The organism is Rhodococcus sp. 14-2496-1d (assembly GCF_002259365.1).
Taxonomy (GTDB): domain Bacteria; phylum Actinomycetota; class Actinomycetes; order Mycobacteriales; family Mycobacteriaceae; genus Rhodococcoides.
In genome coordinates, this window is sequence record NZ_NPFV01000029.1 from 807119 (window position 1) to 864789 (window position 57671).

51 protein-coding genes (1 of these 51 cut by a window edge) are annotated in these 57671 nt (G+C 65.9%); 17 read left to right on the top strand and 34 right to left on the bottom strand.

The features are described from left to right. Positions 1–2684 carry the 5' portion of an ATP-dependent helicase gene (locus tag CH296_RS25180; RefSeq protein WP_094685910.1) on the bottom strand. The gene continues 730 nt to the left of window position 1, outside the view, so the window shows 2684 of its 3414 coding nt (coding positions 1–2684); it begins with the start codon at positions 2682–2684; its stop codon lies beyond the left edge, outside the window. Beyond that, complete coding sequence (locus CH296_RS25185) at positions 2681–5998, bottom strand: ATP-dependent DNA helicase (protein WP_094685981.1); 3318 nt, start codon at positions 5996–5998, stop codon at positions 2681–2683. The genes CH296_RS25180 and CH296_RS25185 overlap by 4 nt, the downstream gene beginning before the upstream one ends. A gap of 100 nt (positions 5999–6098) precedes the next feature. On the opposite strand from CH296_RS25185, the gene CH296_RS25190 reads away from it, so the two are divergent. The 4 genes from CH296_RS25190 to CH296_RS25205 are packed head-to-tail and all read left to right on the top strand — an operon-like array spanning position 6099 to position 9458. Further along, the gene (locus tag CH296_RS25190; protein ID WP_094632535.1) at positions 6099–6875 is read left to right on the top strand and encodes an alpha/beta hydrolase; all 777 of its coding nucleotides are present in this window, start codon (positions 6099–6101) and stop codon (positions 6873–6875) included. Next, entirely contained in the window at positions 6876–7217 is a 342-nt protein-coding gene (locus CH296_RS25195) for an MGMT family protein (RefSeq protein WP_045195733.1), read from the top strand. Continuing rightward, a complete protein-coding gene (locus CH296_RS25200) occupies positions 7214–7660 on the top strand; it encodes a PaaI family thioesterase (RefSeq protein WP_045195734.1) in 447 nt (148 codons plus the stop codon). Before CH296_RS25195 ends, CH296_RS25200 begins: the two co-directional genes overlap by 4 nt. Positions 7661–7673: 13 nt before the next feature. After that, the gene (locus CH296_RS25205) at positions 7674–9458 is read left to right on the top strand and encodes an NTP transferase domain-containing protein (RefSeq protein ID WP_256980566.1); all 1785 of its coding nucleotides are present in this window, start codon (positions 7674–7676) and stop codon (positions 9456–9458) included. Here CH296_RS25205 and CH296_RS25210 read toward each other — a convergent pair. From CH296_RS25210 to CH296_RS25235, 6 genes are all read right to left on the bottom strand, one after another. Beyond that, a complete protein-coding gene (locus CH296_RS25210) occupies positions 9412–10140 on the bottom strand; it encodes a sirohydrochlorin chelatase (protein ID WP_094685912.1) in 729 nt (242 codons plus the stop codon). The two genes, CH296_RS25205 and CH296_RS25210, sit on opposite strands and share 47 nt — an antisense overlap. After that, entirely contained in the window at positions 10140–11345 is a 1206-nt protein-coding gene (locus tag CH296_RS25215; protein ID WP_094656965.1) for a uroporphyrinogen-III synthase, read from the bottom strand. Before CH296_RS25215 ends, CH296_RS25210 begins: the two co-directional genes overlap by 1 nt. Beyond that, positions 11342–11734, bottom strand: coding sequence for a nitrite reductase small subunit NirD (nirD, locus tag CH296_RS25220; protein ID WP_032398305.1), 393 nt, complete (start codon positions 11732–11734; stop codon positions 11342–11344). Before nirD ends, CH296_RS25215 begins: the two co-directional genes overlap by 4 nt. A 121-nt stretch (positions 11735–11855) precedes the next feature. Beyond that, positions 11856–14351: a nitrite reductase large subunit NirB gene (gene nirB / locus CH296_RS25225; RefSeq protein WP_094656964.1), complete on the bottom strand. Its 2496-nt coding sequence runs from the start codon at positions 14349–14351 to the stop codon at positions 11856–11858. Positions 14352–14412: 61 nt separating this feature from the next. Further along, positions 14413–15816, bottom strand: a complete 1404-nt coding sequence (locus tag CH296_RS25230) for a NarK/NasA family nitrate transporter (protein WP_052050432.1) — start codon at positions 15814–15816, stop codon at positions 14413–14415. 224 nt (positions 15817–16040) lie between these two features. Then, on the bottom strand, positions 16041–17282 hold the full coding sequence (locus CH296_RS25235) for a CynX/NimT family MFS transporter (protein WP_094685982.1): 1242 nt from the start codon (positions 17280–17282) through the stop codon (positions 16041–16043). Positions 17283–17363: 81 nt separating this feature from the next. Here CH296_RS25235 and CH296_RS25240 point away from each other — a divergent pair, with 81 nt between their 5' ends. After that, positions 17364–18074: a FadR/GntR family transcriptional regulator gene (locus CH296_RS25240; protein WP_032397682.1), complete on the top strand. Its 711-nt coding sequence runs from the start codon at positions 17364–17366 to the stop codon at positions 18072–18074. Here the strand turns inward: CH296_RS25240 and CH296_RS25245 are convergent. The 3 genes from CH296_RS25245 to CH296_RS25255 form a co-directional block, all read right to left on the bottom strand. Next, complete coding sequence (locus tag CH296_RS25245) at positions 18064–18918, bottom strand: TIGR02569 family protein (protein WP_032398302.1); 855 nt, start codon at positions 18916–18918, stop codon at positions 18064–18066. The genes CH296_RS25240 and CH296_RS25245 overlap by 11 nt on opposite strands. 58 nt (positions 18919–18976) lie before the next feature. After that, on the bottom strand, positions 18977–20143 hold the full coding sequence (gene moeZ / locus CH296_RS25250; protein WP_032398301.1) for an adenylyltransferase/sulfurtransferase MoeZ: 1167 nt from the start codon (positions 20141–20143) through the stop codon (positions 18977–18979). 93 nt (positions 20144–20236) lie between these two features. After that, positions 20237–21316 carry a DUF3152 domain-containing protein gene (locus CH296_RS25255; RefSeq protein WP_176459170.1) on the bottom strand — a complete coding sequence of 360 codons (1080 nt, stop codon included), beginning with the start codon at positions 21314–21316 and terminating at the stop codon, positions 20237–20239. 300 nt (positions 21317–21616) lie between these two features. On the opposite strand from CH296_RS25255, the gene CH296_RS25260 reads away from it, so the two are divergent. Beyond that, positions 21617–22270 (top strand): TetR/AcrR family transcriptional regulator, encoded by a 654-nt coding sequence (locus CH296_RS25260; protein WP_032397680.1) that lies wholly within the window; start codon positions 21617–21619, stop codon positions 22268–22270. 73 nt (positions 22271–22343) lie between these two features. On the opposite strand, the gene CH296_RS25265 is transcribed toward CH296_RS25260, so the two are convergent. Both CH296_RS25265 and CH296_RS25270 read right to left on the bottom strand, forming a co-directional pair. After that, on the bottom strand, positions 22344–22571 hold the full coding sequence (locus CH296_RS25265; protein ID WP_032397679.1) for a DUF3107 domain-containing protein: 228 nt from the start codon (positions 22569–22571) through the stop codon (positions 22344–22346). 106 nt (positions 22572–22677) lie between these two features. Further along, positions 22678–23409, bottom strand: a complete 732-nt coding sequence (locus CH296_RS25270) for a ferritin-like fold-containing protein (RefSeq protein WP_032397678.1) — start codon at positions 23407–23409, stop codon at positions 22678–22680. 284 nt (positions 23410–23693) lie between these two features. Here CH296_RS25270 and CH296_RS25275 point away from each other — a divergent pair, with 284 nt between their 5' ends. Beyond that, positions 23694–25373 carry a DEAD/DEAH box helicase gene (locus CH296_RS25275; RefSeq protein ID WP_032398300.1) on the top strand — a complete coding sequence of 560 codons (1680 nt, stop codon included), beginning with the start codon at positions 23694–23696 and terminating at the stop codon, positions 25371–25373. A gap of 9 nt (positions 25374–25382) precedes the next feature. Continuing rightward, positions 25383–26627 (top strand): hypothetical protein, encoded by a 1245-nt coding sequence (locus tag CH296_RS25280; protein ID WP_094648145.1) that lies wholly within the window; start codon positions 25383–25385, stop codon positions 26625–26627. Positions 26628–26648: 21 nt separating this feature from the next. On the opposite strand, the gene CH296_RS25285 is transcribed toward CH296_RS25280, so the two are convergent. Together CH296_RS25285 and CH296_RS25290 are read right to left on the bottom strand one after the other, a co-directional pair. Next, complete coding sequence (locus CH296_RS25285) at positions 26649–27443, bottom strand: ParA family protein (RefSeq protein ID WP_032397676.1); 795 nt, start codon at positions 27441–27443, stop codon at positions 26649–26651. A 59-nt stretch (positions 27444–27502) separates the two neighbouring features. Next, positions 27503–28969 carry a DHA2 family efflux MFS transporter permease subunit gene (locus CH296_RS25290; RefSeq protein ID WP_045195748.1) on the bottom strand — a complete coding sequence of 489 codons (1467 nt, stop codon included), beginning with the start codon at positions 28967–28969 and terminating at the stop codon, positions 27503–27505. A gap of 180 nt (positions 28970–29149) precedes the next feature. Between CH296_RS25290 and CH296_RS25295 the strand changes: the two genes are divergently transcribed. Beyond that, positions 29150–29791 carry an acid phosphatase gene (locus CH296_RS25295; protein ID WP_094632505.1) on the top strand — a complete coding sequence of 214 codons (642 nt, stop codon included), beginning with the start codon at positions 29150–29152 and terminating at the stop codon, positions 29789–29791. Further along, positions 29788–30264 carry a GNAT family N-acetyltransferase gene (locus CH296_RS25300; RefSeq protein WP_094685913.1) on the top strand — a complete coding sequence of 159 codons (477 nt, stop codon included), beginning with the start codon at positions 29788–29790 and terminating at the stop codon, positions 30262–30264. The genes CH296_RS25295 and CH296_RS25300 overlap by 4 nt, the downstream gene beginning before the upstream one ends. 18 nt (positions 30265–30282) lie before the next feature. Here CH296_RS25300 and CH296_RS25305 read toward each other — a convergent pair whose 3' ends face one another. After that, on the bottom strand, positions 30283–30702 hold the full coding sequence (locus tag CH296_RS25305) for a hypothetical protein (RefSeq protein WP_045195754.1): 420 nt from the start codon (positions 30700–30702) through the stop codon (positions 30283–30285). Positions 30703–30861: 159 nt separating this feature from the next. Between CH296_RS25305 and CH296_RS25310 the strand changes: the two genes are divergently transcribed. Continuing rightward, positions 30862–31815, top strand: coding sequence for a diacylglycerol kinase family protein (locus tag CH296_RS25310; RefSeq protein ID WP_032398298.1), 954 nt, complete (start codon positions 30862–30864; stop codon positions 31813–31815). Between the two features lie 265 nt (positions 31816–32080). Continuing rightward, positions 32081–32335 carry a WhiB family transcriptional regulator gene (locus CH296_RS25315; RefSeq protein ID WP_032366305.1) on the top strand — a complete coding sequence of 85 codons (255 nt, stop codon included), beginning with the start codon at positions 32081–32083 and terminating at the stop codon, positions 32333–32335. Positions 32336–32445: 110 nt separating this feature from the next. Here CH296_RS25315 and CH296_RS25320 read toward each other — a convergent pair whose 3' ends face one another. Both CH296_RS25320 and CH296_RS25325 read right to left on the bottom strand, forming a co-directional pair. Continuing rightward, complete coding sequence (locus CH296_RS25320) at positions 32446–33924, bottom strand: sensor histidine kinase (RefSeq protein WP_032397672.1); 1479 nt, start codon at positions 33922–33924, stop codon at positions 32446–32448. Between the two features lie 21 nt (positions 33925–33945). Beyond that, a complete protein-coding gene (locus CH296_RS25325; protein WP_008717734.1) occupies positions 33946–34161 on the bottom strand; it encodes a biotin/lipoyl-binding carrier protein in 216 nt (71 codons plus the stop codon). Between the two features lie 119 nt (positions 34162–34280). Here CH296_RS25325 and CH296_RS29915 point away from each other — a divergent pair, with 119 nt between their 5' ends. Beyond that, positions 34281–34355, top strand: a complete 75-nt coding sequence (locus tag CH296_RS29915) for a 50S ribosomal protein bL37 (protein WP_370878772.1) — start codon at positions 34281–34283, stop codon at positions 34353–34355. A 71-nt stretch (positions 34356–34426) separates the two neighbouring features. Here CH296_RS29915 and rsrA read toward each other — a convergent pair whose 3' ends face one another. Beyond that, positions 34427–34735: a mycothiol system anti-sigma-R factor gene (gene rsrA, locus CH296_RS25330; protein WP_179272768.1), complete on the bottom strand. Its 309-nt coding sequence runs from the start codon at positions 34733–34735 to the stop codon at positions 34427–34429. Then, entirely contained in the window at positions 34732–35514 is a 783-nt protein-coding gene (locus CH296_RS25335; RefSeq protein WP_230596997.1) for a sigma-70 family RNA polymerase sigma factor, read from the bottom strand. Before CH296_RS25335 ends, rsrA begins: the two co-directional genes overlap by 4 nt. Before the next feature lie 90 nt (positions 35515–35604). Between CH296_RS25335 and ybaK the strand changes: the two genes are divergently transcribed. Genes ybaK through rsgA form a run of 3 tightly spaced genes read left to right on the top strand, consistent with a single transcriptional unit; the run spans position 35605 to position 38405 of the window. Next, entirely contained in the window at positions 35605–36096 is a 492-nt protein-coding gene (ybaK, locus tag CH296_RS25340) for a Cys-tRNA(Pro) deacylase (protein ID WP_094685914.1), read from the top strand. Positions 36097–36102: 6 nt separating this feature from the next. Next, positions 36103–37419, top strand: coding sequence for a 3-phosphoshikimate 1-carboxyvinyltransferase (gene aroA, locus CH296_RS25345; RefSeq protein ID WP_094632509.1), 1317 nt, complete (start codon positions 36103–36105; stop codon positions 37417–37419). Next, positions 37371–38405: a ribosome small subunit-dependent GTPase A gene (rsgA, locus tag CH296_RS25350; protein ID WP_179277812.1), complete on the top strand. Its 1035-nt coding sequence runs from the start codon at positions 37371–37373 to the stop codon at positions 38403–38405. The genes aroA and rsgA overlap by 49 nt, the downstream gene beginning before the upstream one ends. 50 nt (positions 38406–38455) lie before the next feature. Here the strand turns inward: rsgA and CH296_RS25355 are convergent, their stop codons facing one another. The 5 genes from CH296_RS25355 to CH296_RS25375 all read right to left on the bottom strand — a co-directional run bounded on the left by CH296_RS25355 (position 38456) and on the right by CH296_RS25375 (position 44460). Then, complete coding sequence (locus tag CH296_RS25355; protein WP_032397669.1) at positions 38456–39706, bottom strand: fatty acid desaturase; 1251 nt, start codon at positions 39704–39706, stop codon at positions 38456–38458. Between the two features lie 122 nt (positions 39707–39828). Continuing rightward, positions 39829–41130 (bottom strand): fatty acid desaturase, encoded by a 1302-nt coding sequence (locus CH296_RS25360; protein ID WP_032398294.1) that lies wholly within the window; start codon positions 41128–41130, stop codon positions 39829–39831. 108 nt (positions 41131–41238) lie between these two features. Beyond that, positions 41239–42354 (bottom strand): ferredoxin reductase, encoded by a 1116-nt coding sequence (locus tag CH296_RS25365; protein ID WP_032398293.1) that lies wholly within the window; start codon positions 42352–42354, stop codon positions 41239–41241. Positions 42355–42478: 124 nt separating this feature from the next. Then, a complete protein-coding gene (locus CH296_RS25370) occupies positions 42479–43003 on the bottom strand; it encodes a hypothetical protein (protein WP_032397668.1) in 525 nt (174 codons plus the stop codon). A gap of 11 nt (positions 43004–43014) precedes the next feature. Then, positions 43015–44460, bottom strand: a complete 1446-nt coding sequence (locus CH296_RS25375) for a wax ester/triacylglycerol synthase family O-acyltransferase (protein ID WP_094632545.1) — start codon at positions 44458–44460, stop codon at positions 43015–43017. A gap of 185 nt (positions 44461–44645) precedes the next feature. Between CH296_RS25375 and CH296_RS25380 the strand changes: the two genes are divergently transcribed. Further along, positions 44646–45221: an Rv3235 family protein gene (locus tag CH296_RS25380; RefSeq protein ID WP_094632511.1), complete on the top strand. Its 576-nt coding sequence runs from the start codon at positions 44646–44648 to the stop codon at positions 45219–45221. Between the two features lie 37 nt (positions 45222–45258). Here CH296_RS25380 and secA read toward each other — a convergent pair whose 3' ends face one another. From secA to CH296_RS25425, 9 genes are all read right to left on the bottom strand, one after another. Next, complete coding sequence (gene secA / locus CH296_RS25385) at positions 45259–48165, bottom strand: preprotein translocase subunit SecA (RefSeq protein ID WP_094632513.1); 2907 nt, start codon at positions 48163–48165, stop codon at positions 45259–45261. Between the two features lie 307 nt (positions 48166–48472). After that, complete coding sequence (gene hpf, locus CH296_RS25390) at positions 48473–49141, bottom strand: ribosome hibernation-promoting factor, HPF/YfiA family (RefSeq protein ID WP_032397665.1); 669 nt, start codon at positions 49139–49141, stop codon at positions 48473–48475. Positions 49142–49342: 201 nt separating this feature from the next. Then, on the bottom strand, positions 49343–50026 hold the full coding sequence (locus tag CH296_RS25395; protein WP_094632515.1) for a ComF family protein: 684 nt from the start codon (positions 50024–50026) through the stop codon (positions 49343–49345). Between the two features lie 46 nt (positions 50027–50072). After that, positions 50073–51815 carry an MtrAB system accessory lipoprotein LpqB gene (lpqB, locus tag CH296_RS25400; RefSeq protein WP_052050429.1) on the bottom strand — a complete coding sequence of 581 codons (1743 nt, stop codon included), beginning with the start codon at positions 51813–51815 and terminating at the stop codon, positions 50073–50075. Positions 51816–51850: 35 nt separating this feature from the next. Next, on the bottom strand, positions 51851–53536 hold the full coding sequence (gene mtrB, locus CH296_RS25405) for an MtrAB system histidine kinase MtrB (RefSeq protein ID WP_032397663.1): 1686 nt from the start codon (positions 53534–53536) through the stop codon (positions 51851–51853). Next, the gene (mtrA, locus tag CH296_RS25410) at positions 53533–54210 is read right to left on the bottom strand and encodes an MtrAB system response regulator MtrA (protein ID WP_027496508.1); all 678 of its coding nucleotides are present in this window, start codon (positions 54208–54210) and stop codon (positions 53533–53535) included. The genes mtrB and mtrA overlap by 4 nt, the downstream gene beginning before the upstream one ends. Before the next feature lie 4 nt (positions 54211–54214). Continuing rightward, the gene (locus CH296_RS25415; protein WP_094685915.1) at positions 54215–54880 is read right to left on the bottom strand and encodes a dTMP kinase; all 666 of its coding nucleotides are present in this window, start codon (positions 54878–54880) and stop codon (positions 54215–54217) included. A gap of 21 nt (positions 54881–54901) precedes the next feature. Next, on the bottom strand, positions 54902–56386 hold the full coding sequence (ahcY, locus tag CH296_RS25420) for an adenosylhomocysteinase (protein WP_032397661.1): 1485 nt from the start codon (positions 56384–56386) through the stop codon (positions 54902–54904). A 121-nt stretch (positions 56387–56507) separates the two neighbouring features. Beyond that, complete coding sequence (locus tag CH296_RS25425; RefSeq protein ID WP_045199982.1) at positions 56508–57611, bottom strand: alkane 1-monooxygenase; 1104 nt, start codon at positions 57609–57611, stop codon at positions 56508–56510. Positions 57612–57671: the final 60 nt, after the last annotated feature.

A 57671-nucleotide genomic window follows, 5' to 3' on the forward strand; every position in this document is an offset into this window, starting at 1 on the left:
CAGTTCTCGGGGTCCTCCCGAATTCGACCATCGGTGCCGTCGTCTTCGCTCGGTGTGGCCGAGATGTCTGCCAACGCGCGCAGCACTTCGTGCACGCCGCTCTCGATCGCTCCTCGTCGTGGACCGAGTGGATCGCGCGGCCAGGACGCGGTGTGCGGCACGGCCCCGAGTGGGTTCGACGCCCCGTCCTCCGGGGCCGAGGCCCACTGCTCGATCACCGCGATGTCGGCGAACTCCTCGACGTGCGTGTGCAACTCGTCGAGAAATTCCGACGGCCCACGCGGCTTCGTGGCGCTCTCGTCCCAGTGATGCGCGGATACCAGCAGCACCCGTTCGGTTCGGGTGAGTGCCACGTAGAACAGTCGGCGATCCTCGGCGAGCCGACGCCTCGCCAACGCATCCTTGTGACTCTTGACTGCGTCCTCCAGGTCCTTGCGATTGTGGAGCCCGTCGAGTTCGAGGACCGGAACCCCTTCCGAGCCTTCGCCGTCGAGCGCGCGGTCACCGCGCAGAGACGGCGGCAGCTCGGCCATCGCCCCGAGCCAGGTCGAGGAGGCGTTCGAGGAGGGGAACACACCCTTGGCCACGTGCGGGACCGCCACCACCTCCCATTCGAGGCCTTTCGCGGAATGAACGGTGAGCACCTGCACGCGATGGGGAGCGACCTCGACCTCACCGGGGGCGAGGCCGTCCTCGACCGTCTCCGCGGCGGCGAGGAACGACAGGAATCCGGTGACCGTGGCGGTCGGATTGTCGGCGTAATCGGCCACCACATGGGCGAATTCGTCGAGATGTTCACGACCGACCGCGCCGTCGGTGCCGAACGGCGTGCGAGCCTGAGCCTCGACACCGATACCCATGATCCGCTCGATGTCGCCGACCAACTCCGTCAGAGGTTGACCGATTCGGTCGCGTAGCAGGTGGAGCTCGCCTGCCAGGGCGACGATCCGGCGGTGCCCCACCTCCGAGTACCGCTCGGCCGGACCGGGATCGGCTATCGCGTCGGCCAGACCGGCCTGCTCCGACTGCTCGCCGGGCAGAGCGCTACCGAGTGCCGCCTCGAGCGCCTGTGGGTCGTCGACGCGTCCGCTGGTGCCGTAGCCGCCGCGGATCTCGAGCTCTCGGGCGCGCTGGGAGAGTGCCCGCAGATCCGTCGGCCCGATCCGCCACCGAGAGCCGGTGAGGATGCGCATCGCCGAGCTACCGGCAGTGGGGTCGGCCACCAGTCGCAGCATCGCGATGATGTCGGCCACCTCGGGAACGTGCAGCAATCCACCGAGCCCGACGACCTCCACCGGTAGTCCGCGGCTGCGCAGCACCTCCGCGATCGGCTCGGCGTCGGCGTTGCGGCGCACCAGAACCGCGGCGGTGGGCGGCATGCGATCCTGCTCGAGAGCGGAGCGGTACTCCCCCGCGATCCGGTCCGCGATCCACTCTCGTTCGTCCAGCACGGTGTCGGTGACGGCCAGGCGAACATCACCGGGAACCGCACCGGGGCGAGCCCGCAAAGTCGGCACCGGCACGCCGACGCGACGCAGTGGGTCGGTGATCAGGTTGGCCAGCGTCAATGCCTCGGGCGGATTTCGCCAGCTGGTGAGCAGCTCGAGCCGAGGTGCGGGGCTTCCGTCGGCATTCGGAAAATCGGTGGCGAACCGCGGCAGATTCGCTGCCGATGCGCCGCGCCACCCGTAGATCGACTGCATCGGGTCGCCGACGGCGGTCAGGGCCAACTGCGGGTCGCTGCCGGAACCGAACAGGGACGACAGCAGCACACGCTGAGCGTGTCCGGTGTCCTGGTACTCGTCGAGCAACACGAGCCGGAACCGTTGCCTCTCGGCGATTCCCACCTCGGCATGCTCGGCGGCGACCCGCGCCGCCATCGACATCTGCGAGCCGAAATCCAGTGCGCCCTCGCGACGCAGAGTCTGCGCAAGCCGTTCCACCAACGGCAGCAACCCGATTCGTTGATGCTGCGCGCCGAGAATGTTCAGCAACTCCTTGGTGGGCCCGCCGCGTTGTCGTGGCCCCGGCCCGAGAGTGTGCACCAGTTTCTCCAGTTCCACGTGCGCGTGGCGCAGATCCTCGGGATCGACCAGATGCTCGGCCAATTGACCGGAAAGCGCGAGTACGGCCTCGGTCACCGACGTGGGGTTGCGGTCGGTGTCCAGGTCGCCGTCCCAGGTACTGACGACACGGTGGGCCAGCTGCCACAGTTCGGTTTCCGAGAGCAGTGTCGCGGACGGTTCGATCGGCAACAGCAAGCCGTGCTCGGTGAGCAGGCGGCCTGCATAGGAGTGGTAAGTGCTCACTTCCGGCTCGGCACCGAGGATTCGCTCGCGCAGCGCCAGACTCGGATCGAGTGCACGCACCAGATCGGATCCGGCCAGCCGAGCCAGCCGAGCTCTGATCCGAGAGGTCAACTGCTGTGCGGCTTTTCGAGTGAAGGTCAGACCCAGAACCTGGTCGGGGTCGACGAAACCGTTGGCCACCATCCACACCACACGGGCCGCCATGGTCTCGGTCTTGCCCGCACCTGCTCCCGCGACGACGAGCGTCGGGCCGGGCGGGGCGGCGATCACGGCGGCCTGTTCGTCGGTCGGTGGATGCTTCTGCCCGAGCGCCCGGGCGAGCTCGACCGGCGACACCAGTACCGAACCGGTCCGTGTCTTCGTCGATGTCGTCATTGCTCGGTCACCTGCCTACCCGTCTCGTGTGCCGGACAACTGGACTTGACCGGGCAGTGCCTGCACCCGTCGTTGACACGCGCCTCGAACGTCGGTCCCTGCGTCGCCGATGCGGCCTGGTGCACGGTGTCTCGCCACTCCTCGAGCTTCTCCGGTGTCGGCACGCCCTGGACGCGCTGCGTCGCCCCGTCCTTGTTGTGAGGCTTGGCCACGAACACCAGCCGCGCTCCGCCGGGCTCGCCCGCAGGCTCGCCCTCGATCGCACCGGCTGCTGCGGCGACCTGGTAGGTGGCCAGCTGATGGTGGCCCTGGGCATCCTCCTTGGACATCACGGTCTTGGCCGTCTTGACGTCGATGATCACCGGCCGGCCGTCCGGGTCGTGCTCGAGTCGGTCGATGCGGCCACGCAACGCCACCGCCGGTTCGTCCTCCGACCGAGCGTCGAGTATGCCGTCGACGCGCACTTCGACTCCGGCCTCGGTGAGCTCGCCTCGACTGCCCTGCAGCCAGGTCTCGAAGGTCTCGAGCATCGCCCCGGTTCGGTCGAGCTCGTGCCGCGAGTACCACTGCGATCCGAGATCGACTGCATCCCAAGCTGTTTCGAGGGCACGACGGAGTTGCTCCGGTGGTATCCGACCGGCCACTGCCTGGACGAGAGTGTGCACGAGCGTGCCGGTGACCGCATGGGTGTTGGTGCCGTCGTTGCCGCCGTGACGTTCGAGCATCCACCGCAGCGGACAGGTGGTGAGTTGTTCCACCGTGGACGGCGACAGCGGCACCGGACCGTCGCCGAGCTGCCACAACGGCGCGTCGGTACTGGGCCCTGCCACCCCGAACCACTCGTCGGGATGGGCACCTCGGACACCGGCGTGGGCGAGAGTGGCCAGATGCCGGGCCGCTCGAGCTCGCTTGTCCGGATCCTGCTCGGCGACAACCGGATCGCACACCACACTCCGCAGTTCGGCCACCAGCATCGGCAGCGCCAACACTCGGTGTGCGGTCTCGGGCCCGGGGAGCTCGGGTACGAGATCCGACTCACCTCCCGCGTCGACGCCGCGGAGTTCGTCCACGAATCGCGACCGGACCAGATCGGCATCTCCGGTACTGGAATCGACGGCGGTGACGAGCAAGGTCGATCGAGCGCGACTGCACGCCACCAGAAACAGGGTGCGCTCCTCGGCCAGCAACGGTGCCGACTTCGACAGTCGCCCGTCGAGCGCCGCGGCCGCGTCGACCTTGCCGGACGCGAGGTCGACCAGGGTGTCGGTGCCCAGGAGACTGCCGCGTGACCGCAGACCCGGCCACAGCCCTTCCTGCACCCCGGCAACCGCGACGAGCTCCCATTCCCGACCCGCGGCAGAATGCGCGCTCAGCAGCGTCACCGCGTCGGCCCGAACCGTGGCGCGGTGTGAGTTGAGAGTGGGGATCTCCTGCTGCGCAATGTAATCGAGAAATCCACCGATCTGCGCCCGGGGCAACCTGTCCACGTATGCCGCCGCCGCGTCGAACAACGCCACCACCGCATCCAGGTCGCGGTCGGCCTGAGCACCGGGCGAGCCACCCCAGGCGGACGCCGCGGCCCACCGCCGCTCGAGTCCCGAAGCCTGCCACGCCGCCCACAACACGTCCTCGACCCCGCGGCCCGTGCGGGCGAGAGCCCGCGCCTTCCGGATGACACCGAGGGCTCTGCGCAACGGGGCGGACTCGACGTCCGACAGTCCGTTCGTCCACCCGGCACTCCCCCGAGCGTCGTCGGTGAGTACGACTCTGAGCAGCTCCGCCGAGTCGCGCTCGCCGCCCGATGCGAGCTCGAGCCTGCGCACGCCCCGGCGAAGTCGCCGCAGACCCACCGGGTCGGCTCCGCCGATCGGCCCGGAGAGCAACGCGAGTGCATCTTCACCGTCGAAGCTCGGGTCGGAGATCGCCCGCAGTACCAGCAGGAGACCCACGGCCCCGTGCTGGCGGTGCAACGGTAGCTCCGAGGTCGGGGTGATCATCGGAACCCCTGCCCCGTGCAGCGCCCTACGCAACGGTGCGAGGGTGCGCGGTACCGACCGCACCACGATCGCCATCTCCGACCAGGGCATGCCGTCGATCAGGTGGGCCCGACGCATTGCGTCGGCGATGATCGCCGCCTCCTTCGCAGGCGAGGACACGACATGCACCCGCGCTGCCGGCGCTCCGAATCGGGCCCTGCCCACCGGTTCGGGGCAGCGGTGGCGACCGAGGCCCGGCAATCTTCTCGCCACGATGTCGGTCAGCTCGGCGACCTCGGGCACGGAGCGGTAGTTGCGTGTGAGCACAACGCGGCGCGGCGAGCCCGCCTCGACCAGATCGGCCACGAAAGCGGGATCGGCACCACGGAAAGTGAACACGGATTGATCGGGATCCCCGGCGACGACTGTCGATTCGGTGTCGGTGCCGATCAACCGAACCAGCTGCGCCGCTTGCGGATCGAGGTGCTGCGCGTCGTCGACGACGAGGTGCCGAATACGCGCGCGTTCGCTGCGCAACAGTTCGGGATCGGTGGCGAACGCCATGAGCGCGGCACCGATCAGCTCGGCGGCGTCCAGACCAGGAGCCGTGGCTCCCGCCGCCTCCACTCCCACAGCACCGCGCAGCAACATGGCCTGCTCGTATCGGGCCGCGAACCTCCCGACGGCGACCCACTCGGGCTTGCCGTGCTTGCGGCCGAGTTTGATCAGGTCTTCCGGTCCGATGCCGCGTTCGGCGGACCTGAGCATCATGTCTCGCACCGCAGTGACGAATCCCGCGGTGCCGAGGGCCGGACGCAGCCGCTCCGGCCAGTCGAGCGCCCCGTCCTCCAGATCGCCGCGCAGCATCTCGCGCACCACGGCGTCCTGCTCGGCACCGGTCAGCAATCGCGGTGGCGGATTGCCGTACAGCGAGGCCTGCAGCCGCAGCACCGCGAAGGCGTAGGAGTGCACCGTGCGCACCAACGGTTCACGCGTCGCCCGCAGTGCGTGATCGCCGCTGAACAGACCCGAGGTGATGACCTCGCGCACCGCGGTTGCCGCCCGTTTGGACTGGGTGAGCACCAGAACCGACTCCGGATCACCGGTGACGATGCGCGAGACCGCGTAATCGGCGACGAGCGAAGTCTTACCCGTGCCGGGACCACCCAGGATCTGCCATGGATTCCACCGCGGCGCACCCGACGCGGCCGCTGCTGCCGCGTCGGGAATCGACGACAGCAGCCGAGCTGCCGGGCCGGTCCACTCCCGTGCCGGGCGAGCCACCTTGGGTGCACGGACGAGAGTGACCGTCGCGCCGTGTCTGCCGTCCGAGCTCATGACACAGATGCAATCACGAGCCACCGACAGACCGGGCCACGGCAGTCGTCGACACCCGTCGAACCGGAGACGCGACCGCGCATACGGCATAGTGGTCGACGTGCCCGAGTTGAATCTGCATACGTTCGGACCCGCAGACGGTCCCGAAATCCTTGCCGTCCACGGTGTGACCGGCCACGGTGCCCGCTGGTGGGATCTCGCCGAGAATCACCTGCCCGAGGCCCGAATTCTGGCTCCTGATCTGATCGGCCACGGCTATTCTCCGGCCACGCCGCCCTGGGACATCGACGCGCAGGTCACGGCTCTGAAGGCCGTGTTGGACGCCCACGCGCGCGGTCCGGTGGTGGTGCTCGGGCATTCGTACGGCGGCGCGTTGGCCGTGCACCTCGCACAGAGGTTCCCGGACGCGGTGCGGGCGCTGGTTCTGCTCGATCCCGCGATCGCTCTGCCGCCGGACGAGCTGCTCGAGGTGGCCGAGGCCACCGCGAAGTCCCCTGACTACACCGACGCCGACGAAGCGCGATCGGAGAAGATCCACGGGGCGTGGGCAGACGTGCCCACCGAATTGCTCGACCGCGAGGTCGCCGACCACCTGGTCCCCGCAGAAGGCGGAAAGGTTACGTGGCGAATGTCGATTCCGGCGATCGTCGCGACGTGGGGCGAGCTCGCTCGTCCGATCGTGGTACCCGCCGAGAGCGTCCCGACCATCGTGGTTCGGGCCATGCGCGTCGAACCCCCTTATGTCACCGACGAATTCCTTGCTGCACTGCGAGAGAAACTCGGTGAGAACCTGCGTACCGTCGAGCTGGACTGCGATCACATGGTCGGCCAGGCCAAGCCGGTCGAGGTCGCCGAACTGGTGCGATCTGTGCTGTAGATGGCCCCGATCACCGAAGCCCAGGTCGAAAGGGTTCGCGCGCTGGTCGCGTCGATCCCCCCGGGATTCGTTGCCACCTACGGAGACATCGCGGCTGCCGCGGACCTGTCCAGCCCCCGCATCGTCGGCTGGATCATGCGCACCGATTCAGCGGACCTGCCCTGGCATCGAGTCCTCGGCGCGAGCGGAAAGCCGGCCCCGCACCTTGCCGCGAGACAGCTCGCCGCCCTGGCCGACGAAGGCGTGCCGAGTCACGACGGGCGCGTGCCGTTGACCTCGATTCGGTTCGACTTCGGGGCGCTCCCACCCCCGACTGCGCCGACCACTAATCTCGGAGAATGAACATCAGGGACGCGTTCGAGCAGTTCGATCCACGCCCCACGGCGAAGTTCGCTCTGTCGAAGGCCAGCAGCTTCGTCGCGTCCGCCGGTCTCGTCGTCGACGAGGTCTCGGGCACCAGGGTTGCGGGGCACATCGATTTGACGGACGAGCACTTCACGCCGTGGGGCGTCGTCCACGGCGGCGTCTACACCACTGCCGTCGAGAGCGCCGCCAGCATCGGTGCCAGCGAGGCGGTCAAGGATCGCGGCGAATTCGCAGTCGGCGTACACAACGGCACCGACTTTCTGCGCGCCAGCAAGGGCGGTCGCGTCGACGTTGTCGCAGAACCGTTGCAGCAGGGCCGCGTTCAGCAACTGTGGCTGGTCACGATCACGGCCTCGGACAGCGGCAAGACCATTGCGCGAGGGCAGGTTCGCCTGCAGAACGTGCCGCTGCCGACATGACCGAGCTCGCACCGTGACACGGCCGGTCTGCGACGCGATCGTTCTCGCCGGCGGCCGAGGGTCGAGGATGGCAGATCCCGAGCACCCCGCTACGTCGGAGGGGGTCGACAAGCCTGCCCTGACCGTCGGCGGACGTCGCATGGTCGACATCGCCGTGGACGCGGTATCGAGCTGTCGCAGAACGGTTCTCGTGGGTCCGCGCCGAACCGGAGTGCCCGAGCACGTGGTGCAGACTCGCGAGTCGCCCGCAGGCGGTGGGCCCGTCGCCGCCCTCGCCGCCGGACTGAAGTCACTCGACTCCGCAGAGTCGGAGGGCACCGCAGATCTGGTCGTGGTTCTCGCGTCGGATCTGCCCTTTCTCGACGCCGCGGCGGTCGAATCGCTGATCGGTTCCATATCCCACTCGCGCACCGAGGCCGTCTTCGCCCGCGACGATCACGGCCGCACCCAGTTCCTGCTCGGCATCTGGCAACTGTCTGCCTTGCGCTCTGCTGTGGCACAGCTCGATTCGGTGGACGGCGCACCGATGCGCAGAATCGTTCCCGCGGAACACACGGTCATCCCGATGTCCGGCATCGAGGACTGCGATACCCGTTCCGATCTGCTCGCGGCCCGCCGCGCCGCGCAGCTGCCCGAGACGTTGGAGGTCGGCGACGCGCTAGAGCGAATTCGGCGTCGACTCGCTCCCCTGCCGGTCCATCGAGTCATGGTGCGGGACAGTGTCGGAACCGTTCTCGCGGAACCACTCGTGTCCCGGACCGCATTGCCAGCAGTCGACATCTCCGCGATGGACGGCTACGCCGTCTGCGGCACCGAACCCTGGACGCTGCGGTCCGACATCGCGTACGCCGGAAGCTCGAACATCGCCGAACTCACCGACGGTACGGCGGTGCGCATAGCGACCGGAGCCGCGCTTCCGCCCGGAGCGACGTCGGTGGTTCGCGACGAACACGTGATCCGCGAGCCCGACGGGTCCGCTCGGCGAATGCCGACGGCCCCGCAGTCCGACGACACGCGTCGACGCGGCGAGGACTGGCTGCCCGGCACAGAACTCGTCGCAGCAGGCACCCCGATCGATGCCGCGGTACGGTCGCTCGCCGCCAGCGCCGAGGTGTTCGAGATGGCGGTTCGAGGCCCGGTCCGCGGGCGAGTTGTCATCAGCGGCAACGAGATTCGATCCACCGGACCACTCGCCCCCGGCGAGACGAGGGACGTTCTCGGATCGGTGCTGCCGGAGTACCTGGCACACTGCGGTATCACCGTCGTCGATGTGACGCTGCTCGACGATACCGCGACGGGGTTTCGAGACGTGCTGACCCGCACCGAGGACGTGGACGTGATCATCGTCGTCGGGGCAACCGGAGGCGGGGCCGCCGATCAGCTCCGCACGACCCTCGTCGGCCTCGATGCGGAGACCGTCGTCGGGCGAATGCGGATGCGTCCCGGGGGTTCTCAGATCACCGCGGCGCTGCCCGACGGCACGGTGGTGCTCGGCCTACCCGGCAACCCGCTGGCCGCCGTTGGCACCGCGATGCTCACCGCACCCGCCATCGTCGACGCCCTGACCGGGAGGACGGTGCGCCCATCGCGGATCGGCCTGTTGTCCAATGCCGCCGAGGTTCGGTCCTCGACTCCTCGCATCGTCCCGGTCACCGCGGACGGCACGCGGTGGCGAGCAGATACCCAGGTCCGCACGGCACATCTGGCTCACCTCGTCGGCCGCAACGCACTGGCGGTGATCCCGGCCGAGGTCAGCGCCGACGAGCCGGTGACAATTCTTCCGCTACCGCACCACTAGATTCACCGAGAGAGCGAACACCCTCGCGGTAGCGCGCGACCACGAGATCGACGATCGCGGCATGCACTCCGAGCGGTTCACCGACGCCGTCGGCACCGGCGTCGGCCAAACGGGTGTGAAAGAGCCCGCGCGCCAACAGATACGACGCCACGAACACCCGCACATGCCCGTCGTCACGCAGAGTCGACACCGCGTCGGACACGGTGGGGGTACTGGTGGCGACGTAGCCGATACGGACCGGGACCCGGGCGACGTCGGTCAGCATTGCTGCCGCGCGCCGATGTTCCTCCAACGCACGAGCGTCCGACGATCCTGCGGCGGCGAGCACGATACAGTCACCCGCCTGCCAACCTGCATCACGCAGTCGGTCGACCATGACCTCGGCCAGCACGCGGTCGGGTCCGAGAGCGCGGGTGACCGCGACCGAGGTGTGAGCGCTGTCGGCGATCTCTCGCGGCACATCGGTGTGCACGTGGTAGCCGGACGCAAGGAAAGCCGGAACCACCACCGCCGACTCGGCGGTGTCGCGCAGCACCTCGGCCGGAGACGGCCCGAGAACGTCGACGAACGCCACGCGCGTGGTACCGATCTGCGTCGACACGGCATCGGCGAGGGCGGCGATCATCTCGACACCACGGGGGTTTCGGGTGCCGTGTGCAACCAACACCAGCGTGGGTGTCATCAGTACTTCCCTCCTTCGACGACGGCCGAACGCGAGGCCGATTCGTCGGAGTCGCAGTCCGTTTCGGTCTCGATGTGATCGAGTGCGATGCGGTAGCCACGCTTGACCACGGTCTGAATTGCCTTCGGCGCGCCCAGCGAGGATCTGAGTCTGGTCATCGCGGTTTCCACCGCATGGGTGTCGCCGCCTCCGCCGGGCAGTGACGCCAACAGGTCCTCGCGGGAGACGACGCGTCCGGGATTGCGGGCCAACGTCTTCATCAGCGCCATGCCTGCCGGCGATACCGGTCGAACTTCCCCGTCGACCACCACGCACTTACCGCGGACGCTGACCACGTGTCCGCCCGCGTGCAGCCGGCCGGTTCGCCTCGGCAGCTCCTCGGCGATGTGCCGCGCGAGTGCCCCCAGACGCGCCCGCGCGGGCTGGGTGGTGGCCACGTTCAGTTGTTCCAGGGGCGCGGCCGTGACCGGCCCGACACACGCAGGCAGCACCCTCGATCTCATCGATTGCAGCAGGGGTTCGAGCACGCCGTTCTCGTCGGCGCGCATCAGCATCGACGCCACCGCCGGTGCCGAGGTGAAGCTGAGGGCGTCGAGATCGCCGACGACGACGGCTTCGATCATTCGGTCCATCGGGCTCTGGTCGTCGGGCGCCGTCCAGCGGTACACCGGCACCGGAACCACTTCGGCCCCTGCGCAGCGCAACACCTCGCAGAAGTCGGGAACAGGCTCCCATTCGGTGGTCGCGCCGTGCAGCTGCACCGCGACGCGTTTACCCTCCACCCCTTCGGCGAGCAGATGTTCGAGTACCTCCGCCGAGGACTCCGAGGCGGGCGACCATTCCTCGCGCAGATCGGCCGCTCGAATGGCGCCCTTCGCCTTCGGCCCGCGAGCCAGCAGGCGTGACGCGCCGAGTGCGCGCCCCAGTTCTTCGGCCTGCCCCCACCCGTCCGCTGCCTCGATCCAGCCACGAAAGCCGATTCCTGTTGTGGCAACGGTGATCTCGGGCGGATCCGCGATGACCGCGGCGGTGACGCGTTCGAGTTCGGCGTCGTCGGCCAAAGGGATGATGCGGATTGCAGGTGCATGCATCACGGTGGCACCGCGCCGCTCGAGCAGAGTCGCGAACTCCTCGGCCCGACGCGACGCCGTGATTCCGACCGTGAACCCGGCCAGAGGCAGTGCTGCCCCGGCGATTTCGCTCACGTAGATCCGCCGCGGACGAGCACTACGCCTTCGACGCAGGAGACCTCGAAGGATCCGAGGGTGACCTGCGGGTCGTCGAGGCAGCGCCCGTCGGCCAGGGAGAAGACCTGCTTGAGCAACGGCGACGCGACGGTGGGTTCGCCTCCGCGGTCTCCCACCAGTCCGCGTGACATCACTGCTGCGTGTCCGTACGGATCGATGTTGCCCACCGCGAACAGTCGTCCGTCGTCGAGCAGGAACAGCGCCGCCTGGGTGCCACCTCGCAGGAGCACCGCCACTCCGCGCCCTGGAATCAGTGCGTCGAGTGTGCAGGCCGGGGTCCAATCACGAGCGATGCCGTTCGGTACCGCTGTTGGTGACTTCACTGTTGATGAATCGATGACAGTCATGGCGCACCTCCTGATCAGCTATTCCACGTTGCTTGTGTTTCTGGGCCGTTAAGTCGCGATTACTCGTCTGTGCACATGCACTCAGTCTCGTGACCTGCCGGTTGTCAGCTCCTTCGGCGGTTCACGCGCCGATGCTCGGCATTCCCATCAGCACGGGTACCTTGCGTGCCCCGGACTCGTCGAACGCGATGGTGGGGTCGGCCTCGTCCGGGGCGTTGACGAAGGAGACGAATCGACCGAGTTTCTCGTCGTCTTCGAGCACACCCGCCCACTCGTCCTTGTACCCGGCGACGTGGCGTTCCATGTCGGCCTCCAGCTCCGCACCGATGCCGAGGCTGTCCTCGCACACGACCGCTCTGAGGTGGTCGAGGCCTCCGTCGAGCGACTCGAGCCACGGCGCAGTGCGCTGCAACCGATCGGCCGTACGCACGTAGAACATGAGGTAGCGGTCGATGTAGCTGACCAGGGTGGCATCGTCGAGGTTCGAGGCCAGCAGCTGAGCGTGCTTGGGTGACTGACCGCCGTTCCCGGCCACGTACAGATTCCAGCCGCCCTCCGTCGCGATGATCCCGACGTCCTTGCCCCGAGCTTCGGCGCATTCGCGCGCGCAGCCCGAGACACCGAACTTGATCTTGTGCGGCGATCGCAGACCCCGGTAGCGGTTCTCGAGATCGACGGCCATTCCCACCGAGTCCTGGACGCCGTAGCGGCACCAACTGGAGCCGACGCAGCTCTTGACCGTCCGCAGCGACTTTCCGTACGCCTGGCCCGATTCCATACCGGCGTCGACGAGGCGCTTCCAGATCGCCGGTAGCTGCTCGACGCGGGCTCCGAACATGTCGATGCGCTGGCCTCCGGTCACCTTGGTGTACAGCCCGAAATCGCGGGCCACCTCACCGATGACGATGAGCTGCTCGGGCGTGCACTCGCCTCCTGGCATCCGGGGCACCACCGAGTACGTGCCGTTCTTCTGGATGTTGGCCAGGAAGTGGTCGTTGGTGTCCTGCAGTGACGCCTGCTCGCCGTCGAGAATGTGATCCGAGGACGTCGACGCCAGAATCGATGCCACGACGGGCTTGCAGATGTCGCAGCCGGTTCCGGTGCCGTACTTGGTAATCAGCGACGAGAAGGTGCGGGTGTTCGTGGCCCGAACGATCTCGAACAGCTCGGCCCTGGACTGAGCGAAGTGCTCGCACAACGACTTCGAGAGCACCACCCCGGATGCTGCCAGCAACGACTTGATGGACGGCAGGCATCCACCGCAGGTGGTGCCCGCAGTGGTGCAGCTCTTCACGGCCGCCAGATCGCAGGCCCCGTCGGCGATCGCCGAGCAGATCGCCCCCTTGCTCACACCGTTGCACGAGCAGATCTCGGCGTCGTCGGGCAGCGCACCGATACCGACCTGTTCGGCTGCCGGTGAGATCAGGGCACCCGGGTCGCCGGGCAGTTCCCGTCCGACGAGCGGACGGAGCAGCGAGTAGGCGGAGGCATCGCCGACGAGGATGCCCCCGAGGAGAGTCTTCGCGTCGTCGGTCACGACGAGTTTGGCGTACGTGCCCTTGGGTGCATCGCTGAACACCACCTCGAGCGCACCGGGAGTGGCCGCCATGGCGTCGCCGAAACTCGCGACGTCGACGCCCATCAGCTTGAGCTTGGTGGACATGTCGGCACCCGGGAATTGCGCTGCGCCACCGAGCAATCGGTCGGCCACCACCTCCGCCGTCGAATATCCGGGAGCGACCAGGCCGTAGCACCGGCCCTCGACGGCGGCACATTCACCGATCGCGTAGACGGCCGGATCGGATGTACTGCAACCGATGTCGACCATGATGCCGCCGCGCTCACCGACCTCGAGGCCGCTCTCGCGTGCCAGTCGGTCCTGCGGACGAACACCGGCGGAGAAGACCAGCAGCGCGGCGTCGATGCTGCTGCCGTCGCTAAGTTCGACCGTCAGACCGGCGCTGTCGTTCTCGGAGATCGACGACGTGCCCACTCCCACATGTACGTTCAACCCGAGTTCGGTGACGAGGCGAGCCAACAGCGCGCCGCCGCCCTCGTCCACCTGCAACGGCATCAGCCGTGGAGCGAACTCGATGACGTGCGGGGTCATCCCCATCTTCTTCAACGCATTCGCCGCTTCGAGACCGAGGAGGCCACCGCCGACCACCACACCGACGGCTCCGGGGCCCGCAGCGTCGGCGCGAGCACGAATCCTGTCCAGATCGTCGAGGGTGCGGTAGACGAAGCACGCGGGCAGGTCGTGACCGGCGATCGGCGGGACGAACGGGTAGGACCCGGTGGCGAGGACGAGAGCGTCGTAGTCGACGGTGTCCCCGGCCGAGGTCACGACAGTGCGATGGTCACGGTCGATGCGCTCTGCACGTACTCCGGTGCGCATCTCGACGAGTGCGTCACCGGGATAGTCGTTGCCCGCCAGCGCGAGTTCCTTGTGGTCCCACGCACCGACGTAGGACGACAGTCCCACCCTGTCGTACGCCGCCAGTGCCTCCTCGCACAGGACCGTCACCTTCCACTCGGCCGCCTCGTCGCGCGCACGCAGCGCTTCGACGAATCGGTGTCCGACCATCCCGTGACCTACCACTACCGCGTTCTTCATTGCGGGTCCTTCCGATCTTCGTTGCCGTGCAGTGCGTTTCGTTCTTGCCGGTGCCGGAACCTCAGACGGCTACCGGAGCGTTCGCATCGGCGGAGTCGGTCTTGCGGAGGTAGATCGCCCAGGTGACGATCGCGCACACGACGTAGAAGCCGAGGAACACCCAGAACGCCGTCGTGGCGGACTTCGCGGTACCCGAGTACGACGCCCGCAGCACCAGGTTGATTCCGACGCCGCCGAGAGCGCCGATAGCACCGGCGATGCCGATGAGTGCGCCGGACATCTTGCGCGACCAGTGCTGCTGTTCGTCGGCCGTCATACCCTGCAGTGCAACCGATTTGGCTGCGAAAATCGCCGGGATCATCTTGTAGACCGATCCGTTTCCGATACCGGAGAGCAGGAAGAGTGCGATGAATCCGACGACGAAGAGCACCATCACCGTGCCGCTGGCCGCCCCTGGCGTCGAATCGTCCCAGGTACTGGCCGCGACCAGAATTCCGGTGGCGAACGTCATGGCCACGAACGTGTACAGGGTGATCTTGCCGCCACCGATCTTGTCGGCGAGCTTGCCGCCGAACGGACGCGACAGCGATCCCAGCAACGGTCCGATGAAGGCGATCTGAGCGGCCTGCAGCGATGCCTGCGCCTGCAGAGCAGGAGTCGAGGGGCCGCCGTCGGTGAGTCCGGCGAGGAAGTTGATCTGCAGCACCTGGCCGAACGCGAAGCTGAAGCCGATGAACGATCCGAACGTGCCGATGTACAGGAAGGCGATCCACCACGAGTCCGAGAACTTCAACACGTCGATCATGGAACGGCCGTTGGTCTTCTGGTTGTCGAGGTTGTCCATGAACAACGCGGCACCGACGGCGGCCACCGCGATGAAGACGAGATAGACGGCGCACACGATCTCGGGAGCGGTGTTGCCGATGGTAGCGATGACCAGCAAGCCGATGAGCTGGATGACAGGCACACCGATGTTGCCACCGCCCGCGTTCAGGCCGAGCGCCCATCCCTTCTCGCGTTGAGGATAGAACGCGTTGATGTTCGTCATCGAGGATGCGAAGTTTCCGCCGCCGAGTCCGGCGAACGCCGCGACGATGATGTACGTGGTGTACGACGCCGGGTTGAGCATGAAGTACATCGTCAGCACGGTGGGGATCAGGAGCACCAGAGCACTGAAGATGGTCCAGTTACGCCCGCCGAACTTGGCCGTGGCGAAGGTGTAGGGAATCCGCAGGATCGCGCCCACGAGTGTGGGGACGGCCACCAGGAAGAACTTGCCCGCCGCGTCGATGCCGTAGACCGACATCGGCATGAACAGCACCATCACCGACCAGATCGACCAGATCGAGAATCCGACGTGCTCGGCGATGACCGACCAGATCAGATTGCGCTTGGCGATCTGCTTGCCACCGGCCTCCCAGGCCTCGACGTCCTCGGAATTCCAGTGCGCGATGTGATGGTTCACGGAGACGGGAACTGTTCCGGGTGGAACTGTCGCCGTGGTGGCTGAGCCGGCATCTGCCGAAGCGCTGCGAGAAAGGCTGGTCACGTGTGGCCTCCTGATCGGTGTGTGAACCGAACATAGGAAAGCCATGTTGCAGCGGCGCTGCGTGCGGTGACTCGCTGATTAACTCGGTCTCACGCGCCCACCGGCACCGTGGTGAGATGACGCGTCGACGTCGACGTGCGTCACCAGGTGTCTTCGAGCATCCTCGGTCGGCAGCACAGGAACCCTCCGACCAGCAGAACTGCCACGCATCCGGTGAGCAGTATCAACGGAAGTCCCCATCCACCGGACCGCGTGTGCAACAGCCCGAACAGAATCGGACCGGTCGACGACACCACGTAGCCCAACCCCTGGGTGAATCCCGACAGCGAGGACGAGCCCACCGCAGTGCGCGTCCTGAGGTTGATCAGCGTCAGCGACATCGGGAAGGTCATCGTGCCCAGCCCGACCAGACACACCCACAGGACCGTACCGGCCGTCGGCGACCAGTGCAGACCCGCGAAGCCGCCGAGATAACACGCCGCTGCGACCACCACGATGCCGTACGGGTTGCGCACCCGCGCGCAGAGAGTGGGGGCGGCCAGCGACGTGATCAGGCCCATCGCCCCGAACGCGGCCACCGACGCACCCGCAAGGGCTTCGCCGATACCCGCATCGATCAACAGCGTCGGCAGCCACGTCAGCATCGCATAGGTGATCGTGGACGTCATCGCGAACATCAGGACCATCCCCCACGCCAGCGAGGACCGGTGGATTCGGCCGCTCGGCTCCACGTGCACCGCGTCCGATCCGGCCTCGACCGTCACATCCTTCTCGTCGTGGCCGCGTCGGGCCACCACGACACCGAGCCACGGCAGTGCTGCGGCCAGGCCGACGACCGCCCAGATTCCGATGGACAGCCGCCACCCGTGGGCGTCGGCGACGGGGACCGCCAGCAGAGGCGGCACCATGGTGCTGACCTGCAGGGCGCAGATGTAGATGGTGCTCACCACGGCGAGCCGGTCGGAGAAGTAGCGTTTGACCAGCGGTGGGATGACGACATTGCCGATGCCCATGCCTGCGAGGGCGATCGCGGACAGCGCCAACAACGACGCGGTGTTCGGCGCGAACGCGCGGGTGGCCATACCGATGGTGGTCAGTGCCATGGCCAGCAGAGCGGCCCGCTCGAGCCCCGTGCGCTTGGCGAGAAACGGCGTTGCCAAACCGAACACTGCGAACATCGCGGGAGGCAACATGCCCACGATGCCGATCACCGTGGCACCGAACTCGAGGTCGGTGCCGATTCTGCCGAACAGCGGGCTGATCGAGGTCACGGCGGCGCGCAGAGTCAATGCGGACAGAATGATCGCGGAGAAGACCAGAATTCGCCCGCGCAAGAGGGAGGTACCGACGATTCGGCCGGCGGGGACGGTGGGCGCACTCACCGCGCAATCATAGGATGACCGGATCATTGGGTGCAAAGTACTACTATCGACGCTGCAATGTCCCCGGCATGAGGAGCCCACGTGCGGCAGGTCCAGCGATCGAGCCTGATATCCCAGGTGACAGCTGCACTGCGCGAGGAGATCACGTCGCAGCGATGGCCGGTGGGTACCCGGATTCCCACCGAACCCGAACTGTGCGAGATGACCGGTACCGGGCGCAACACCGTGCGCGAAGCAGTGCAGGCACTCGTCCATGCAGGCATGGTCGAACGCAGACAAGGTTCGGGCACCTTCGTCATGACGTGCTCCGACCTCGGTGGGACACTGGGTAAGTACTTCTCGGACGCCCGGCACCGCGACGTCACCGAGCTGCGCGAAACCCTGGAGGTCACTGCGGCGGCACTCGCAGCCGACCGACGCGACGACGCCGACATCCGCGCCATGCTGGGTGCGCTGGCCGATCGCAATGCCGCGTGGTCCGACGACACCCCGCTGGCCGATGCCGTTCGGATCGACGCACGGCTGCACCGCGCCATCGTCGCGGCCAGCCACAACGCCATCTATCTGGAGTTCTACGATTCGCTGCTGCCGGTGATCCACGACGCCATGCGCCATCACGCGATCGAGCACGACGACGATTACATCGACGAACACACCGCACTCGTGGCGGCGGTCATCGACGGCGACGCAGCCCGTGCGATGCAGGCCGCCAGGTCACTGTTCCACGAACTCTCCGAATCGCCGGCTCGTGCGGTGGAACTATCAGCTCGCGCAGCGGATCTCACAGAATGAGGCGCACCAGATCCGCTGTTCGCGCCAAGCCCGGGAAGGCCTCCGACGTCGATCGCGGGTGAAGCGCGTGGACTGCGAGACGAAACATCAACGCACGCAACAGCATCTGCGGCCATTCCGGAAGATCGTCCCAGCGGCCGACCAGACCGTCGTCGGCGTCACCCCAGGAAAGTGCGTCCACCACGGCCACCCCGGCAGCCCAGGGCGCGGGACGCCAGTACGGGGTGATGTCGCTGATCCCGGGGGCCTCGCTTCCGGAGAACAGAACCGTTCCGAACAGATCGCCGTGCACCAACTGGTCGGGTGATTCGACGGGCTTGCGAAGTGTCGCAAGCTGTTTGACCAATTCCAGACTGCTCTTGCCGTCACTGGACGACGGCTCGGGCGCGCCTGCACCGCGGGCGGAGCGTAGCGGGACCGCCTCCCAGGCAGCCCTGTCGGCAGCCACGAACACGTCCACGTCGGCCCACGGGGCCACGGGAGGCTGAACCAGAAATCGGGGTCGCTCGAGTTGAGCGGTCGCCGCGTGCAACCGCATCGACAACGAGATCACCTCGTCGTGGCGGGGCTCCGGCTCGCCGGCGACGAACGTGTCTGCGCGCCAGCCCGACACGACGTATCGGCCGTCGGTCGAACGCACTGGACGGGCGAGACGAACCCCGTCGACGGTCAACGTCTCGCGTACCTTGGCCGACCACGCGGCTCGGGCATGGTCTGCCACCGGAGACAGGACGACATCACCCAGACGCCATCCACCGTCCCAGTCCGCACCGAGAGGTGCAGGCTCGACATCGCGCAGCCCGAACGTAGAGATCACGTGCTGAGGAGGTTCGACAGAGCTCACGAACGTCACGCTACCGTCGATCGCGGCACCACTGCGGACGACGCGCACACGGACCGCATCAGTACATGGGCAAACCGGGATCGATCTGCTTGGCCCACTCCACTATTCCGCCGTGCAGATGGGCGGCATCGGAGAAACCGGCACCGACGAGGGCCGAGAGCACCTCCGCGGACCTGATGCCGGTTTTGCAGTAGAGCACGATGGGAATGTGCTGCGGAAGCTCCGCCATCACCGCGCCCGACAGGATTCGATCCTTGGGAATCGAACGCGCACCGTCGATGCGGACGATGTCCCACTCCACCGGCTCGCGCACGTCGATGAGGGCGATCTCGCGTCCGGACTGCATCAGTGCGTGCAGCTCCGCCGGGGTGATCGATTCTCCGGTGGATTCGGTGGCCGGGACCACTCCGCAGAATGCCTCGTAATCGATCAGCTCGGTGATCGGCGTTCGATGCGGATCCCGAGTCAGGCCGACGGTTCGATAGTTCATCGCCAGCGCGTCGTAGATCATCAATCGACCCAGCAACGTCTCGCCGATTCCGGTGATCAGCTTGATGGCCTCGGTCACCATGACCGACCCGATCGACGCACACAGCACCCCCAGCACCCCACCTTCGGCGCACGAGGGCACCATGCCCGGCGGCGGAGCCTCGGGGTACAGGTCGCGATAGTTGATGCCTGCGTCACCGGGCGCGGCGTCCCAGAACACCGACACCTGCCCCTCGAACCGGTAGATCGAACCCCACACGTACGGGATTCCGACCAGGGCGGCCGCGTCGTTGACCAGATATCGGGTGGCGAAATTGTCGGTCCCGTCGAGGACGAGGTCGTACTGCCGAAAGAGTTCGAGCGCGTTCGAGGAGTCGAGTCGAACACGGTGCAGCGCCACCTCGACGCCGTCGTTGAGTTCGAGAATCGAGTCCCTGGCGCTGTCGGCCTTCGGACGACCCACGTCGGATCGGCCGTGGATGATCTGCCGTTGCAGATTCGACAGTTCGACATCGTCGAATTCCACGATGCCCAGGGTGCCGACACCGGCGGCTGCGAGGTAGAGCAGCGCGGGTGAACCGAGCCCCCCGGCACCGACGACGAGCACGCGTGCGTTGCGCAGTCGCTTCTGACCGTCCGTTCCCACATTGGGGATGATCAGGTGCCTGCTGTACCGGGCGACGTCCTCGGGAGTCAGTTCGCCCGCGGGTTCGACCAGAGGGGGGAGATGGACCACGACGCAGCGACGCTCCTCGACTCGACACGACGACCGAGTACCCGGCACGCCACGTTCGAATCTAATCCCCCGGCCCGTCCCGAACCCAGCCGATCAGCCTCGAGGGTAGGGCCACGGATTGAATCGGCACGTCTTGCCGTCCATCGGAACGACTCCCGCGGGGTCCAGTCGCGCGATGTCGTCGTTGGACGTCCCGAACGTCTGCTGCATCATCACCGGAGCCAGCCCGCCGTCGGTCTCGCACGGTTGGTGCTGTTGGTAGCCGATCGCGTGGCCGACCTCGTGATTGATCTGGTACTGGCGGTACGAGCCGATGTCGCCCTGGAACGAGATCGCTCCACGCACCCACCTCGGCTCGTTCAGCACCACTCGCTCGATGCCGGGGTTGTAACAGGAGACCTCGAGCTGGATGTCGTAGCCACAGGCCTGGCGGATCGACAATTGCGACGTCAGCGAGATCCTGAAGTCGGGATCGCCCTGATCGATTCGACGGAATCCGAACCGTGGATCGTTCGTCCAACTCTTGGGGTTGGCGAGGGTCTGATCCACCAATCGGCCGAACGACTCGTCGCCGCCGAACCCGACCGTGTCCACGCCGTCCTCCACCTCGACCGTGTAGGTGAACACCCGCTCGGTCCCCTGACCCACCTGCTCGGTGGTGCCCGGCACGGTGTGCCACGTTCCGGCCCCCTGCACCGCGAACGGACCACCGTCGGGTAGTTCACCCGAGGAGATCGATTCCGCGAAGTTGCCGTCGGCCTGCGGCGGCACGCCGATGACTCCGGTGCCCGAGGTCGTGTCCGCACTCAGGGTGCCGAATCCGGGATCGACATTGGTGGACTGCGCGGCGGTGCCGGTGACGGGGTCACCGGTACGCACGGCATCGAACACGACGAGCGCGGTCACCACGATCAGAATCGGAACCGCGTACGCCCGCCAGCCGTATGTGGACGCGAACTTTCCGAGCTTGCTCTGTTTCCTGATGTCGCGATCCGGTCTGGGACTGCGTTGCTTGACCTCGCGTTGCGTCGGGTCCCACTGCGCGCGGAGCGGTTGATGCGACCCACGACTTCCCACGGTGCGTGGGAAATCGTCCGACCGATCGTCGTAGCTCTCGTCGACGCCGCCCGACTGCACACCACCGCGGATACGCGGCCCGCCTCGGTCAGTCACTCGATCACGATCTCACAATCCTCACCGCCCGCTGCTCGGCACGCCGATACCGGGAACGGAACTATCGGGTTTTCGGTACGAAAACATCGTACGAACAAACCGCTCGACATGATCCGGTATTGCTCACTTTTCGCAACGGTCCCCCAGGATCCCGTGAGTGCGGGCAGCCACGAGTATCGTTGCCCGTGATCTGCGCTACGAACGGTCCGAACCGACGGCCACCCGCCGGAAGTTCATGCCGGACCGTTCGTTGTCGAACCAAGACGAGCGCAGCTGTCGACGCGGATGGGAACATAATTGATGACAGATCTCGACGACCGGCGGTCTTCCGACCGGCCGGCCACCACCGGCAATCGCCGCGGCGCACGGTTGCCGCGCGATGCCCGTCGGGCGCAACTGCTCGCTGCTGCGAGCGAAATATTCGTGACCCGCGGATATCACGCATCCGGAATGGACGAGATCGCCGAATGCGCCGGTGTCAGCAAGCCGGTCCTGTACCAGCACTTCCCGGGAAAACTCGAGCTGTATCTGGCGGTGCTGCAGAGCTACGTGGACACCCTGATCGCGGGAGTCCGTCAGGCCCTGCGCTCGACCACGGACAACAGGCAGCGCGTTCGCGCCGCAGTGCTGGCGTTCTACGACTTCGTCGACACCGACACACAGGGCTTCCGCTTGGTCTTCGAGTCCGATCTGATGGGCGACCCGCAGGTCAATGCGCGCGTCGAGCAGGCGACGGAAGCCTGCGTAGACGCCGTCTTCGACCTGGTTGCTCACGACTCCGGACTCGATCCGTACCGGGCCCGCGTACTGGCCGTCGGCCTGGTCGGTGCCAGTCAGTTCACCGCTCGGTACTGGCTCGAAGCCGACCGGCCGATCTCCAAGGAAGACGCCGTCGACACCACGGTGTCGCTGGCCTGGGGCGGTCTGTCACACGTTCCCCTGCAGGCACCGTAGGGAACGGACCCACGAACGCAACACGCCCCTCACTCGATCCGAGTGAGGGGCGTGTTTTTCGTTCCGCGCGGTCTCAGGCGGTCGCGAATCCGACCTTGCGAGCATCGGACGGACCGATCTCGACGTACGACACCTTGGAAGCCTGAATCAAGAACTTGCGTCCCTTCTCGTCCTCCAACGACAGCACTCCGTCCTTACCGGCGAAGGCGGTCGATACGAGCGCTTCGACCTCGGCCGGGGACTGCGTGCTGTTCACGACGAGCTCACGGGAACTCTCCGAAACACCGATCTTGACCTCCACGGTCAACCTCCGAACTCTCGACAACTCTGCTCACGCCAGGCTAGTGCAGAGGTGTCGCCCCGGATGCCCGACGCCCTGTGCTGTCAGCGAACAGCGCCCAGTGCGGTCAGTCCAGGCCGAGTGAGGACATCCGCTCCGCATGCTGTTCCTGCATGCGATCGAACAGTGCGACGACACCGTTGAGGTCTCCCGACGCGGTGATGACGAGATCGGTCAGCGACTCGCGGCGAGCGAGCACGAACTGCGCCTGGGTGATGGCCTCACCGAGGAGACGACGACCCCACAGCATCAGTCGTGCTTTGTCCTGCGAGCTGGCGCGAACCCGGTCGGAGACCTCGTGCACCACGAACTCCGAGTGTCCGGTCTCGGCGAGCACGTCTCGAACGATCTCGGCCACGGCCGGGTCGAGACTGTGCGCGATCTGCCGGTAGAAATCGGCCGCGATGCCGTCACCCACGTAGGCCTTGACCAACGACTCCAACCACGTCGACGGCGTCGTCGACTCGTGGTACTCGTCCAGAGCGCGAACGAACGGATCCATCGAGGCGTAGACATCGAGACCGCGATCCGACAGGGCTTTCTGCAACGTCTCGAAGTGGCTCATCTCCGCAGCCGCCATGCTCGCCAGCGCGACGCGACCCTCCATGGTCGGAGCCATTCGAGCGTCCTCCGCCAGGCGATAGAACGCCGAGATCTCGCCGTAGGCGAGCACCGCGAACAGATCCGGAATGCCGGGGTGATCGTGCGCGATCGCCGGGTCGACCCGGTCCGTTTCCGGCGACTCGACGACGGTGGTGGGTGAAACTGCGGACGACGGCTCCGACGAGTGGGCTCCCATGCGGCAATCGTAGTCCGGTGTCGGACCCGTCGTCTCGGCGCGCGCCGGACCTGCCGCGACCTGCCGACAATGGAGAAATCCGTTCGGCAAGCTACCATGGTGCTCGATCGTCGCTCGCGGACCGATGAAACGGACCGAAGAAGCACGCGACGGTCATCGATAATGTGTGCGCACCTGATCCGGGTCGCCTCGACAGCTTCGCCGCAGCGGACATCGCAGTCCGCGGCCGCGCTGAGGCTGACGGCGACATCACATCGGATCGAGGGCATCGACTTCGGCCGGCAATAGGCCTATGCCCTTCCTCGTGCGCACGTTCGAACACGAGGAAGGCCAGTCCCCTGAGCAAGACAGTCATCGACCAAGAGTCCGACACCGGCGACACCACGGTGTCGGCGCACGTGGACGACACGCACGTACCTCCCACCTTCGCCGAGCTGAACGTGGACCCCACCATCGTTCGCGCGCTGTCCGAGATGGGAATCGAGCGCACCTTCGCCATTCAGGAGTTGACGCTGCCGCTCGCCATCGCGGGCGACGACCTCATCGGTCAGGCACGCACCGGAATGGGCAAGACGTTCGGCTTCGGTGTGCCCCTGCTGCACCGACTCGCCACCGACAACTCCGGCACCTCCCCGCTGGACGGCACCCCCCGCGCCCTGGTGATCGTGCCGACGCGTGAACTGTGCGTGCAGGTCAGCTCCGACCTCGAGAACGCGTCGAAGTACCTCAGCGGCGCGAACGGCCCCGTCAAGGTGCTCTCCATCTACGGTGGCCGTCCGTACGAGGCGCAGATCAGCGCATTGCAGAACGGCGTCGACGTCGTCGTCGGCACCCCGGGCCGACTGCTCGACCTCGCCAAGCAGAACCACCTGATCCTCGGCAAGGTCGGGGTCCTGGTTCTCGACGAGGCCGACGAGATGCTCGACCTCGGGTTCCTCCCCGACATCGAACGCATCCTCGGCATGGTCCCCGACAAGCGTCAGACGATGCTGTTCTCCGCCACGATGCCCGGCCCCATCATCACTCTGGCCCGCACCTTCCTGACGCAGCCGACGCACATCCGCGCCGAAGAGGCGGAGTCCTCGGCCGTGCACGATCGCACCGCCCAACACGTCTACCGGGCCCACGCCCTCGACAAGGTCGAGATGGTCGCCAAGGTCCTCAAGGCCGAAGGTCGCGGCGCGACGATGGTGTTCACCCGCACCAAGCGCACCGCGCAGAAGGTCTCCGACGAGCTGGCCGAGCGCGGCTACTCGGTCGGCGCGGTCCACGGAGACCTCGGCCAGGTCCAGCGCGAGAAGGCTCTCAAGGCTTTCCGCACCGGCAAGATCGACGTGCTGATCGCCACCGACGTCGCGGCCCGAGGTATCGACATCGACGACGTCACCCACGTCATCAACTACCAGTGCCCCGAGGACGAGAAGACCTACGTCCACCGCATCGGCCGCACCGGCCGTGCAGGGCGCACCGGTATCGCCGTCACCCTCGTCGACTGGGACGACATCCCGCGCTGGCAGTTGATCGACAAGGCTCTGGGTCTGGGTATGCCGGATCCGGTCGAGACGTATTCGAGCTCGCCGCATCTGTTCTCCGACCTCGACATCCCCACCGATGCCACCGGCACCGTGCGCAAGGCACCGTCGCGTGCCCCGGAGAAGACGGAAGACGACGGCGAGACGAATGCCGCAGCGCCTGCGGCCGACGCGTCGTCGACGACGAAGCCGCGCCGCTCGCGCAGTCGCAGGCGCACCCGCGCAGGGCAGGACGGCGACAACGCCGCAGGCTCTGCCACCACCACGAACGAATCCACTTCCGCCTCGGATTCGGTTGCCGGACAGTCGGATACGACCGACACAGCGACCACCGACACGGCCACCAAGACTGCCCCGCGCCGCCGTAGGCGTCGTCGCCCCAGTGGATCGTCCGCCGATGCCGGACCGTCGACTGCGAGCGCATCGGAGTAACCTCCCGCCGTGCTGGCTCCAGAACGTCGGACGAGAACCGACCTCGTCGTCGCCGCCGTCATCGCAGTGGTGGTGGTCGTTGCCGCGAGCATCGCCTGGTTCACCGGTGATGCTCGCGGAACCACATCGATCCCGGCCGAGGAGCCACTGCCTCGAGCCGAACCCGCCGCCGCGGTGCCCACGACGCTCACCGAACTGTGGCGCGCACCGAGCGCAGCGACGGACTCGACGCGAACCCCGTTTCCTGTCGTCACCGGATCCACGGTGGTCACCGCCGACGGGGGTGCCGTCCTCGGCCGCGATCCACGGTCGGGCGAGCAATCCTGGTCGTACACACGCGATCTCCCGCTCTGCTCGGTGGTCGCGTCGTGGAACACCGCGGTCGCGGTCTACCGCGACGGCCGCGGCTGCTCTCAGGTCACCGAGCTCGACGGGGCCACCGGAGACCGCAAGGCGCAGCGCACGTCCGACGCCGACGATGCGGTCCGCCTGTCCTCCGACGGCACCTACGTGACATCGAGGGGCGACACCCGCATGGAGCTGTGGCGGTCGGACCTGGTGCGCACCCTCGAATACGGCCGAGTGGACGCCCCGGTCAATCCGGGAAGTCAGCCGAGAACCGGCTGCACATTGCTGTCCTCGGCGTCGACGAACTCACGAACGGCCGTGCTCGAACAGTGCCCGGGAGAGCCCGCCGCGCGATTGTCGCTCATCAATCCTGCCCCCAAGGACGCCAGTGAACCCGAGGAGTACGGGTCAGCGGTGGTACCGGAACTCGTTCCCGAATCCGACACACCGACTGCCGGGCGGATCATCGCGATCACGGGCAGCGTTGTCGCGCTGTGGATCCCAGCGAACAACGGCGCGCCCGATCGGGTGGGACTGTACGACGACGCGGCCGCGAGAACCTCCGAATTCGCTCTCCCCGGAGGCTCCTCCCCTACCCCGAACTTCCCTGCAACGAAAGCAGGTTCGGTGCTCACCTGGTTCACCGGCGCGGGAGTCCAGGCGTTCGATCCCGACAACCTCGGCCCTCTGTGGACCGTCCCCGGAGCTCTCGGGAACGGCGCGGTCATGGCCGGACGACTCCTCGTACCCGTACCCGACGGCATATCGGTGGTCGATCTCGCCACCGGTGTTTCGACGGCCGACATTCCGGTCGACCGAGGCGATTACGACGGCCCGATACAGATCTCGGTGATCGGCGACGTGGTCGTCGAGCAACGCGGTTCCGACGTGGTCGCTCTGGGCTGACTCGATCTCAGGGGCTTCGTACTACTCCGCCGGATCGTAGGTCTTCAGATCGGCTTTGCCGTCCCAGTGCGCCAGCAGATTCTCGGCAAGTTCTCGATAGGCCTGCGCGCCCTTGTTCTTTCGGCCCGAGAGTACCGTCGCGCCGGATGCACTGGCCTCCGCGAAGCGCACGGTCCGCGGAATCGGCGGCGCGAGCACCGGTAACGAATAGCGATCCGAGACATCGCCGAGCACGTCCCTGCTGTGCGTGGTGCGAGCATCGAACAGTGTGGGAAGGGCACCCAGAAGCGTCAGATCGGGGTTGGTGATCTGCTGCACCTCGGACACCGTTCGCAACAACTGACCGACCCCTCGATGCGCGAGGGTCTCGCACTGCAGGGGCACCAACACCGACTGCGCGGCGGTGAGGCCGTTGAGGGTCAGTACCCCGAGCGACGGCGGACAATCGATGACGACGACATCGAAATCCTCGAGGATCGGTGCGAGGGCCCGCTTGAGGGCGAATTCGCGACCCGCACGCATCAGCAGCAACGCTTCCGCGCCGGCGAGATCGATCGTCGCAGGCAGCAGCACGATTCCTTCCGCGGTCTCGATCAGGACGTCCTCGACCTTCGCATCCCCGGTCAGCACTTCGTGGACCGAGGAATCGAGCTTGTCCGGGTTGTGCCCGAGCGAGAACGTCAGGCAGCCCTGCGGGTCGAGGTCGACCACCAGGACGCGTCGATCGAGAGCATGCAGCGCAGCCGCGAGCGAAGCCACCGTGGTGGTCTTGGCGACGCCGCCCTTCTGATTCGCTACCGCGAGAATTGTCGTCACGGCCCTGATCCTTGCTTACATCGAGCCGATGAGCGAGGGTTCGGCATCTCTCGGGCGCGTCAGTGCATCGCGATCGGTGCCGCGGACCGCTCGGTGACGTGCTTCGTTCGGGGCAGGAAGAAGGCGGGGACGAACGTGGCGACGATCAGAATCAGCGCGACCATGAAGGTGGTTCCGAACGCCCTGGCCGAGATGTCGAAGGCCTCGACCTGGCTGGTCGCCGTCGATGCGGGCTTCTGCTGAGCGGTCAACACCACCGACATCAGCGCAGTGCCTATGGAACCGGCCGCTTGCTGAACGATGTTCATCAACGTCGAGCCGCGGGCAACCGTGTCGTCGGTCAGTGTCTGCAGCGCGGCCGTCATGATGGGCATCATCGTCGAACCGAGGCCGAGACCCATGACGAACAGTGCGCCGATGAGCAGGGTGTAGGACGTGTCGGTGCCGACCTGGGTGAACACCGCCATCCCTGCGGTGATGAGCACCATTCCCGCCAGCACGATCCTGCCGGGACCGAACTTGTCGGCGATCACTCCGGCGATCGGCATCGCGATCATCGCGCCGATGCCCTGCGGTGCGAGCAGCAGCCCGGCAGTCAACGTCGTTTCGCCGCGAAGCAGGAAATAGCTCGGGAACAGCAGTCCCGCGCCCATGAAGGCGACCATGAACAGCGTGGTGGTGATCACGGCCACGGTGAGCGATCGGTTCGCGAACAGCCGTAGATCGATCAGCGGATGCTGCACACGCAGGGCATGAAAAACGAACAGGACGATCAGCACGAGCCCGACGATGACCGGGACCAGTACCTTCACCGCGAGAACGGTTTCGGTTTCGACGACCGAGGACGCGCCGTAGAGGAACAGGGCGAGGCCGGGCGAGAGCATCAGCATGCCGCGGAAGTCGAAGGATTCGGACGGAGTCGGGTTGTCCCTGGGAAAGATCACCACGGCCGCGATCAGAGCGAGTATGCCGATCGGCAGGTTGATGAGGAAGATCCAGTGCCAGCTCGCTGCCTCGATCAGCCAGCCGCCGAGGATGGGCCCTGCGATGGGACCGATGAGCATCGGAACACCCAACACGGCCATCACCCGCCCGATTCGCTCGGGACCGGCGGCGCGCGTCATGATCGTCATGCCCAGCGGCATCAGCATGCCGCCGCCGAGACCCTGCAACACCCGGAAGGCGATGAGCGAGGTGATGTCCCAGGCGAAGCTGCACAGCACCGAACCGAGGACGAACAGCACCAGCGCGGTGATGTAGAGGCGCTTGGTCCCGAACCGATCGGCAGCCCAACCGGTCAGAGGTATGACGGTCGCCAGAGCGAGCGTGTAGCCCGTCATCGTCCACGCGGCGTTGGCGTAGGTGGTGTCGAACACGTCGGTGAACGTCCGGAGTGCGACGCTGACGACGGTGACATCGAGAATCGACATGATCGCCCCGAGCACGACGACACCGGCGATCTTCAGCAACGCGCCGTCGAGCTTCTCCGGAGCATCGGACGACGCGGGCTTCTGCAGGTCGGTCATGGTTCTCCAGGAGATGAGAAGGAAGTGTGAGGCACGACGGGAAGAGCTGTGTTGCCCGAGGCAGCGAAGATTCGCCCCGAGAGTAACCGGCCGGTAGGTCCGTACTCAATCGACAAATCGGACACATCCGCAGGCCACCTATGACAAGGGCCACATCCCGAGAGCGGGCATGATCGTTCCATGACAACACACGGCGGCGTCGAGGCCGGCAGAGTCGTTCTACTTCGGCACGGTGAGACCGAATGGGCGCTTGCCGGCAAGCACACCGGGAACACCGACGTCCCTCTCACGAGTACCGGCGAGCGACAGGCCGTCGAGGCCGGATCGCTCCTCCGACTCCTGAAGCTGCGCGATCCCCTGGTGATCACGAGTCCGCGAGAGCGCGCCCGTCGAACTGCCGAGCTCGCAGGCCTGGAGGTCGACCGGACGTGGGATGCGTTGTCGGAGTGGGACTACGGCGACTACGAGGGCATCACCTCGACGCAAATCCACGAGACGGTGCCGCACTGGACCGTCTGGACGCATCCGTGCCCGGGTGGTGAGTCCATCGGAGACATCGCTGTGCGCGTCGAACTGGTGCTCTCGGTGGTGCTTCCACTGTTGAGCGGCCGCGACGTCGTGTTGGTCGGCCACGGCCACTTCTCGCGCGCGCTGATCGCCGGCTGGACAGAGGCCGCCATCACCGAGGGCAAACGCTTCGCACTCTCACCCGCCGCGTATTCGTTGCTCGGTTTCGAGCATTCGTTTCGCCAGCTCGTTGCGCACAACGTGCACCCGTCGATTCTCACCGCTGCCACGGCACCGAAAGGAAACCCAGGATGATTCGCCGCGCCATCGAGGCCGATGTTCCCGCCGTCACCGCTCTCGTGCACGAACTGGCCGCGTACGAGAAATCGTCCTCGCTGTGCACCGTTCGAGACGAGCAGCTCCGTTCTGCGCTGTTCGGGGCGCAGCCGTCGGTGTTCGCACACGTCGCCGAGCACGAGGGGACGGTGGTGGGGTGCGCGCTGTGGTTCTTGAACTTCTCCACGTGGGACGGCGTCAACGGAATCTATCTGGAGGATCTCTACGTGCAGCCCGCCGCGCGCGGAGAAGGCCTCGGAACGGCACTGCTCGCGGCGCTGGCTGCCGAATGCGTCGATCGGCGGTACACGCGTTTGGTCTGGTCGGTTCTGGATTGGAACACCCCATCGATCGGGTTCTACCGATCACTCGGAGCAGAGCCGCAGGACGAGTGGACCACGTTCCGCCTGACCGAGACGGCATTGGAAGAGCTGGCCACCCGGGCGCGTTGAACGACCACCTCGGCGGAATCAGTCGTCGACGTCGCTGTATTCGGCGGCCATCCACCGAGAGGACGGCGGGCTGAACAGCAACACGAGCACGCCGACGACAACTACTCCGAGGGCGATGCCGTAGGCGGTTTGATGCGATCCGGTCAACAGTGACCACACGACGGGCAGCAGCAGCAGCTGTACGACGGTGGCGATGGACCTTCCCCAGCGTTTTCCGAGTACCAGGGCGATGCCCGCCGCCCCGACTCCGATACCGAGGACACCGAACCATCCCGCGGTGCCGTAGCCGTTGGCCACGGCGTTGTCCCCTTCTCCGGAGAACGCTCGGACGAGAAGAACGACGGCGGCCACCAGCGACGCCACGCCTTGCGCTGCGACGAGCGCCCCGGCGGATCGGAACGTAGCCGGCGGGGTGAGGTTCTCGGGTGAGGTGGACACGCGACCAGCCTAGGCAACCGGGAGTGGAGCCTGCGGAACGACCCGAGGTGACGGGAGTGGAGCCCGCGGAACGACCCGAGGTGACGGGAGTGGAGCTTGCGGAACGACGCAGGTGACCGGAGTGGAGCCTGCGGAACGACCCCGTTAGTGTCAGTGCTCGTGCGTGCGCTGCTGATCGTCAATCCCAATGCGACTTCTACGACGGCTGCGGCTCGGGATCTGTTGGCTCATGCGTTGTCGAGTCGGGTGCGGGTGACGGTTGCGCAGACGACTCATCGTGATCATGCGTCGGAGCTTGCTCGGGGTGCCCGTGAGGACGGGATGGGTCTGGTGATCGTTCATGGTGGTGACGGGACGGTCAACGAGGTGATCAACGGGTTGCTCGGGGTGCCGTTGCCGACGTCGATGCAGGCGGTGACGATCGGTGCGATTCCGCCGATTGCGGTCGTTCCCGGTGGTAGTGCGAATGTGTTCGCTCGTTCGCTGGGTATCGAGGCGGATCCGGTGGCGGCGACGAATCAGTTGATCGGCCTGCTCGATGCACGGGCGCGGCGGACGATCGGGTTGGGGCACTGCGACAACCGTTGGTTCACGTTCAACGCGGGTATGGGTCTGGATGCGGACGTGTGTCGGGCTATCGATGCCGGGCGCAAGGACGGCAAGCCGGTGTCTGCGACGCGTTATGTGCGGTCGGCGGTGCAGGAGTTCTTCAAGCACAAGCGGCAGCCGGCTCGGTTGACGGTGGAGGTTCCGGGTCAGGATCCGTTCGAGGGTGTGCACTATGCGTTCGTGTCGAATTCGAGTCCGTGGACGTATTTGAACGAGAGGCCGGTGCACACCAATCCGGGTACCGGTTTCGATTCGGGTCTGGGAGTGTTCGGCATGCGTTCGACTGCATTGCTCCCTACCTTGCGGGTGTCTCGCCAGTTGCTGGCCAAGGGCGCAGAACCGAAGTCGCGCAAGCTGATTCGGATCGATGATGTGCCGAGTGTCCGAATTTCGTCGGCGGAACCGGTCGGTTTGCAGATGGATGGCGACTATCTGGGCGAGCGCACGGAAGCGGAGTTCTTCTCCACTCCCGACGCGCTCGAAGTGGTCGCGCCGGGCAGGTGAGGGCCGCCCGTCCTGGGCATATGCGGCAACACACAGCGCTGTTCTGGGGAAACCACGAGCGAAATCCGTTCACTCGGGGTACAAAGGAGCGCAGAAGGCTAAAGCGAGCCTAACAGAGTGAGCTTGACCACGGTCACGCGCGTACCCCTTGACTTCACCTGAGTTCGTGAAAGCATTCACAAGCAACAGTGCGGAAACATTGGTTACCCACTCGTGAACAGAAGACAAACGAAACGGCGCTTCGGCGCCCGGTAAGGAGCAGAGGATGGACTGGCGCCACAAGGCAATTTGTCGCGATGAAGATCCGGAACTATTTTTCCCGGTGGGAAACAGTGGTCCGGCGCTCGCGCAGATCGCCGATGCCAAAGTCGTCTGTACTCGGTGCCCCGTCACCGCTGAATGCCTGTCCTGGGCACTCGAATCCGGCCAGGACGCAGGAGTATGGGGCGCAATGAGTGAAGACGAGCGCCGTGCTCTCAAGCGACGCAACGCACGTACGCGCGCACGCAGCTCCGTCTAGGACGCACACGCAGCAATCGGCAAGGCCCGGTACCCGCTCAGCGGATACCGGGCCTTCTGCGTTCCACGGATCGTCGGCGGGCTCGTTACACACTGTTCACCGAACGTGCATCAGGCCCTCGGCACACGCCGTCCCAGAGGAACTCTCAACATCGCGTCGGTTCCCCCTCCCGCCGCCGGATGCAGACCGAGCGATCCGTTCAGCTCCACCGATACCAGCGTGCGCACGATCTGCAGTCCGAGACCGTCCGAGCGTTCCAGGGAGAACCCCGTGGGCAACCCGCGCCCGTCGTCGTGGATGACAACATCGAGCCACTTCGCGGACCGGTCCGCTCCGATTCGGACGACACCCGCAGAACCGGCGTCGAATCCATGCTCCATCGCGTTCTGCACCAGCTCCGTGAGCACCATCACCAAGGGCGTCGCCCGTTCGGCCGAGAAGACTCCGAGTTTGCCCTCGCGCACCACTCGAACTCTCGGGTTGACCGTCGCTATGTCCAACATGATGGGCACCAGACGATCGACGATCTCGTCGAGATCCACTTCCTCGTCCACCGACATCGACAGCATCTCGTGCACGAGTGCAATGGACGTCACCCGACGAACCGACTCGGACAACGCCGTCCGCGCTTCCTCGTTCTCGAGTCGACGAGACTGCAGCCGGAGCAGCGCCGCCACCGTCTGAAGGTTGTTCTTCACCCGATGATGGATCTCTCGGATGGTCGCGTCCTTGCTGAGGAGGGCTCGATCGCGTCGTTTCACCTCGGTGACATCGCGGATCAGCACAGCCGCACCGGCCGACCTCCCCCGGGGCTGCAGAGCCAACGTACGCACGAGAACGGTGGCACCGCGTGCATCGACCTCCATCCGGTGTCCCACGTTGCCGCTGAGCGACGATCTGATGTGGTCGGCCACTTCCTGTGAGTCGAACGGGTCGGTGACCAGAGATCGCGTGACCGACGCCAGATCTCGACCGGACAACTCCGTCGTCAATCCCATCCGGTGGTACGCCGAGAGGGCGTTGGGACTGGCGTAGTCCACCCGCCCCTCGGTGTCGACGCGAATGAATCCGTCGCCCGCTCGCGGGGACGAGTTCACATCGGTCCGCTCCTCCGGGGTGGGAAACGTCCCTTCGCTGATCATCAGACACAGGTCGTCGGCACATTCCCGATACGCGACCTCGAGGGCACTCGGCGGACGGAGCTGCGCGGGATTGGTGTCTCGGGTCAGCACCGCGATGACGTGCTCCCCGCAGCGCACCGGAATGCTCTCGGTCCGGGTCACCACTCCTCCGTGCACTATTTGCCGCTGCTGCAGCGCGACCATCACGTCGGGGTGCTCGGACTCGGAGATCGTCGTTCCCACGATGTCGTGCGTGAAGACCGTGGGCGCAGTGGTCGGCCGGCACTGAGCCACACACAGCACGTCGGCAGTCCCACTGGCCACGTCATCGGTGCCGACCCACAGCAGCACGTCGGCGAACGACAGGTCGGCCAGCAGCTGCCACTCCCCCACGACTCGTTGCAAGTGGTCGACCGCGACACCGGGGAGGTCGGTGTGCTCGGCCAGAAGGTCACTGAGGGTCGACACGACAGCTCACGTGATCACTGCTCAGGACACGACGGCGATGAGGTCGCCCTGCTGAATGACGTCGCCCACCGCGACGTCAACCGATGTGACCGTCCCTGCCGTCTCGGCCAACACGGGAATCTCCATCTTCATCGATTCCAGGATGACGAGGGTGTCACCGACCTCGACTGCGTCGCCTCGGGCCACGACCACCTGAAACACCGTGGACACCATCTCCGCACGAACGTCCTCGGACACCGGCGAACCCCTCTCTCACGTCACCACGAACTGCGCGGACCACCCACCGGAGGCCAGGCCCGTCACAGTAAGCCAATCACACGTGGGAGACTGTTGTGAACAAACGAGAGGAGCCCATCATGGGAAAGCGTGGACGTAAGAAGCGTGCTCGTAAGGGCAACAAGGCCAACCACGGCAAACGTCCGAACAGCTGACGGTTTGCCACAAGCGACGAGGGGCCGAGAAGCTACTGCTTCTCGGCCCCTCGTCGTCGTACGAACTGCGGTTATTCGGAGTCGGTCTGACGAATCAACACCGTCCGTCGGATCTCGACGCTCAGTCGCTCGCGCAACCCGGCCGGTGCCTGGTCTCCCCCGCATTTGCGCGAGATGAGCCGCTTGACCTTCTCTTCGATTCCATATGCCTCGAAGCAGGATCCGCATTCGTCGATGTGCTTCTGCAGACGGGTCCGGCTCGCTTCGTCGCATTCGTTGTCGAGCATCACCCACACGTCCGCGATCACCGCCGAGCAGTCGAGCCGCTCGAACTGTGCGTCGCCTTCGTCCCCGCCGTCGATCTTTCCGGTGCCCGTCACTGGACTACCTCCTGCTCGTGCCGGTCGACTGCGCCGTCCCGGTTGAATCCGCGCTCCCGTGCAACCCCGGCCAGCAGGCCTCGCAGTTGCTTGCGTCCGCGGTGCAGACGCGACATCACCGTGCCGATGGGCGTGCCCATGATCTCGGCGATCTCCTTGTACGGGAATCCCTCGACGTCGGCGTAGTACACAGCCATCCGGAATTCCTCGGGCAGAGACTGCAGCGCGGCTTTGATGTCGTCGTCCGGCAGCGCGTCCAGAGCTTCCACCTCGGCGGATCGCAACCCTGTCGACGTGTGTTCGGCGGTGGCGGCGAGCTGCCAGTCACTGATCTCGTCGGTGGGGTACTGAGCGGGCTGACGCTGCTTCTTGCGATAGGAATTGATGTAGGTGTTGGTGAGAATTCGGTACAGCCATGCCTTGAGGTTCGTGCCCTCACGGAACGATCGGAACGCCGAGTAGGCCTTGACGAACGTCTCCTGAACCAGATCCTCGGCGTCGGCAGGGTTACGCGTCATTCGCAGAGCTGCGCCGTAGAGCTGATCGAGCATCGGCAACGCGTCGCGCTCGAAGCGCTCGGTCAACTGTGCCTCGGTCTCGGCAGCCCTGCGCTCCGCGATCGCCTTCTCGTCGTCCACGTCAGCGACGGGATTGCTGGCTTCTGTCACGCTGATCCCTTCGATAGCTTCCACCGCCCAGGCTACGGCGCCCGTAGTCGGCTTCTGCGAAGAGATCACCCCCTTCAACACGAGGGGACGTCCCGCGGTCAGCACTGCCATTCGTCATTCCTTCCGCCTGCATCCGTATCTGTCGTTACACAACAAGGCGTCGTCCCGTCGTGTTCCCGCTCGGTCGCTAGAGTCCGGTGAATGGCTGCGTCCACACCCGCTCTCGCGCTGCTCACCGCACGAAAGGTGGCGCACACCGTGCACTCGTACGACCACGATGCTCGGGTGCAGTCCTACGGCGAGGAGGCAGCCCGGATACTCGTCGAACGGCTCGGCGTTCGACCCGAACAGGTCTTCAAGACGCTCGTCGTGGAACGAGCAGATCGCTCGCTGGCGGTGGCGATCGTTCCGGTGACGGCGATGCTCTCCCTCAAGACCGCGGCCGCTGCGCTGTCCACCAGGAAGATCGCGATGGCCGGCAGGGCTGCCGCCGAGCGCTCCTCCGGGTACGTATTCGGCGGCATCTCACCACTCGGGCAACGCAGATCCCTGCCCACCGCGATCGACGACTCGGCTCTCGGCTTCGAGACGATTCTGTGCAGCGGAGGTCGCCGGGGACTGGAAATCGAACTCGCACCAGCCGATCTCATCGGGCTCACCCGTGCCACAACCGCGCCCATCGCCGCGCGCTGACATCGAATGAGAGAAGATGGACCGGTGAGCAATTGGACAGCCCCCGCCGCCGTCGCACCCGTCGACGCGACAGTCACTCTGCCCGGATCGAAATCGATCACCAATCGCGCACTGATCATCGCCTCGCTCGCCTCCGGCTCGTCCACGATCACCGGTGCTCTGCGCAGCCGTGACACCGATCTCATGATCGACGCCCTGGCAACCTTGGGGATCGAGATCATCGCCGCGGACGACGACAGGACGGCGTTGCGCGTGACTCCGGCCCCGTTGCACGGAGGAGCCGTGGAGTGTGGTCTGGCGGGTACCGTCATGCGCTTCGTGCCGCCACTGGCTGCCCTCGCCGCGGGCGAGGTGTCGTTCGACGGCGACGAACAGGCTCGCATTCGTCCACTCGACACCATCCTCGACGCCCTGCGTGCGGTGGGGGCCGAGATCGACGGCAGCGCTCTGCCGTTCACGATGCGCGGCACCGGTTCGCTGCGCGGCGGATCGGTCGACATCGACGCCTCGGGTTCCTCGCAGTTCGTCTCGGGTCTGATGCTCTCCGCGGCGGCGTTCGACGAGGGAATCGAAATCCACCACATCGGCAAGCCTGTTCCGTCCATGCCGCACATCGACATGACCGTGGACATGTTGCGGCGCGCCGGCGTCCGAGTCGATTCCCCCGAGTCCGGTGGTGACGCGAACACCTGGCGGGTGCACCCCGGACCGGTCGCGCCGATCGAGTGGATCATCGAGCCGGATCTGTCCAACGCCACCCCTTTCCTCGCTGCAGCGGTGGTGACCGAAGGCCGAGTGCGCGTGCCGAATTGGCCCGAATCGACCACCCAGCCCGGCGATGCCTTCCGCGAGATACTCACCCGGATGGGCGCTCGAGTCGACCTGACCGCAGGCATCTTGACCGTCGAGGGCCCGGATACGTTGCGCGGCATCGATTTCGATCTTCACGATGTCGGCGAGCTGACCCCGACGGTCGCGGCACTCGCCGCACTGGCCGAAGGTCCGTCGATTCTGCGTGGCATCGCCCACCTGCGGGGCCACGAGACCGACCGACTCGCCGCACTGACAACCGAGATCGTCCGACTGGGTGGGCGCGCCGTGGAAACGGACGACGGCATCCGCATCGATCCGGCTCCGCTGCACGCAGGCGTCTGGCACTCGTACGCCGACCACCGGATGGCCACCGCGGGCGCAATCGTCGGACTGCGTGTCCCCGGGGTCGAGGTGGACGACATCGGTACCACAGCCAAGACTCTGCCCGGTTTCGAGATGTTGTGGGACGCAATGCTGTCCGCGTCGACACCGAGCGGGGTCGGCTCCTGACCGCGCGCCGATACGACGAGTCCGACGTTCGTATCCGACCGGGCAAGAGTTCGCGTCCACGGACCAAGACTCGACCCGAACACAACGACGCCGAAGCAGGCATGGTGGTGTCCGTCGACCGCGGCCGATGGGGTTGTGTGCTCGGCGGTGACCCGGCACGGCCGGTGGTGACGATGCGTGCCCGCGAGTTGGGCCGTACTCCGATCGTGGTGGGCGACGAGGTCGGCATCGTCGGAGATCTGTCGGGCAAGGTCGACACTCTGGCCCGAATCGTGCGCGTCGCCGAGCGGCGCACGGTGTTGCGGCGCACGGCGGACGACACCGATCCGTTCGAGCGGGTGGTGGTGGCCAACGCCGACCGGCTGCTCATCGTGGCCGCGCTCGCGGACCCGCCGCCTCGGACCGGTTTCGTCGAGCGGGCGCTGGTGGCTGCGTACGTCGGCGGACTCGAACCGGTCCTGTGCCTGACCAAGAGCGATCTGGCCGACCCCGAGGAATTCACCGCGGCCTTCGCCGACCTGGACGTCCCGGTGGTGTTGGCAGGCCAGTCCGAGGACCTCACCGAGCTGACCGCGATGCTGACCGACAAGGTGACGGCGCTCATCGGACACTCGGGCGTCGGAAAGTCCACGCTCGTCAACAGGCTCGTACCCGACGCATATCGCGCCACCGGTGTGGTCTCGGGCGTCGGGAAGGGCCGTCACACCTCGACGCAGTCGGTGGCGCTCCCTCTGCCCGGCGGCGGCTGGGTGGTCGACACTCCCGGTATCCGGTCGTTCGGACTGGCGCACATCTCCCCCGAGAACGTCGTCGCAGCGTTCTCCGATTTGGCCGACACCATCGAGAACTGTCCCCGAGGATGCACCCACCTCGGCCCACCCGCCGATCCCGAGTGCGCTCTGGACACCTTGACCGGAGACGCAGCCCGACGCGTCGCGGCCGTGCGTCTGCTCCTCGAAGCCGTTCGAGCGAACGAAGCCTGGTAGCAACCCCCCTTTCGGGGTCGGTTGCCACCAGGCTGCACGCCGTTCGGAACTTACGCGGCCTTGCGGACCAGGCTGCGAATTCCCTTGCGCTTCTTCGTCTCTGCGATGGCGGTGCGGAGACCGCGACGCTTGCCCGTTTCGGGATCGACGGTGAACAAACCGGCCGGAGCATCGGCCCACTTGCGCTCGGACGCAGTCTCGGGAGCGTCGTCACTGGTCGCCTTCAGGTACTTGTTCGGCAGCGACAGCTTGGCGATGGTTCGCCACGACAGGAAGTACTGGTGGACGATCGAGCCGGTCGTGTACGGCAGGTCGTACTTCTCGGCCAGTTCGAGCACTCGAACCTTGATCTCGCGCAGGCGGTTACTGGGCAGATCCGGGAACAGGTGGTGCTCGATCTGGTAGCACAGGTTGCCGCTCATGAACTCCATGACGGGGCCCGCGTTGAAGTTCGCACTGCCGAGCATCTGACGCAGGTACCACTGACCCTGAGTTTCGCCCTCCATGTCGGACTTGGTGAACTTCTCCGCACCGTCGGGGAAGTGGCCGCAGAAGATGACGGTGTTGGTCCACACGTTGCGGATCATGTTGGCGGCGATGTTCGCCGTCAATGTGCTCTTCCAGGCGGGACCGGTCAGCAACGGATGCAGGACGTAGTCCTTGCCGATCTGCTTGCCGACCTTCTCGAGCACCTCGCGCCGCTTCTGCTCGAATTCCTCACGCGGCACTCGACCCTTGGCGACCTTGCCCAGTTCGAGGTGCTGAAGCGCCACTCCGTACTCGAAGAACAGCTGCAGCAGCAGGTTGTAGACGGGGTTGCCGATGTTGAAGGGCTTCCACCGCTGATCGCGGGTGACGCGCAGCAGACCGTAGCCGACATCGTCGTCCATGCCGAGCACGTTGGTGTACTTGTGGTGAATGTAGTTGTGCGTCTGCTTCCAGTGAGCGGACGGCCCCGTGTTGTCCCACTCCCACGACGTGGAGTGGATTTCCGGGTCGTTCATCCAGTCCCACTGGCCGTGCATGACGTTGTGGCCGAGCTCCATGTTCTCGATGATCTTCGCGACACCGAGCATGGCGGTGCCGACGAGCCACGCCGGACGACGACGGCTGGCGAAGAGCACGGCCCGGCCACCGATGTCGAGGGATCGCTGCAGGCGGATCGTGTTCTTGACGTACCGGGCGTCGCGTTCACCGCGGGACGCTTCGATGTCACGCCGGATGGCGTCGAGCTCGTGGCCCAACGCCTCGATGTCGGCATCGGTCAGATGCGCGTATTCTTTGACGTCCGTAATCGCCATGGGAAACAACCTCCTGGCAGTCGTGAACACACAGCTCGCGTATCAGGCCATGTGTGATTCCGTCACCTACCGTATCGTAACTTACGGTTCCGTAGGTTAGCGCCGGGAATGTGTGTGACGATTCACAACGACGCGCGGTCGCCCGATCGACGAAGGGCCTTGGCCTGACGCCTGGCTTCCTTCTTGGCGTTGCGCAGGCTCACACGCGCCTCCTGCATCGCCGACCGCAGACCGCGGCGCTGCCCGGTCAGCGGATCGATCCGAAGAGCATGAACGGCAGGCGAATCCCCTACGCGCCACCGTCGCTCGGAGGACGTCTCGGGAGCGTTGTCGGACGTGGCACGCAACCACGAGTCGGGCAGCGACAGCTTGTGAATGGTCCGCAGCGCCAGCAGGTACTGCTTGCCGAGCGACCCCGTGGTGTACGGCAGGTCGTACTTCTCGCACAGAGCGTGCACCTTCTCTGCGATCTCCGAGTACCTGTTGCTCGGCAGATCCGGGAACATGTGGTGCTCGATCTGGTAGCAGAGGTTGCCGCTCATGAACGCCATGACCGGACCGGCGTCGAAGTTCGCACTGCCCAGCATCTGACGCAGGTACCACTCGGGTCGTGTCTCGGTCTCGAACTGGCCGATCGTGAACTTCTCTGCCCCGTCGGGGAAGTGACCACAGAAGATCACCGCGTACGCCCACAAATTCCGGACGAGGTTGGCCGTCGCGTTGGCGGTCAACGTCGACTTCCACGCCGGACCGGACAGTGCCGGGAACAGCACGAAATCCTTGCCGACCTGCTTGGCGATCTTGCGCGCGAAGGCGCGGGTCGCCGGAGACTTCAGCAGGCCCTTCTCGTCCTCGCCGTCCAACTGCTTCTGCGCGTCGTAATCGTGCAGCGCGATGCCCCACTCGAAGGTGGTGGCCAGCACGATGTTGGCGAGCGGCTGAACGAGGTTGATCGGCTTCCACGGCTCGTCGCGGGTCATCCGCAGGATGCCGAAGCCGATGTCGTCGTCCATGCCGACGATGTTGGTGTACGTGTGGTGCGAGTAATTGTGGGCGCGTTTCCACTGCTCCGACGGACCGGTCTGATCCCACTCCCACGAGGTGGAGTGAATCTCCGGATCGTTCATCCAGTCCCACTGCCCGTGCATCACGTTGTGGCCGAGTTCCATGTTCTCGACGATCTTGGCGACACTGAGCATCGCCGTACCCACGAACCAGGCCGGCCGATACTTGCTGCCGAGCAGCACCGCACGGCCACCGAGCTCGAGCAGCCGCTGCAGTCTGATCGTCCGACGGATGTAGGCGGCATCGCGCTCGCCGCGGCTGTCTTCGACGTCTCGACGAATCGCATCCAGTTCACGACCGAACGCTTCCATGTCCGCTTCGCTGAGATGAGCGAACTCTTTGATGTCGGTGATAGCCACCGGGTCCTCCAACAGTTGAGTGCAGTGCCCGAAATATCGGGTTTCGACGTGGGCAACCTACGTAAGCGTAACCGAACAGTCTGAGAAGGCGGTGTGCGAAAAACAGACCTACAGTTCCAGTGTGCAATCGCCCGCAGCAGCGGAAATGCACGTCTGGACGCGGTCGCCCTCACTGTGTTCCTTACCGGAACGAAGGTCGATCACATGCCCTGCCGTCAACGGGACAACGCACGTCTGGCAGATACCCATCCGGCAGCCGAACGGCATCTGAACGCCGACGTTCTCACCGGCTTCGAGCAGGCTGGTCGCGCCGTCGACGGTGGTCTTCTTGTCCGATTTGGAGAACGTGACGGTGCCGCCTGCACCGGAGGTGTCGGCGCGCGAGATCTCGAACCGCTCCAGGTGAAGCCGGTCCTCGATCCCCTCGCGTTTCCAGGTCTTCTCGATCTCTTCGAGCAGAGCCGCAGGCCCGCACGCCCAGGTGTCACGCGTGCGCCAGTCGGGATAGAGCTCGTCGAGCGAGGCGAGTGCGAACTTGCCGTCCGACCGCGTCAGTTGCACGTGCGAGGTGAAGTTGGGATGAGACTTCTCCAGCGCGGCGATCTCGGCGGCGAACATGACTTCGTCCTCGGTGGGTGCCGAGTGGATGTGCACGGTGTCGGGCATGTCGCCGTGCCGATCCAAAGCCCGCAGCATCGAGATGATCGGGGTGATGCCGCTGCCTGCCGTGACGAACAAGATCTTGTTCGGCGGCGGCACGGGCAGCGCGAAATTGCCTTTCGGGGCGGCCAGCCGAACGATGGTTCCCTGCGGGACACCGCCGACCAGGTGTGACGAGAGGAAGCCTTCCGGCATCGCCTTGACGGTGATGGAGATCAGCTTGTCCTCCCAGTTCGGCGGAGAGGTCAGCGAGTAGGACCGCCAGTGCCAACGCCCGCCGAGGTGCAACCCGATCCCGATGTACTGGCCGGGCCGGTAATCGAAGTTGAAGCCCCAACCCGGCTGGATCACCAGGGTCACCGCCGTCGCGGTTTCCTTCTCCACTCGCACGATGCGACCGCGCAGTTCGCGTGCGGACCAGAGAGGATTCGCCAGATGCAGGTAGTCATCGGGCAACAAGGGAGTGGTGATGCGGGTGAAGGCACCACGCACCATGTTCAGTCTCGGACGCTTGGGGGCCGATACTCCGGCCGCCGGAGCCTCCAGCCACTTCTTCAGATCCATCGGGTGTTCCATCCCCTCGATCGAGATACTGAACCGCTTGCGGTCATCGAGGTTACGCTACCGTAGGTTCGGGTCGGGGAACACCTGCGCCGATGTGAATCGTGCCCGCGCGAACACGGCCGAGTCACAGCAGTTCGAGCAGAAACGACAACTCTTGCGGGGCGTACCACGCGAGCGTGTGATCCTCGGCGTCGCCGAGCACGAACTCCGCGTCCACGTCACCCATGTCCGCGGCATCGACGGCAGCGACGGCCTTGGCCACCGCCGATTCGGCCCCTTCGAGATCGACGTGGACCGACGCGACCTGATCCATCCGCAACGGTTCCTTCAGCCGGACGACGGCATCGTCGAGATCGGGGCGCAGAGTGGGATCGTCCACATCGGCCGCGATCACCGCCCGCCGGTACACCACACCTTCGGCGACCGTACCGGTATCGCTCTCGTCGTCGACGGCGGCGGCGATCAGTCGCAGAGAGGCCCGCGCGGCCTCCCCCATCGCCACCTCGGCAAGCTCCTCGTCGTCGCCGGACGAGTACGCCTCACGCAGCGTCGGTGTCACCGCGAAGGCCGTGCGCGAGACCGGGCTGAACTCGCCCTCCGCCGACAACACTTTCAAGAACTCCAACGTCGCCGGAACGTAGACACGCATTGCAGAAGACCTCACACTCTCGATTCGTTGCTGGCATCGACCAACTCTTCCAATGCCTCGTGCAGAAGCGCCGTGACGACGTCCACGTCGGGCATGGCACCTCGATCGGCGTTGAGCCCGAAGAACACGTAGCCGTCGTAGGACGTCAACCCGATGCTCATCGCCTGGTTCTCGAACAGCGGCGACACCGGATACATCTCGAGCATGCGCGCACCACCCACGTACAGCGGGAACTGGGGTCCTGGCGCGTTGGTGACGATCAGATTGAACACCCGCTGAGAGAGCCTGCTGCCCGCCCGCGCGCCCATCGCGTGCAGGCTCGCAGGCGCGAACCCGGAGATGCGCATCAGTGTCTGTGCGGTGACTCCGCGACTCTGCTTGGCATGCGCCTCGGTGGCGTGCGCAATGTGCGAGAGCCGCACCACGGCATTCGATTCACCGACGGGCAGGTCCACCAGAAACGACGAAACCTCGCTGCGATCGTCCTCGGCCGGCTCGACCGGCCGCTCGGCCGCATCTCCGAAACCGACCCGATCGGCCGAGACGTACACCGACATGGGCACCATGGCCCGCACCGTCGAGGAGGCCGTGACGGGCTCTCCCCGAGAGAGCAGCCAATTGCGCAGTGCCCCGGTGACGACAGCGAGCACCACGTCGTTGATCGAGCAGTCGAACCTGTTGTGGATTCTCCGGTAGTCGGCGAGCTCGGTCTTGGCCACCGCGAATCTGCGGTTTCGCGAGATCGGGGCGTTCAGCGGACTCGACGGCGCGCTCTGGGTCGCGGTGCGCAGAACTGCCGCGACCTTCGCGGCGGCACGCACTGCCTCGCCCGCGACACCGGCAGCCCCGCGGACCGCACCGCGCAGAGCCTCGACGCTCTCCCCAGGACGCACCACCAACTCGGTCAGAGCATCGATGACCAACGCCGAGTCCTTGGGCTCGCGCGCAGGCATCCAGAGTTCCTCGGCCATCGGCGGCGGATTCTTGCTCGCATCCAGAATGACCTGACCGATGTCGAGCGCGTGTTCGCCGTCGACCAAGGCCGAGTGTGACTTGGTGAAGATCGCGAAGCGATTCTTCGACAGGCCCTCGACCAGATACATCTCCCACAGCGGCCGAGTGCGATCGAGTGGGCGCGAGGTCAGTCGCGCGATCAGATCGTGCAACTGATCGTCGGAACCAGGCTTCGGGAGCGCCGACCGGCGAATGTGGTACGTGATGTCGAAATCCGCGTCGTCGACCCACACCGGCCTGGCCAGACCGAAGGCGACCTCACGCACCTTCTGCCGATACCGGGGAACCAAGGCCAATCGTTGTTCGACCAACGACAGCAGTCGGTCGTAGCTGAATCCGCTGCGCGGAGTCCGAAAGATGGCGAGCGACCCGAGGTGCATGGGGCTGCTACTGGCCTCGAGAAAGTAGAACGACGCATCCTGCGCTGTCAGCCTGGTCGCCATCGCGTGTTCCAGTCCCCGTCCTCGCGTGAAGTACGCGCCGATTCCTGTGGCCGAGCGCGCAGTGTGCTCGAACATAGAGTACGTGGCGGGCCGATGTCGGTCTCGGGGTCGGTCGTGGACCGTATCGCGGGCCGATCCGGGGTACCGACGGGAACCGAACGCGCTCTCGGACCGTCAATGACGGTGTGAGCGTCATCGAATCGAACGACCCGCCGGACATCTCCGACACCTCGGCCCCCGGCCCCCGAGTCCGCGCCGAACATCATTGCTTTCTCTCGCGTGCCGCTCCGTTCGAACCGCCGCTCTGCACCGGTGCCGTACACACGTGGGATCCGGCGTCGGCCACCGAACCGCCGCCTACTCGGCACCGAGTATCCGTGCGCAGCAACCGTTCTCGACCGCGCGTCGAGCCCTACGGCCGGCCACCGGTACCCGCCGATGCACGGTCGAGTGCCGACCGCGCCATGCGCATGATGATCGAGGTCATCGATCGACGACGCAGCGCAGACCAGCTGTCACCGTTGTTCACCGCCTCGATGGTCGACCTGGTGCGGACCATCGTGCGGAACCCGCCGCCCGGCAGACGACTCGGATTCGCTGCCGTGCGTCGAGTACACGTGGCGTATCGATCGGACGTCTCCGCGGAGATCTTCGGCTCCTACACCCGCGGTCCACGCACGTTCGCCTTCGCGGGCCGAATCGAGCTGGCGATCGACCCGCGCCGGCCCGGGTGGACGGTCACCTCGCTACGAGTGGGGTGACGGTCGCCTCGCCCGGAGGCGACGCGACCGTCGTGCACTATCTCTTGCGCTTGGAGCGAGCTGCCTTCTTGGGTGCCTTGCTCTGAGTCCTCGCTGCTTCGCGACGCTCGCGGCGGGTGCCTTCGGCGGCGGACTCGCTGCCGGACGGGGACGGACCGGAACGGCGAACCGCAGTGCCACCGCCCTCGGCCGGACCGGAGAAGGTCAGTCTCTGCTCGTCCTGGTCGTCGAGACCCTTTGCCCGCAGAGCCGAGGGCACTGCGGGAGCGGTCGGTGCCGGAGCAGTGGGTGCCGGAGCCGTCGGTGCGGGTGCCGTCGGTGCCGGTGCTGCGGCGGGTGCCGGTGCCGGTCGGCCGGAGCCCACCGGCGAGGACAGTCCTGGAGCGACCGCGAGACCTGCCGAGGCCGCGGGCCCCGCCGGAGCCGGTGTCGCCTCGACCTGAAGGTTGAACAAGAAGCCGACCGACTCCTCCTTCAGGCCGTCGAGCATGCCCTGGAACATGTCGTAGCCCTCGCGCTGGTATTCGACCAGCGGGTCACGCTGCGCCATCGCACGCAGGCCGATGCCTTCCTTGAGGTAGTCCATCTCGTAGAGGTGCTCGCGCCACTTGCGATCGAGTACCGACAGCAGCACTCGACGCTCGAGTTCACGCATTCCGTTCTCGCCGGCGATTCCGTCGATCTCGGCCTCGCGGGTGGCGTAGGCCGATCGCGCGTCCTCGAGCAGCGCCTCACGCAATTCGTCGCGGCTCAGGTCGTCCTTCTCGCCGTCCTCGTTCTCGCCGACGAGCACCTTGTGGTCGATTCCCACCGGATAGAGAGTCTTCAGTGCGGTCCAGAGCTGCTCGAGATCCCAGTCCTCGACGTAGCCCTCGGCTGTCGCACCGTCGACGTAGGCGGTGATCACGTCGGTGATCATGCCCTCGACCTGGCCCTCCATGTCGGCACCTTCGAGGATCCGGCGACGCTCCTCGTAGATGACGGTGCGCTGCTGGTTCATCACCTCGTCGTACTTGAGAACGTTCTTGCGGATCTCGAAGTTCTGCTGCTCGACCTGCGTCTGAGCGCTCTTGATGGCCTTGGACACCATCTTGGCTTCGATCGGGACGTCGTCGGGCAGGTTGAGCCGGGTCATGATCGATTCGAGTGCACCACCGTTGAATCGACGCATCAGTTCGTCGCCGAGCGAGAGGTAGAAACGCGATTCACCCGGATCACCCTGACGACCGGAGCGGCCTCGAAGCTGGTTGTCGATCCGGCGCGAATCGTGTCGCTCGGTACCGAGGACGTACAGCCCACCGGCCTCGCGCACGGTATCGGCATCGGCCTTGACCTGCGCCTTGACCTCTTCAAGCGCAGGCTCCCACGCGGCCTCGTACTCTTCCGGGGTCTCGACCGGATCCAGACCCTGCTTCCTCAGTTTCAGGTCGGCGAGAATGTCCGGATTGCCACCGAGCACGACGTCGGTGCCGCGGCCGGCCATGTTGGTCGCGACGGTCACCGCGCCCTGCCTGCCCGCCTCGGCGATGATCGTCGCTTCCTGCTCGTGGAACTTCGCGTTCAACACGTTGTGCGCCACGCCGCGCTTGGTGAACTGCTTCGACAGGTACTCCGAGCGCTCGACGCTCGTGGTGCCGATGAGGACCGGCTGGCCCTTCTCGTGCCGCTCGACGACGTCGTCGACGACGGCGTCGAACTTCGCTTCTTCCGTCTTGTAGATCAGATCGCCGTTGTCCACGCGGACCATCGGACGGTTCGTCGGAATCGGAATGACGCCGAGACCGTAGATCTGGTGCAGTTCCGCGGCCTCGGTCTCGGCGGTGCCCGTCATGCCCGAGAGCTTGTCGTAGAGACGGAAGTAGTTCTGCAGGGTGATGGTGGCCAGCGTCTGGTTCTCGGCCTTGATCTCCACCTTCTCCTTGGCTTCGATTGCCTGGTGCATGCCCTCGTTGTAGCGGCGTCCCACCAGGATGCGGCCGGTGAACTCGTCGACGATGATGACCTCACCGTCGCGGACGATGTAGTCCTTGTCCTTGGTGTAGAGCTCTTTGGCCTTGATCGCGTTGTTGAGGTAGTTCACCAGCGGGGAGTTGGCGGCCTCGTACAGGTTGTCGATGCCGAGCTGATCCTCGACCAGTTCGACGCCCGCCTCGTGGACACCGATGGTCCGCTTGCGGATGTCGACCTCGTAGTGGGTGTCGACCTTGAGCATCGGCGCGATACGGGCGAATTCTCCGTACCACTTGCTCGACGCGTCGGCGGGTCCGGAGATGATCAGCGGCGTGCGGGCCTCGTCGATGAGGATCGAGTCGACCTCGTCGACGACGGCGAAGTTGTGACCGCGCTGCACGAGGTCGTCGAGCGAGTGCGTCATGTTGTCGCGCAGGTAGTCGAAACCGAACTCGTTGTTGGTGCCGTAGGTGATGTCCGCGGCGTATGCGGCACGGCGTTCCACCGGGGTCATGCCGGAGAGAATCACGTCGACCGAGAGACCGAGGAAGCGGTGTACGCGGCCCATCCACTCCGAGTCGCGCTTGGCGAGGTAGTCGTTGACCGTCACCACGTGCACACCGTCGCCGGAGATGGCGTTGAGGTAAGCGGGCAGAACACAGGTCAGGGTCTTGCCCTCACCGGTCTTCATCTCGGCGATGTTGCCGAAGTGCAGGGCGGCTCCACCCATGACCTGAACGTCGAAGTGTCGCTGCGACAGCACCCGCCAGGACGCCTCGCGGGCCACGGCGAAGGCCTCGGGCAGGAGCTGATCCAGGGTCTCGCCGGCGGAGTACCTCTCCTTGAACTCCGCGGTCTTGCCGCGCAGTTCGTCGTCGGAGAGGCTCTCGACGTCCGGAGACAGGGTCGAGACGTGGTCGGCGATGCTCTTGAGCCGCTTGACCATGCGACCTTCACCGACACGGAGCAGCTTGGAAAACGACAGCGACGGCACGGGCTTTCTCGTCCTCGATCCTCGGTTCACGGGTACTGGTACGAACAACACTGCATACTGCACGAGCTCACGGGTTCGTCACCACGACTTCTGCGTGACGGGTAACCCGAACGCGTCCATGGTAGGCGGTGTCGCTGCGAACCCGGCAGCCCGACTGTCGGTCGTCGGAGATCGTCGATCGACCATTCGGACAACACCGACACAGCACTGCAGGCTCGACGTGGGGATCGAGTCCCCGGTGTCGAGCCTGCAGCGGTGAAAAGATTTCACGGACGGCGAACGAGTCGCGCCGCCTCGAGCGGTCCGGTCAGGTGAGTCTGATCAAGCCGTAATCGAAGGCGTGCCGTCGGTACACGACCGAGGGACGATCGGTCGCGCTGTCGTGGAACAGGAAGAAATCGTGACCGACGAGTTCCATCTCGTACAGTGCGTCGTCGACGCTCATCGGTGCAGCCGAGTGGATCTTGGTTCGCACGATGTGCCCGGGACCGCTCTGGTCGTCCTCGAACGAGTCGAGTTTGATCTCGGGATCGAGAGCCAGCGTGTCGTCCTCGGCGAGTTCGGCAGTGGCCTCGGCGACGGACACGGGTCTCTTCTCGCCGTAGTGGACCTTGCGACGGTCCTTGGTGCGCCGGAGTCTGCTCTCGAGTTTCGACGTCACCGCTTCGAGTGCGGCATAGAAACTGTCGGCACACGCTTCGGCTCGAACGACCGGGCCCTTGCCCTTCGCGGTGATCTCCACGCGTTGACATGCCTTGGCCTGGCGGCGATTTCGTTCGTGCTGCAGTTCGACGTCGAACAGGTAGATGGAGGGATCGAAGCGCTCGAGGCGAGCCAATTTCTCGGAGACGTATATCCGGAAATGATCCGGTATCTCGACGTTGCGGCCCTTGACCACAACGTCCGCATTGCTCTTGGCGGGTTCTTCCGAGGGCTTCTCGTCGAAGAAAACCGAGGCTTGTGAAGGGGTCGTCACGCGTACCTCCCGATATCGGCCACGCCCACTGTTGGACGTGGCAAGTGTGCATGCCGAATGGGGAACCTTCCGGCATCTCGAGTCCGGGGCATCACCTCACATCCGGTCCAGTTGGGGCGTGTCCGCGACGTTAGTCGGTCATCGACTCGTGTGCCACCGTTCACCCCGAATTGGTTGTCGGCGTGTCCCTCCACCTCACCGTCACGCACTGGCCACCACCAGCGCGCCGGCCACCGGGACCCCGAAATCGGTTAGTACTCTTGCAGATTCGGCCAAGGTCGCGCCGGTGGTGACGACGTCGTCGATGAGCAGAACGGTGAAGTCCGCCGACTCCGTCCCACGTGGGCCGGTTCGCGGGCGAGTCACCCCGACGGCCTCGATCCGGCCCGCCACGTTGTGCTGCCGTTGCCCGGCCGACAGTCCGACCGAGTCGCGGACCGCGCCGCTCATGCGGAGCACCTCGGGAACGAGCACTCGCTCCGGTGCCAACTGTTCGGCAGCGATCCGAGCGCATCGCAGAACGGGATCACCCCCGCGAGCGCGCGCCGCCCGAGCCCGAGAGGGCGCGCAGATCAGAATCAGCGAACCGAGCTCGGGAGGATCGATCTCACCTGCGTCACGCAGATGTCCCACGGCCCCGGCGAGCGCTCGCCCGAAGGGCCGGGCCACCGACCGTCGACCTCGCTCCTTCAAGGCGATCACACCACTGCGACGCGGCCCGGTGTACGTACCGAGGGACCAGCACGGCACGCCGGGATCGACTCGTGGACGAACGGCGATGGGCGGGACGAACAGGGCCAGGGAACACACCGGGCACCAGTGCTCCCCCGGCACACCGCACCCGGCACACTCGAGAGGCAGAATCAGATCGAGGAGCGATCGCATGGACGGGGAGTCTGCCCGGGCCCACCGACAGACATCTGCGGCCCCGTCAGCCGGGCAGAATCGGCACCGCTTCGACTCCGGTCAATCCGGTGACCTCGCGCCAGTACCGGTCGCCGACCGGATCGGTGTTGTTGAGCGCGAACACGGCCCGCGCGTCGGCCACGTACTCCGTTTCCGGCGAGGCGTCCACTGCCAACACCGGAGTGGTCAGGTTGCGTGAGGGCAGCGGATCCATCCGGGATCCGTCGACGGTGACCTCGACCACCGGTGTATCGGTCGCGACCCGTGCGATCACGATCGTGTCGCCCGTACTCCAGTCCAGACTCGTGGCGTCACTACCGAGTCCGATGGCCACGGCTCTCGGCTCGGTCAGGGAGTACACGCCCGAGGGCTCGCGCACCACCGTCGCCACGTACACGACGCCGTCGACGATGAGCGCCGCTCGCACCCCGTCGCGGGCCAGTCGCAGTTCGGTGATCCGATTGCCGAGTGTCGTGACGGCGGTGGCCTCGACCGGGATCACCGACACCTGACCGGTGGATGGATCGCGGGCGGCCCGGATGACGTTGGTGCCGTCGATCACCGCCCACGCCGCGTTGTCGTCGGCTCCCCAGGTGGGACGCGTGATCGATTGCCCCTCGGCCACGGGGAACGCGCCACCGTCGTAGCTACCGACCATGAGCGTGCTCGACGGCGCAGGGGCGGGCCGTCCGGTGTCCGCGACGCCTGCCACGAGGGTGCCGTCGTTCGACAGCGCCACCGAACGCAGGTTGCGGGCCTGCCCGAAGTACCCGGGAGCGGGGGTGGTCTCCGCCTCGTCGACGCGGAGCAATGTGCCGGAGGCGAGTGCGTGCAGCCCGATGCTGTCGTCGGTACCGCCCAGCGGATCGAACGCGTCGACGCCCGCGGTCGTCCACCCGTCGGGCTTGGTCGTGTCGATGGGTTGACCGTCGGCGAGCAACACGTACGGCCCTGCCACCTCCGCCGAGGCGAGAGTCCAGATCACTTGAGCGGCAAGCAGTTCGCGATCGCGGTCACCCTTGTTCTGCAGGCCACCGAAGTCGATCTTGATGCCGCCGAGTCCCACCCCCACCTGCGAGGTCTGGCCGTCTGCCTTGGTGATGGGCCCGCGAATACTCACATCGTCGGACAGTTCGTTGCTCACCGCGGCCGCCAGCGCCGACTTGGGGCCGTCGATGAGCAGCTGCACGAGCTGGTTGGCGAGCTGGTCCTGCGATCCGCTGGTCCACCGCACGTCGGGCACGAGTACGCCACCGAGCGGATCCACGAAGTAGAGCGATCGCTGCTGATAGGTGTTCAGAAATGCGGATCGATCGATGACGACGCCCGGCGGCAGTTTCGAGATCCGCCACTGACCGTCCACTCGGGCCATCTCGATCGCGGCGTCGACCGTGTCCGAGCCGGCCTGGTACTCGCCGCCGGAGGCCAGCATTCCCGCCGTCGTCGAGCGGATGGTGAACTGCGCGGTGTCCGCAGTTCGTGGACCGGACAGGGTGTCGATCCGGTCCGCTACGACCGTCCGTGCGCCGTCGTCCCACGTTCCCGACGCCTCCTCGGTGAGAAACTGCCGGGCGGCCTGGTGCCTGTTGGCCGAGACCGCGCTGGCCTCGAAGAAGTCGTCGAGCAGGCGATCGGGCTCGCGTCCCGGCTCGGGGGCCGGGGCGCTGGTCGGCACGGCACCGGCGGTCAAGGTGCCGATGGCCTGAGGGCTGGACGACTCAGGCAGGCTGGCGCAGCCGCCGACGAGGGCGACGACGAGCGCGCACATCGCCAGCACCCGGGTGCTGCGACGACACGAGAAGATCACGTCGCGGGCTCCGACGCGGATGTCTTGGGTGCGGTGATCGCGGGAATCGGTTGTCCTTGTGCGAATTTCCTGGTGCTGGGTTTGAGGGGCAGTGGGGATCCGATCACCTTGTGCCCGCGCACGAGCGGCAGGGTGAGTCGGAAACATGCGCCTTCGCCCACTGCTCCCCACGCTTCGAGCTTACCGTCGTGCAGGCGGGCGTCCTCGACGCTGATGGCCAGCCCCAGGCCGGTGCCGCCGGAACGTCGAACGCGGGAGGGATCCGAGCGCCAGAACCGGTTGAACACCAGCTTCTCTTCGCCCGGTCGCAGCCCGACTCCCTGATCGCGCACCACGAATGCTGCCGCGTCGGCGTCCGAGCGCAGCCGCAGCAGGACCGGCTTGCCCTCGCCGTGGTCGAGTGCGTTCGCCAGCAGATTGCGCAGGATTCGTTCCACCCGTCGGGGGTCGACCTCGGCGATCACTGCGGTCTCGGGCATGTCGACGATCACTTCGGTGCCGGTCTCGCGGGCCAGATGCCGCACGGTCGACACCGCCGCTCGGGCGCACATGCGCAGGTCGAGCTGTTCGGCGGCCAGTTCGGCCACGCCCGCGTCGTGGCGGCTGATCTCGAGCAGGTCACCGAGCAGGGTCTCGAACCGATCGAGCTCGTTGACCAGCAACTCCGAGGATCTCTTGAGTGCAGGCTCGAGGTCGTCGCTGGCGTCGTGAATGAGGTCTGCGGCCATCCGAACCGTGGTCAGCGGGGTGCGTAGTTCGTGGCTGACGTCGGAGGTGAATCGGCGCTGGAGATTACCGAATTCCTCGAGCTGGGTGATCTGTTTGGACAGGCTCTCGGCCATCTCGTTGAACGACATCGCAAGTCTGGCCATGTCGTCCTCGCCGCGGACCGGCATGCGTTCCTTGAGCCTGCCGTCGGCGAATCGCACCGCGATCCTCGACGCCGAACGAATGGGCAGAACCACCTGCCGCGCGACGAGCATCGCGATCGCGGCGAGCAGAACCAGGAGCACCACCGCGCCGATGAACAGCGTGCCGCGAACGAGCGAGAGCGTGCGATCCTCGCTGGCCAGCGGAAAGATGAGGTAGAGCTGCAGGGCCGAGATGTCGGATCCGGTGGGCGATCCCATGATCAGCGCCGATCCGGAATACCCGCCGTCGCTGTCGGTCACCGTGGCGTACTGCGAACTGATCAGGCCCTTCTTGACGAAGTCGCGCAGGCTGTTCGGGATCTGATCGACCGGACCGACGGACGCCTCCGCTCGGGTGGCATCGCCCTCCACGATCAGGACCGGATCGAACGATCCCGCCGACCCGGTGGTCGACGCCGCGTCCAGATCCTGGTTGGTCAGTGCCGCCCTGGCCCGTTCGAGGCGTGTCGCGAGCCCGCTCGAATCGTCGGCTCCGGCGAGGTTGCCCTCGACGGTGGTCCGCGAACGGTCGAGTTCCTCGGTCGCGGCGGACAACTTGGCCTCGAGCAGTCGATCGGTGATCTGGCTGGTCAACACCACACCGAGGATGAGAATGACCACCAGGGACAGCGTGAGCGTCGACACGACGACGCGCAGCTGCAGAGACCGTCGCCAGGCATGGCCGAGCGACGTACTCAGCGAACGAAACCAACGCAGTACCGGTGAGAACTTGCCGTTGATCCGCCGCCGAGAATGGGAGAAACGGATCACGGCGGTCCGGCCTTGTAGCCGACCCCCCTCACGGTCAACACCACCTCGGGGTTCTCCGGGTCCTTCTCCACCTTGGCGCGCAAACGCTGCACGTGCACGTTGACCAGTCGGGTGTCGGCCGCGTGGCGGTAACCCCAGACCTGTTCGAGCAACACCTCTCGAGTGAACACCTGGCGAGGTTTGCGGGCAAGCGCCACGAGCAGGTCGAACTCGAGGGGCGTCAGGGAGACGAGTTCGTCGCCGCGACTGACCTTGTGGGCCGGCACGTCGATGACGATGTCCGCGATGGACAGCAGTTCGGCGGGTTCGTCCTCGGTCCGACGCAGGCGCGCACGCACCCGAGCGACCAGTTCCTTCGGCTTGAAGGGCTTCATGATGTAGTCGTCCGCACCGGACTCGAGACCCAGGACGACGTCGACGGTGTCGGTCTTGGCCGTCAGCATGACGATCGGCACGCCCGAATCGGCACGAAGGACGCGGCAGACGTCGATGCCGTTCATTCCGGGAAGCATCAGGTCGAGCAACACCAGGTCCGGCCGATTCTCGCGTACGGCAGCCAGAGCTTGGGTGCCGTCGCCGACCACGAAGGGCTCGAATCCCTCACCGCGCAACACGATGGTGAGCATCTCCGCCAGAGCCGAATCGTCGTCCACAACCAGAATCCGAGGCTTCATGGTCCTATGGTGTCACTTTCCGAACCCCTGATGGCTGATTGAACATGTCGGCGGCGAGTCGATCGGGGTCGACGCCGGCGGTGACGACCCGCCACGGCGACACCCAGTGCGATGCAGCGAGGGTGCTGTACGCAGCCGAGGTTCGGCTCTGCAGTGAGCTGTCGCGCTCATAGGAATCCCGGGTGCGAGCGGCGTCCGCACTCTCCCGGGCCGCAGCACGCTCGGCGGCCAGCGCCACCGGGACGTCGAGGAGAATCTGGACATCGGGAACGGGCACCGCGAATCGCTCGAACTCGAGCGACCTGATCCATTCGACGGCCTCGCCGTCGGCGGACTGCTCGAGCCGAGCGGCGGTGTAGGCGGCGTTGGATGCCACGTACCGATCGAGAAGAACGATGTCTTTGTCCGAGAGCAACTTTCGGATCTCGTCGCCCGCGTCCCGGCGATCGAGAGCGAACAACAGGGCCATCGCGTGCACACTGCCTGCGGTGTCGCCGTGTTCGCCGTGCAACGCCTCCGCAGCCAGATCGGCGTGGATCGACCGGTCGTACCGGGGAAACCCGATGCGCTCGACCGACAGGCCGTCACGTTCCCACGCCGAAACGAGCCGACGGGCGAGCGTGTTCTTGCCCGCTCCGTCGACTCCTTCGATGACGAACAGTTTTCCCACTACCGGACCTGGCCCCGTCGGTCAGTAGCGGTAGTGCTCGGGCTTGTACGGGCCCTCGACGTCGACGCCGATGTACTCGGCCTGCTCCTTGGTGAGCTTGGTGATCGAACCACCGAGCGCTTCGACGTGGATGCGGGCGACCTTCTCGTCGAGGTGCTTGGGCAGGCGGTAGACCTCGTTGTCGTACTCGTCCGGCTTGGTCCACAGTTCGATCTGAGCGATGACCTGGTTGGAGAAGCTGTTGCTCATGACGAACGACGGGTGTCCCGTGGCGTTGCCGAGATTGAGCAAGCGGCCCTCGGACAGGACGATGATCGAGTGCCCGTCCTTGAACTGGTACTCGTCGACCTGCGGCTTGATGTTGATCCGCGTGACATCGGGAGCCTTCTCCAGCCCGGCCATGTCGATCTCGTTGTCGAAGTGACCGATGTTGCCCAGGATCGCCTGGTGCTTCATCTTGCGCATGTGCTCGAACGTGATGATCGACAGGTTGCCCGTCGAGGTGATCACGATGTCGGCCTGCTCGATGAACTCCTCGACCGTGCGCACGTCGAAGCCGTCCATGAGTGCCTGCAGCGCATTGATCGGATCGGCCTCGGTGACGGTGACCCGCGCACCCTGGCCCTTGAGCGCCTCGGCGCAGCCCTTGCCCACGTCACCGTAGCCGCAGACCAGCACGGCCTTGCCGCCGATCAGGACGTCGGTGCCGCGGTTGATGCCGTCGATCAGCGAGTGCCGAGTGCCGTACTTGTTGTCGAACTTGCTCTTGGTGACGGAGTCGTTGACGTTGATGGCCGGGAACGTGAGCTCTCCGGCGGCCGCGAACTGGTAGAGCCGCAGCACGCCGGTCGTGGTCTCTTCGGTGACACCCTGAACGGACTCGGCGACCTCGGTCCACTTGGACTTCGATGCCTCGAGCGAGCGACGAAGCAGGCCGAGGAACACCTTGTACTCGTCCGAATCGTGATCGTCGTCGGTCGGCGGTACGACGCCTGCCTTCTCGAACTGCGCGCCGCGCAGTACCAGCATCGTGGCGTCGCCACCGTCGTCGAGAATCATGTTGGCGGGCTGCTCGGGCCAGGTGAGCATCTGCTCGGCCGCCCACCAGTACTCTTCGAGGCTTTCACCCTTCCAGGCGAACACCGGGACGCCCTTGGGCTCCTCGACGGTGCCGTAGGGCCCGACGACGACGGCCGCTGCCGCGTGGTCCTGGGTGGAGAAGATATTGCACGACGCCCACCGAACTTCGGCACCGAGTGCAACCAGGGTCTCGATCAGCACGGCTGTCTGCACGGTCATGTGCAGCGATCCCGAGACTCGCGCTCCCTTGAGCGGCTGCACGTCTGCGTATTCGCGGCGCAGCGCGATCAAGCCGGGCATCTCGTGCTCGGCGAGTCGGATTTCCTTGCGGCCGAATTCCGCGAGCGACAGGTCTGCGACCTTGAAGTCGATTCCACCGCGGCGATCCACGGTGAGTGCCGATCCTGACGTAACTGAGGTCGTCATCTTGCCTCTCCTGTTGACTGAGTATCTGTTCCCAGGCTATCGGGTCCGCGCGGCGGCACCACCGGCTGCCCGAGCGAGCAGGAGTGGAACCGGCGAATCGACCGACCGTCGAGAACCCGCTCTACCCGTTTCGTCCGGCTCGCGCCAGGATTCGAGCCCGTTTTCGGGGCAGGATGTTCGCGCGGGCGATATCTCCCTGGTAGTGCGCCGATACCCGCGGATCCATCACCCGACGCCACAGCGGCGGAATTGCGGCGAGGATCACCATCGACGCGTAGCCGGCGGGCAACTGCGGGGCCTCGTCGCAGGAGAGCAGGGTCTGATATCGCTTGCCCGGATTGGCATGGTGGTCGCTGTGCCGCTGCAGGTGGTACAGAAATATGTTGGTGCAGATTCTGTCGCTGTTCCAGCTGTGGCGGGGCGAGCACCGAACGTATTTCCCGCGATCGTTCGTTTCGCGGAGCAGGGCGTAGTGCTCCACGTAGTTCACCATCTCGAGCAGGACGAATCCGACGACGGCCTGCACCAGAAGATACGGCGCGATGGACCAGCCGAACACGATCAGCAACGAACCGAACAGCACCACACTGAGCAGCCACGTGTGCAGCAGCGCGTTGGAAGGGCTGGCGACCGAGCGGCCCTTGCGCCGGAGTCGTTGCGCCTCGAGTTTCCAGGCGGAGGCAAGGCCGCGGATCGTGCTGCGCGGCACGAAGGTCCACACACTCTCGCCCAGTCGTGCGCTCGCAGGATCCTCCGGCGTCGCCACCCGGACGTGGTGACCGCGATTGTGTTCGACGAAGAAGTGTCCGTACAGCGTCTGGGACAGGGCGACCTTGGCCAACCAGCGCTCGTGCTGCTCGATGCGATGGCCCAGCTCGTGAGCGGCGTTGATGCCCGTGCCTGCCACCAGGCCCACCGTGACCGCGAGGCCGATCTTGTCCACCACGCTCAGATCGCCGTAGGCCCACATCCAGCAGGCGACGAAGAGTCCGACGAACTGCACGGGCAGAAACAGATACGTACACCATCGGTAGTACCGATCGTTCTGCAATTTTTCGCTGGCCGACGCATCCGGATTGTGTCCGTCCTCGCCCGCGATCAGATCGATCACCGGAATGATCACGAAGAACACCAGCACGCCGCTCCACCAGAAGAGCGGCATGCCCGTCCAGTAGACCAACTGCGACGGCAGTAGCGCCGACGCCGGGGCCAACAGCCCCAGCATCCACAGATAACGTTTGTTGTCCTGCCAGCGAACCGACCGTTCACTGGCCTTCGAATCCCG

What these genes read in the sequence shown, in the direction of transcription:
- CH296_RS25185 (WP_094685981.1), bottom strand. Translation starts at nt 5,998, where the DNA reads ATGAGCTCGGACGGCAGACACGGCGCGACGGTCACTCTCGTCCGTGCA.
- CH296_RS25195 (WP_045195733.1), top strand. Translation starts at nt 6,876, where the DNA reads ATGGCCCCGATCACCGAAGCCCAGGTCGAAAGGGTTCGCGCGCTGGTC.
- CH296_RS25200 (WP_045195734.1), top strand. Translation starts at nt 7,214, where the DNA reads ATGAACATCAGGGACGCGTTCGAGCAGTTCGATCCACGCCCCACGGCG.
- CH296_RS25210 (WP_094685912.1), bottom strand. Translation starts at nt 10,140, where the DNA reads ATGACACCCACGCTGGTGTTGGTTGCACACGGCACCCGAAACCCCCGT.
- nirD (WP_032398305.1), bottom strand. Translation starts at nt 11,734, where the DNA reads ATGACTGTCATCGATTCATCAACAGTGAAGTCACCAACAGCGGTACCG.
- nirB (WP_094656964.1), bottom strand. Translation starts at nt 14,351, where the DNA reads ATGAAGAACGCGGTAGTGGTAGGTCACGGGATGGTCGGACACCGATTC.
- CH296_RS25260 (WP_032397680.1), top strand. Translation starts at nt 21,617, where the DNA reads ATGACAGATCTCGACGACCGGCGGTCTTCCGACCGGCCGGCCACCACC.
- CH296_RS25270 (WP_032397678.1), bottom strand. Translation starts at nt 23,409, where the DNA reads ATGGGAGCCCACTCGTCGGAGCCGTCGTCCGCAGTTTCACCCACCACC.
- CH296_RS25290 (WP_045195748.1), bottom strand. Translation starts at nt 28,969, where the DNA reads ATGACCGACCTGCAGAAGCCCGCGTCGTCCGATGCTCCGGAGAAGCTC.
- CH296_RS25295 (WP_094632505.1), top strand. Translation starts at nt 29,150, where the DNA reads ATGACAACACACGGCGGCGTCGAGGCCGGCAGAGTCGTTCTACTTCGG.
- CH296_RS25300 (WP_094685913.1), top strand. Translation starts at nt 29,788, where the DNA reads ATGATTCGCCGCGCCATCGAGGCCGATGTTCCCGCCGTCACCGCTCTC.
- CH296_RS25315 (WP_032366305.1), top strand. Translation starts at nt 32,081, where the DNA reads ATGGACTGGCGCCACAAGGCAATTTGTCGCGATGAAGATCCGGAACTA.
- CH296_RS25335 (WP_230596997.1), bottom strand. Translation starts at nt 35,514, where the DNA reads ATGGCAGTGCTGACCGCGGGACGTCCCCTCGTGTTGAAGGGGGTGATC.
- ybaK (WP_094685914.1), top strand. Translation starts at nt 35,605, where the DNA reads ATGGCTGCGTCCACACCCGCTCTCGCGCTGCTCACCGCACGAAAGGTG.
- aroA (WP_094632509.1), top strand. Translation starts at nt 36,103, where the DNA reads ATGAGAGAAGATGGACCGGTGAGCAATTGGACAGCCCCCGCCGCCGTC.
- CH296_RS25355 (WP_032397669.1), bottom strand. Translation starts at nt 39,706, where the DNA reads ATGGCGATTACGGACGTCAAAGAATACGCGCATCTGACCGATGCCGAC.
- CH296_RS25365 (WP_032398293.1), bottom strand. Translation starts at nt 42,354, where the DNA reads ATGGATCTGAAGAAGTGGCTGGAGGCTCCGGCGGCCGGAGTATCGGCC.
- CH296_RS25370 (WP_032397668.1), bottom strand. Translation starts at nt 43,003, where the DNA reads ATGCGTGTCTACGTTCCGGCGACGTTGGAGTTCTTGAAAGTGTTGTCG.
- CH296_RS25375 (WP_094632545.1), bottom strand. Translation starts at nt 44,460, where the DNA reads ATGGCGACCAGGCTGACAGCGCAGGATGCGTCGTTCTACTTTCTCGAG.
- CH296_RS25395 (WP_094632515.1), bottom strand. Translation starts at nt 50,026, where the DNA reads ATGCGATCGCTCCTCGATCTGATTCTGCCTCTCGAGTGTGCCGGGTGC.
- lpqB (WP_052050429.1), bottom strand. Translation starts at nt 51,815, where the DNA reads ATGTGCGCGCTCGTCGTCGCCCTCGTCGGCGGCTGCGCCAGCCTGCCT.
- mtrA (WP_027496508.1), bottom strand. Translation starts at nt 54,210, where the DNA reads ATGAAGCCTCGGATTCTGGTTGTGGACGACGATTCGGCTCTGGCGGAG.
- ahcY (WP_032397661.1), bottom strand. Translation starts at nt 56,386, where the DNA reads ATGACGACCTCAGTTACGTCAGGATCGGCACTCACCGTGGATCGCCGC.
- CH296_RS25425 (WP_045199982.1), bottom strand. Translation starts at nt 57,611, where the DNA reads ATGCTGGGGCTGTTGGCCCCGGCGTCGGCGCTACTGCCGTCGCAGTTG.